General features: G+C 58.5%; 55 protein-coding genes and 2 riboswitches (1 of these 57 cut by a window edge). Of the genes, 49 read left to right on the top strand and 6 right to left on the bottom strand.

From position 1 onward, the window contains the following. The first annotated feature begins 78 nt into the window (after positions 1-78). The 3 genes from rfbC to rfbD are packed head-to-tail and all read left to right on the top strand — an operon-like array spanning position 79 to position 2561. Positions 79-624, top strand: a complete 546-nt coding sequence (rfbC, locus tag VE23_RS14965) for a dTDP-4-dehydrorhamnose 3,5-epimerase (RefSeq protein ID WP_084781718.1) — start codon at positions 79-81, stop codon at positions 622-624. A gap of 33 nt (positions 625-657) precedes the next feature. Next, positions 658-1689, top strand: a complete 1032-nt coding sequence (gene rfbB / locus VE23_RS14960) for a dTDP-glucose 4,6-dehydratase (RefSeq protein ID WP_049868406.1) — start codon at positions 658-660, stop codon at positions 1687-1689. A 26-nt stretch (positions 1690-1715) separates the two neighbouring features. Beyond that, a complete protein-coding gene (gene rfbD / locus VE23_RS14955; RefSeq protein ID WP_049869753.1) occupies positions 1716-2561 on the top strand; it encodes a dTDP-4-dehydrorhamnose reductase in 846 nt (281 codons plus the stop codon). A 51-nt stretch (positions 2562-2612) separates the two neighbouring features. Here rfbD and VE23_RS14950 read toward each other — a convergent pair whose 3' ends face one another. After that, a complete protein-coding gene (locus VE23_RS14950; RefSeq protein ID WP_049868405.1) occupies positions 2613-4151 on the bottom strand; it encodes a hypothetical protein in 1539 nt (512 codons plus the stop codon). Positions 4152-4246: 95 nt separating this feature from the next. Continuing rightward, positions 4247-4879: a helix-turn-helix domain-containing protein gene (locus VE23_RS14945; protein ID WP_198156177.1), complete on the bottom strand. Its 633-nt coding sequence runs from the start codon at positions 4877-4879 to the stop codon at positions 4247-4249. Positions 4880-5286: 407 nt separating this feature from the next. Here VE23_RS14945 and VE23_RS26540 point away from each other — a divergent pair, with 407 nt between their 5' ends. From VE23_RS26540 to VE23_RS14910, 7 genes are all read left to right on the top strand, one after another. Next, positions 5287-5649 carry a hypothetical protein gene (locus VE23_RS26540; RefSeq protein ID WP_049868403.1) on the top strand — a complete coding sequence of 121 codons (363 nt, stop codon included), beginning with the start codon at positions 5287-5289 and terminating at the stop codon, positions 5647-5649. Next, entirely contained in the window at positions 5550-5876 is a 327-nt protein-coding gene (locus tag VE23_RS25905; protein WP_084781505.1) for a hypothetical protein, read from the top strand. Before VE23_RS26540 ends, VE23_RS25905 begins: the two co-directional genes overlap by 100 nt. Before the next feature lie 158 nt (positions 5877-6034). Then, positions 6035-7381 (top strand): GH1 family beta-glucosidase, encoded by a 1347-nt coding sequence (locus VE23_RS14930; RefSeq protein WP_049868401.1) that lies wholly within the window; start codon positions 6035-6037, stop codon positions 7379-7381. Further along, the gene (locus VE23_RS27070; protein WP_049868400.1) at positions 7382-8683 is read left to right on the top strand and encodes a glycosyltransferase; all 1302 of its coding nucleotides are present in this window, start codon (positions 7382-7384) and stop codon (positions 8681-8683) included. A 137-nt stretch (positions 8684-8820) separates the two neighbouring features. Beyond that, a complete protein-coding gene (locus tag VE23_RS14920) occupies positions 8821-10248 on the top strand; it encodes an undecaprenyl-phosphate glucose phosphotransferase (RefSeq protein WP_021878995.1) in 1428 nt (475 codons plus the stop codon). Further along, the gene (locus VE23_RS14915; RefSeq protein ID WP_232316960.1) at positions 10238-11197 is read left to right on the top strand and encodes a glycosyltransferase family 2 protein; all 960 of its coding nucleotides are present in this window, start codon (positions 10238-10240) and stop codon (positions 11195-11197) included. The genes VE23_RS14920 and VE23_RS14915 overlap by 11 nt, the downstream gene beginning before the upstream one ends. Positions 11198-11247: 50 nt before the next feature. Next, positions 11248-11970, top strand: coding sequence for a hypothetical protein (locus tag VE23_RS14910; protein WP_048748645.1), 723 nt, complete (start codon positions 11248-11250; stop codon positions 11968-11970). 48 nt (positions 11971-12018) lie between these two features. Here VE23_RS14910 and VE23_RS14905 read toward each other — a convergent pair whose 3' ends face one another. Beyond that, entirely contained in the window at positions 12019-12285 is a 267-nt protein-coding gene (locus VE23_RS14905; protein ID WP_048748646.1) for a hypothetical protein, read from the bottom strand. 108 nt (positions 12286-12393) lie between these two features. Between VE23_RS14905 and VE23_RS14900 the strand changes: the two genes are divergently transcribed. The 12 genes from VE23_RS14900 to trxA all read left to right on the top strand — a co-directional run bounded on the left by VE23_RS14900 (position 12394) and on the right by trxA (position 27013). Next, positions 12394-13269, top strand: coding sequence for a DUF72 domain-containing protein (locus VE23_RS14900; protein ID WP_048748647.1), 876 nt, complete (start codon positions 12394-12396; stop codon positions 13267-13269). Positions 13270-13527: 258 nt separating this feature from the next. Then, positions 13528-14601: a LacI family DNA-binding transcriptional regulator gene (locus VE23_RS14895; RefSeq protein ID WP_049868399.1), complete on the top strand. Its 1074-nt coding sequence runs from the start codon at positions 13528-13530 to the stop codon at positions 14599-14601. A 17-nt stretch (positions 14602-14618) separates the two neighbouring features. Then, a complete protein-coding gene (locus VE23_RS14890; RefSeq protein ID WP_232316954.1) occupies positions 14619-16508 on the top strand; it encodes a cache domain-containing sensor histidine kinase in 1890 nt (629 codons plus the stop codon). Next, positions 16505-18001: a response regulator gene (locus VE23_RS14885; protein WP_049868397.1), complete on the top strand. Its 1497-nt coding sequence runs from the start codon at positions 16505-16507 to the stop codon at positions 17999-18001. Before VE23_RS14890 ends, VE23_RS14885 begins: the two co-directional genes overlap by 4 nt. 424 nt (positions 18002-18425) lie before the next feature. Continuing rightward, positions 18426-19304 carry a carbohydrate ABC transporter permease gene (locus VE23_RS14880; RefSeq protein WP_048745312.1) on the top strand — a complete coding sequence of 293 codons (879 nt, stop codon included), beginning with the start codon at positions 18426-18428 and terminating at the stop codon, positions 19302-19304. Positions 19305-19307: 3 nt separating this feature from the next. After that, the gene (locus VE23_RS14875; protein WP_049868396.1) at positions 19308-20144 is read left to right on the top strand and encodes a carbohydrate ABC transporter permease; all 837 of its coding nucleotides are present in this window, start codon (positions 19308-19310) and stop codon (positions 20142-20144) included. Between the two features lie 1193 nt (positions 20145-21337). Then, positions 21338-22279, top strand: coding sequence for a glycoside hydrolase family 113 (locus VE23_RS14870; protein ID WP_049868395.1), 942 nt, complete (start codon positions 21338-21340; stop codon positions 22277-22279). A 37-nt stretch (positions 22280-22316) separates the two neighbouring features. Next, positions 22317-23534, top strand: coding sequence for an AGE family epimerase/isomerase (locus tag VE23_RS14865; RefSeq protein ID WP_049868394.1), 1218 nt, complete (start codon positions 22317-22319; stop codon positions 23532-23534). Positions 23535-23689: 155 nt separating this feature from the next. After that, positions 23690-25021, top strand: a complete 1332-nt coding sequence (locus tag VE23_RS14860; RefSeq protein WP_021879007.1) for an ABC transporter substrate-binding protein — start codon at positions 23690-23692, stop codon at positions 25019-25021. Positions 25022-25268: 247 nt separating this feature from the next. Next, positions 25269-26105, top strand: coding sequence for an aldo/keto reductase (locus VE23_RS14855; RefSeq protein WP_157053967.1), 837 nt, complete (start codon positions 25269-25271; stop codon positions 26103-26105). A gap of 118 nt (positions 26106-26223) precedes the next feature. Then, positions 26224-26649 carry an RrF2 family transcriptional regulator gene (locus VE23_RS14850; RefSeq protein WP_048748248.1) on the top strand — a complete coding sequence of 142 codons (426 nt, stop codon included), beginning with the start codon at positions 26224-26226 and terminating at the stop codon, positions 26647-26649. A gap of 52 nt (positions 26650-26701) precedes the next feature. After that, positions 26702-27013: a thioredoxin gene (gene trxA, locus VE23_RS14845; protein WP_049868393.1), complete on the top strand. Its 312-nt coding sequence runs from the start codon at positions 26702-26704 to the stop codon at positions 27011-27013. A 247-nt stretch (positions 27014-27260) separates the two neighbouring features. On the opposite strand, the gene VE23_RS14840 is transcribed toward trxA, so the two are convergent. Continuing rightward, complete coding sequence (locus tag VE23_RS14840) at positions 27261-28601, bottom strand: 5'-deoxyadenosine deaminase (protein WP_021879011.1); 1341 nt, start codon at positions 28599-28601, stop codon at positions 27261-27263. Between the two features lie 49 nt (positions 28602-28650). Further along, positions 28651-28749, bottom strand: a riboswitch (purine riboswitch). A 115-nt stretch (positions 28750-28864) separates the two neighbouring features. On the opposite strand from VE23_RS14840, the gene VE23_RS14835 reads away from it, so the two are divergent. From VE23_RS14835 to VE23_RS14820, 5 genes are all read left to right on the top strand, one after another. Then, on the top strand, positions 28865-29449 hold the full coding sequence (locus VE23_RS14835) for a DUF2569 family protein (protein WP_198156176.1): 585 nt from the start codon (positions 28865-28867) through the stop codon (positions 29447-29449). A gap of 215 nt (positions 29450-29664) precedes the next feature. After that, the gene (locus VE23_RS26530; protein ID WP_021879014.1) at positions 29665-29826 is read left to right on the top strand and encodes a hypothetical protein; all 162 of its coding nucleotides are present in this window, start codon (positions 29665-29667) and stop codon (positions 29824-29826) included. A 195-nt stretch (positions 29827-30021) separates the two neighbouring features. Next, complete coding sequence (locus tag VE23_RS14830) at positions 30022-31287, top strand: stalk domain-containing protein (RefSeq protein ID WP_049868392.1); 1266 nt, start codon at positions 30022-30024, stop codon at positions 31285-31287. 193 nt (positions 31288-31480) lie between these two features. Continuing rightward, complete coding sequence (locus tag VE23_RS14825; RefSeq protein WP_127508252.1) at positions 31481-32713, top strand: molybdopterin-dependent oxidoreductase; 1233 nt, start codon at positions 31481-31483, stop codon at positions 32711-32713. A gap of 322 nt (positions 32714-33035) precedes the next feature. Next, complete coding sequence (locus tag VE23_RS14820; RefSeq protein WP_157053966.1) at positions 33036-35003, top strand: hypothetical protein; 1968 nt, start codon at positions 33036-33038, stop codon at positions 35001-35003. Positions 35004-35201: 198 nt separating this feature from the next. On the opposite strand, the gene VE23_RS27065 is transcribed toward VE23_RS14820, so the two are convergent. Continuing rightward, positions 35202-35345 carry a hypothetical protein gene (locus tag VE23_RS27065; RefSeq protein ID WP_021881336.1) on the bottom strand — a complete coding sequence of 48 codons (144 nt, stop codon included), beginning with the start codon at positions 35343-35345 and terminating at the stop codon, positions 35202-35204. 95 nt (positions 35346-35440) lie between these two features. On the opposite strand from VE23_RS27065, the gene VE23_RS14815 reads away from it, so the two are divergent. From VE23_RS14815 to spoIIR, 6 genes are all read left to right on the top strand, one after another. Beyond that, a complete protein-coding gene (locus VE23_RS14815; RefSeq protein ID WP_049868389.1) occupies positions 35441-36412 on the top strand; it encodes a DUF6612 family protein in 972 nt (323 codons plus the stop codon). 286 nt (positions 36413-36698) lie between these two features. Further along, a complete protein-coding gene (locus tag VE23_RS14810; protein WP_049868388.1) occupies positions 36699-36977 on the top strand; it encodes a hypothetical protein in 279 nt (92 codons plus the stop codon). Positions 36978-37129: 152 nt separating this feature from the next. Beyond that, entirely contained in the window at positions 37130-38230 is a 1101-nt protein-coding gene (gene ychF, locus VE23_RS14805; protein WP_048748243.1) for a redox-regulated ATPase YchF, read from the top strand. Positions 38231-38449: 219 nt separating this feature from the next. After that, positions 38450-39523 (top strand): peptide chain release factor 1, encoded by a 1074-nt coding sequence (gene prfA / locus VE23_RS14800; RefSeq protein WP_049868387.1) that lies wholly within the window; start codon positions 38450-38452, stop codon positions 39521-39523. A 321-nt stretch (positions 39524-39844) separates the two neighbouring features. Continuing rightward, on the top strand, positions 39845-40897 hold the full coding sequence (locus tag VE23_RS14795; RefSeq protein WP_049868386.1) for a N5-glutamine methyltransferase family protein: 1053 nt from the start codon (positions 39845-39847) through the stop codon (positions 40895-40897). A gap of 516 nt (positions 40898-41413) precedes the next feature. After that, positions 41414-42190, top strand: a complete 777-nt coding sequence (gene spoIIR / locus VE23_RS14790; RefSeq protein ID WP_084781502.1) for a stage II sporulation protein R — start codon at positions 41414-41416, stop codon at positions 42188-42190. Positions 42191-42829: 639 nt separating this feature from the next. On the opposite strand, the gene VE23_RS26525 is transcribed toward spoIIR, so the two are convergent. Continuing rightward, positions 42830-43711 carry a hypothetical protein gene (locus VE23_RS26525; RefSeq protein ID WP_157053965.1) on the bottom strand — a complete coding sequence of 294 codons (882 nt, stop codon included), beginning with the start codon at positions 43709-43711 and terminating at the stop codon, positions 42830-42832. A 472-nt stretch (positions 43712-44183) separates the two neighbouring features. Here VE23_RS26525 and VE23_RS14785 point away from each other — a divergent pair, with 472 nt between their 5' ends. The 16 genes from VE23_RS14785 to atpD all read left to right on the top strand — a co-directional run. After that, a complete protein-coding gene (locus VE23_RS14785; RefSeq protein WP_049868385.1) occupies positions 44184-45302 on the top strand; it encodes an L-threonylcarbamoyladenylate synthase in 1119 nt (372 codons plus the stop codon). 689 nt (positions 45303-45991) lie between these two features. Next, complete coding sequence (locus VE23_RS14780; RefSeq protein ID WP_048747642.1) at positions 45992-46558, top strand: manganese efflux pump MntP; 567 nt, start codon at positions 45992-45994, stop codon at positions 46556-46558. 51 nt (positions 46559-46609) lie between these two features. Then, positions 46610-47206 (top strand): low molecular weight protein arginine phosphatase, encoded by a 597-nt coding sequence (locus tag VE23_RS14775; RefSeq protein WP_049868384.1) that lies wholly within the window; start codon positions 46610-46612, stop codon positions 47204-47206. Between the two features lie 178 nt (positions 47207-47384). Continuing rightward, a riboswitch (ZMP/ZTP riboswitch) is annotated at positions 47385-47466 on the top strand. Between the two features lie 165 nt (positions 47467-47631). Beyond that, positions 47632-48234, top strand: a complete 603-nt coding sequence (locus VE23_RS14770; protein ID WP_049868383.1) for a TIGR01440 family protein — start codon at positions 47632-47634, stop codon at positions 48232-48234. A gap of 116 nt (positions 48235-48350) precedes the next feature. Further along, positions 48351-49598 carry a serine hydroxymethyltransferase gene (glyA, locus tag VE23_RS14765; protein WP_049868382.1) on the top strand — a complete coding sequence of 416 codons (1248 nt, stop codon included), beginning with the start codon at positions 48351-48353 and terminating at the stop codon, positions 49596-49598. Between the two features lie 328 nt (positions 49599-49926). Then, a complete protein-coding gene (gene upp, locus VE23_RS14760; protein WP_048747635.1) occupies positions 49927-50556 on the top strand; it encodes a uracil phosphoribosyltransferase in 630 nt (209 codons plus the stop codon). Between the two features lie 16 nt (positions 50557-50572). Then, entirely contained in the window at positions 50573-51718 is a 1146-nt protein-coding gene (wecB, locus tag VE23_RS14755; protein WP_048747632.1) for a non-hydrolyzing UDP-N-acetylglucosamine 2-epimerase, read from the top strand. 187 nt (positions 51719-51905) lie between these two features. Beyond that, positions 51906-52127: an AtpZ/AtpI family protein gene (locus tag VE23_RS14750; protein WP_049868381.1), complete on the top strand. Its 222-nt coding sequence runs from the start codon at positions 51906-51908 to the stop codon at positions 52125-52127. Continuing rightward, positions 52120-52500, top strand: a complete 381-nt coding sequence (locus tag VE23_RS14745; protein ID WP_021880551.1) for an ATP synthase subunit I — start codon at positions 52120-52122, stop codon at positions 52498-52500. Before VE23_RS14750 ends, VE23_RS14745 begins: the two co-directional genes overlap by 8 nt. A 10-nt stretch (positions 52501-52510) precedes the next feature. Then, the gene (gene atpB, locus VE23_RS14740; RefSeq protein ID WP_021880552.1) at positions 52511-53269 is read left to right on the top strand and encodes a F0F1 ATP synthase subunit A; all 759 of its coding nucleotides are present in this window, start codon (positions 52511-52513) and stop codon (positions 53267-53269) included. A 99-nt stretch (positions 53270-53368) separates the two neighbouring features. After that, positions 53369-53581 (top strand): F0F1 ATP synthase subunit C, encoded by a 213-nt coding sequence (gene atpE, locus VE23_RS14735; RefSeq protein ID WP_021880553.1) that lies wholly within the window; start codon positions 53369-53371, stop codon positions 53579-53581. Between the two features lie 188 nt (positions 53582-53769). After that, positions 53770-54252, top strand: a complete 483-nt coding sequence (gene atpF, locus VE23_RS14730; RefSeq protein ID WP_048747629.1) for a F0F1 ATP synthase subunit B — start codon at positions 53770-53772, stop codon at positions 54250-54252. Further along, positions 54249-54797, top strand: coding sequence for a F0F1 ATP synthase subunit delta (locus VE23_RS14725; RefSeq protein ID WP_049868380.1), 549 nt, complete (start codon positions 54249-54251; stop codon positions 54795-54797). The genes atpF and VE23_RS14725 overlap by 4 nt, the downstream gene beginning before the upstream one ends. Before the next feature lie 15 nt (positions 54798-54812). After that, a complete protein-coding gene (atpA, locus tag VE23_RS14720; protein WP_048747627.1) occupies positions 54813-56327 on the top strand; it encodes a F0F1 ATP synthase subunit alpha in 1515 nt (504 codons plus the stop codon). A 74-nt stretch (positions 56328-56401) separates the two neighbouring features. Beyond that, positions 56402-57262 (top strand): ATP synthase F1 subunit gamma, encoded by an 861-nt coding sequence (gene atpG, locus VE23_RS14715; RefSeq protein WP_048747625.1) that lies wholly within the window; start codon positions 56402-56404, stop codon positions 57260-57262. A gap of 75 nt (positions 57263-57337) precedes the next feature. After that, positions 57338-57671: the 5' end (the start) of a F0F1 ATP synthase subunit beta gene (gene atpD / locus VE23_RS14710; protein WP_048745692.1), read on the top strand. It continues 1085 nt past the right edge of the window; only the first 334 of its 1419 coding nucleotides appear in the window; it begins with the start codon at positions 57338-57340; its stop codon lies beyond the right edge, outside the window.

Raw genomic sequence — 57671 nt, 5'->3', positions numbered from 1 at the left:
CGGGTCTTGCAAGCGTGAACCGGAAGGGTGCAATCCTACCAAGGAAGGGGCTGAAGGAACTTGATCGTCCAGGAAACAATGCTGCCGGGATTGAAATGGATCGAGCCGGCTGTCCATGGAGACCAGCGAGGTTTTTTTGTGGAGAGCTACAACGAAGCGCGATTTCGGGAGCACGGAATAACCCATCGATTTGTCCAAGACAATCATTCTCTTTCCGTGGAAGCAGGAGTATTGCGAGGACTCCATTATCAGCTTAATCCCAAAGCCCAAACCAAGCTGGTCCGTTGTACGGCAGGAGCGATCTATGATGTCGCTGTAGATATCCGCCGAGGCTCGCCGACCTTCGGGAAGTGGCAAGGATTTATATTGAGCGCCGCCAATCATCGCCAGCTGCTGGTTCCTCGAGGCTTCGCTCATGGGTTCTGCACGCTGGTGCCGAATTCCGAGGTTCAGTACAAAGTCGACGAGCTCTACTCAGCCCAGCATGACCGGGGAATCGCCTGGAACGACCCGGCTCTCGGCATTGATTGGCCTGTCCGCAATCCCGTCTTGTCGAAGAAAGATGACATGCATCCCGCATTGATGGACGCAGAGATTGATTTCATTTACGACATCAACGGTTAATTCCAACAACCGGGAAGAAAGGGACGTTGCCAAGTGAAGCTGCTCGTTACCGGCGGAGCCGGATTTATCGGAAGCAATTTTGTGCTGTATATGGCGCAAAAGTACCCCGGGTACGAAATTGTTAACGTAGACGCTCTGACCTATGCCGGGAACCTAGAGAATTTGAAAGCTGTCGAACAGCATCCCGGATATCATTTTGTCAAAGCGGACATTACCAATCGCGCGGAGCTGGAGCCCATTTTCCAAGCTGGCGTGGATGTCGTGGCCAACTTCGCGGCGGAGTCTCATGTGGACCGCAGCATTCTTGAACCGGATGTATTTGTAAAAACGAATGTTCTTGGTACGCAGACTCTGCTGGATCTATCCAAGCAATACGGAGTCAAAAAGTTTGTCCAGGTGTCCACGGACGAGGTTTACGGGACTTTGGGGGAGACAGGCCTCTTTAAGGAAGAAACGCCGCTCGCTCCTAACAGCCCTTACTCGGCAAGCAAAGCAGGGGCGGATTTGCTTGTACGGGCCTATCACGAGACGTTCGGACTTCCCGTGAACATTACGCGCTGTTCCAACAATTACGGACCGTACCAGTTCCCCGAGAAGCTGATTCCGCTGATCATTCAGAACGCCCTGCAGGATAAGCCGCTGCCGGTGTACGGAGACGGGCTTAACGTCAGGGACTGGCTTTACGTGGAGGACCATTGCAGCGCCATCGATCTCGTCATCCATCATGGCGTGAACGGCGAAGTGTACAACATCGGAGGGCGCAACGAGCGAACGAATATTCATGTCGTCAAAACGATCTTGGAGGAGCTTGGGAAACCGGAAGCACTGATCCACTATGTCAAGGATCGTCCGGGTCATGATAAACGGTATGCCATCGACGCCGATAAAATCCGCAGTGAGCTAGGCTGGAGCCCGCAGCATGATTATGAATCCGGAATTCGGACAACCATCCGATGGTACCTGGACAACGAGGAATGGATGAAAGACGTGCTGAGCGGAAGCTACCAGAATTATTTCAAGCTCCAATACGGAGATCGCTTAAATGAAGCGGAGTCCACGGAATGAAGCCGCTGGAGGATGCGGGGATGAAAATGAAGATTCTCGTAACGGGAGCAGGAGGGCAGCTCGGCAAAGAGCTCGCCTTGTGGCCGAAATCGGACGAATTTGAAATCATCGGCTTGGATCGGGGGGCCTTGGACATCTCCTCCTGCGAGCAATGCCGCGAGGTCATCGGGAATTTTCAGCCTGACGTCGTCATTCACTGCGCGGCGTATACGGCCGTGGATCAGGCGGAATCCGATCTTGAGGGCGCATATGCCGTAAATGCAACCGGGTCTGGATGCGTGGCGGAGGCGGCTGACGAGATCGGCGCCAAGCTGATCTATGTCAGCACGGATTATGTTTTCGACGGGAACGGAACGTCGCCTTACCGTACGGACGCTCCTATCAACCCGCAAACCGTCTATGGGAAGTCCAAGCACGCAGGAGAAATGCTTGTGGAGACGTTGAACAGTCGGACGTTCATCGTGCGTACTTCCTGGGTGTATGGCAAGCATGGGAACAATTTCGTCAAGACCATACTGAAGCTTGGAAAGGAAAGAGGAAGCGTCAAGGTCGTCAATGACCAGACGGGATCTCCTACCTACACGAAGGACTTGGCCCGCTTCCTGCTCCAGCTGGCAGGTACGGAAGAGTACGGGACGTATCATGCTTCCAATAGCGGGAGCTGCACCTGGTTCGAATTCGCTCAAGCGATATTTGAAGAGAGCGGTGTGGCAGCCCAAGCATTGCCTTGCACCTCCGAGGAGTTTCCGCGCCCTGCTCCGCGTCCGCGTTATTCGGTCCTTGATCAGAGCCGAATCAAGGAAATCGGACTGGAGGAGCTTCCGGAGTGGCGGGACGCTTTGGCACGATTTATTCATGAGATTAGGGAATAAACGCGAAATAAAGTCGGCTCATCCAAGTGATGGCCGGCTTTATTCCTATTCCTAGCTAGTTTTCCGGGTGGATCGGCTGAAGAGATCCCCAATCATCGCTCCTATGATCCAGGCCAAGATCATCAAGTTGGCATAAGCCATTCCAACCGCAAAATAGTGTTCCCATCCGCTAAGCGAGCCGTTGCCGAACCCGCCTCCTTGACGGGCTCCGCCAAAGCCTCCTTCGCGCATCCCTCCTGCGCCTCGTCCGGAGATATCCATACCGAAATTAGGATTGCGGCTGATGTCTACCCGCCCCTGGGCAGTTTCATTCATTCCGCTGTGCCTCGAGCTTCCGAACCCCGCGTCGCCGTTGCGGAAACGGGGGGAAGAGACCTCGATGCCCCCCCGCAGCCACTTCCCCCCAAACCCTCCATTCAGCACCAGCCAAATGTTGAGCGCCGTCGACATCGTGAACAGCCCGGCCGGAACTCCCCAGCGGATACGTTCCCGCCCAGGCTCCAGCAGGAACGGGATGAGCAGCAGGAACAGCATGGCGGGAACGCCGTAGCGCTCGTGGATTTCCGTCGGGAGCAGGAAGAAGGCCAGATTGACCAAAGCGGCCGCCTTCAGAAGATGAACGGTTTTAAGATCGCGCAAAAGCAGGATATAGGCCGCAACGAACAGGCAGACAACCCCAAGCAGGATGAACCCGAAGGTCTTATAACTGACGCCGCCAAAGAAAATCGTATCGTCGTGGACGGACGGATTCGTAAAGAGATGGTACCAAAGATTGAAAGCGTTCAGCGAAAGCTGGGGATACATATCCGTTGCGCTGAGATACGCCATGCGGACCATGTCGTCCAGCGCGCCTTTCATCGCGAACCAGCCTGCGGTCAAAGCCGACGGGATGGCAAAGCCGGCGATGAAGAGCAATGGACGGCGCCAATCGCGCCGGAGCAGCTGCCGGAGCAGCAGCGCCCCCAGGACGGGGAGGACGACGATGGCTTGGAACTTGCTCAGCAAGGCGACTGCAATGAGGATGCCGGCGGCTAGCGGCTGGGTCAGCACGAGCAGCACGGATATTGCCATCAGCGCGCTGTGGAACACGTCGATCTGTCCCCATACCGCTCCGTCCGCGAGCAAGGCGGGATTGAAGGCCAGACAGGCAAGCAGCGTCAGCCGGCGCTTGCAGGTCCAGCGGCGGAACAGCAGCAGCAGCGCTGCCATGGTGCCGAGATCGAACAGAATCGGAAGCATCTTGCTGCTCAGATGGGCGGTCCGGATCTCGATGCCGAGGAAGTCCAGAACATGCCCGTATCCTTCCAGAATGGCGATGAATACCGGGGGATAGTTCTGCATGTCGGAGCTGAGATAGGAGCCGCGCACACCATGCTGCATGGCGGCTTCCATCCAGCGGATGAAATACATCTGGTCTCCTACATACCCCTGGGTATAGATGCCCAGCAGAACGCGTATGGCAAGCCCGCCGGCAACGAGGGCGGCAACCGCTGCATAGAATTGCCCGGGCCTCATCCCCCCCGATGGAATCCGGGCATTGTTTTTCCTGTCTTTAAACTCGCCGTCCCTCGGCAGGCTGTCGTTCCTCATTTGTCGGCTCTCCTTTCATTATTATTTTATTGCTCCGTCTATCCTGCTTGTACCATGCATGTCCGAGGTCTCTTCTTATGCATTCTGTCAGCAAGTCAATATTCCCGCTTGCGGTAGGTGCCTGGCGATAGGCCATAGCGATCGCGGAATACGCGGTGGAAATAGGTGTAGGTGCCGAAGCCCGATTCGTCCGCGATCTGCTCCAGCGTCAGCTGGCTGTTGTCCATGAGCCTGAGCGCCATAGCGAGACGGACCTGCTGGGCGTACTGCATGATGGAGCAGCCGATCTGCTGCTTGAACAGATGCACGGCGCGGGTTTTGCTGATGCCGGCATGGGCGGCCGCTTCATCCAGAGTGAAGGAGCCGGTGGCATTGGCTTCGACAAAATGTTTGATTTTCAGCGCCTGCAGCGCGGTCGCGCCGCTTTTCGCAGCCGGCGCCTCCGCGATGGCGCGGTCCAGCAGCAGGCAGAGCGCCTGCAGCAGAGCGGCCAGGATGGCCGGACTGCCTCCGTCGAGCCTGCGCCGCTCCAGCATGAGCTGCTGCCAGACGCTGTCGATCTTCCCGTCGTCCGCGATGCGGATCCGGGGAGGACGTTCCCGCATCCGCCACCATTCATCCAGCCAAGGTCCGGTGGCCATGAAGTAATAATCCGCACTCGGACCATAACGGCTGTCGGGGCCGGGAGCCTCTATTTGCAGATCGTAGGCATCTCCGGGACGATACATCAGCAAATCTCCTGGCAATACGGCCGTCATGGATCCGCCGATGAGCGCGCGGGCCTCCCCCTCCGTCTGCAAGCGGAGAAGGTAGGTATCGAGGGTCCGGAACGATTGGCGAAAAGGCTGCAGGTGCCTGGAAAAGTCGCACAGCGTCAGCGTAAGGGGAAGACGATCCAATGCAATCACTGCCTCTCTTATCTAGCATAATCTAAAAACATGAAGCTTGAATGAACGGGATGTTAGCAAATCTTGAACTTCGCAAACTTCGCAGCAGCTTGCCCGCAAGGATGGGAAATGGAGAGGGCGTCAATCCGAACGACCAGATTGTGGAGGTTCATAGCCATATTGTTTCTTCATCCGGAAAGGCCTTTCCTTTTATAATAGAGTCAATTGTACAGGAAGGGAGGAGAGGCATGAGGGAAGGAGCCCAATTGACCCGAAACAATGTAAGCGCATACGCTGCCCTGGAAGCCGGCATGGCAAGGGTGCTGCAGACGGCTGGAGACACGGGAGACAAGCTGCGGGAGAAGACGCTGCTGAAGTTCCGTTCCGACGAGAGCGGCCACGGGAACCATCATATCTACGACGATGTGGCCTATCAGACGATCGAGGGCTTCGGCGGCGCGCTGACGGAGACGTCTGCCGTTACGATCGCCAAGCAGTCCGGCCAGGGATCATGGACGCGTATTTCGATCCGGAGCATGGAATCGGCTGCACGCTGTGCCGCTCCCCTATTCAGAGCTGCGATTTCTCGCTCGGCAATTACGCCTATGTAACAGACGGTGACGAGGGGCTGGAAAGTTTCAACGTCGGCAGCGACCGCGTGTCGATTCTGCCGCTGATCAAGCGCGCGGCCGGCAAAGCGGGGGGCGGCTTCCGGCTGTTCTCCTCCCCGTGGAGCCCTCCGGCCCTCATGAAGACGAACGGAGAGATGAACCGCGGCGGCCGGCTCAAGCCGGAATACCGCCAGGCATGGGCCGATATGTTCGTGAAGTACGTCTAGGCTTACAAGCAGGAAGGCATCGAGATCTGCAGCGTCTGGATGCCGTGAGCCGGAATGCTGCTGTCCGCCAGCTCGCCGCGATGTCTGACGGCTGTTCCGCTGATTTTGACGGCAAGCTCAACTTTTTTTATTCAATGACTTAATCGGAGGGACTTATAATGGCTAAAATCACTTTCCCCAAAGACTTTGTCTGGGGCACCGCGACAGCTTCCTATCAAATCGAAGGCGCCTGGAACGAGGACGGCCGCGGCATGTCCATCTGGGATACGTTTGCCCGCACGCCCGGGAAGGTCGTGAACGGCGACACGGGAGACGTGGCCTGCGACAGCTACCACCGCTACGAGGAAGACATTGCCCTGCTCAAGAAGCTGGGCGTGACTTCGTACCGCTTCTCCATCGCATGGCCGCGGATCTTCCCGCAGGGCACGGGAGAGGTCAATGAAAAGGGACTGGACTATTACGGCCGCGTCATCGACGGCTTGATCGAAGCCGGCATCGAGCCGGCCGTCACGCTGTACCACTGGGATCTGCCGCAAGCGCTCCAGGACAAGGGCGGCTGGGACAACCGGGAGACGATCGACGCGTTCGTGAAGTACGCCGAGGTTGTGTTCAAGGCTTTCGGCAGCAAAGTAAAGCAGTGGATCACGTTCAACGAAACCTGGTGCATTTCCTTCCTCTCGAACTTTATCGGCGTGCACGCTCCCGGCCACACGGACCTGCAGCTGGCGACGAACGTCGCTCATCACTGCATGGTCGCCCACGGCAAGACGGTTCAGCTGTACCGCAGTCTGGGACTGTCCGGCGAAATCGGAACGACGCATAACCTGAGCTGGTCGGAGCCTTACACGACGAGGCCGGAGGATGTGGAGGCGGCCCGCCGCTCGCGCGCCTGGGGCAACGAGTGGTTCCTGGAGCCGACGTTCAAGGGGACGTACCCGCAGTTCATGGTGGATTGGTTCCGTCGCAAAGGCGTCGAAGTGCCGATCCTTCCCGGAGACATGGAGACGATCGCACAGCCGATCGACTTCATCGGCGTGAACTTCTACACGGGCGGCTACACCCGCTACAAGGAGAACAACGGGCTGTTCGACAGCGAGGATGTCCAGGTCGGCTTCGATCAGACGCATATCGGCTGGAACGTCTACCCGGAGGCGCTCTATAAGGTGCTGAGCTGGCTCCACGAGGAATACGGCGATACTCCGATCTACATTACGGAGAACGGGGCTTGCTGCGACGACAAGCTGGACGCCGACGGCAGCGTCCATGACGCCGACCGGGTCGACTACTACCGCAAGCATTTCATCCAGTGCCAGCGTCTCATCGACTCCGGCGTGCCGCTTGCGGGCTACTTCGCCTGGTCGCTGCTCGACAACTTCGAATGGGCTGAAGGCTACGCCAAGCGCTTCGGAATTGTATACACGAACTATGAAACACTGGAACGCACGCCGAAAGACAGTTATTATTTTATTCAAAAGGTCATTTCGGAAGGCGGGTTCGAAGTATAAATGAATAGCCAGGTTTCAGCGGCGCATTCGTCGCTGTCTCCGGACAAGGGCGGCAGCGGGGCGGCAGGCTTCGCTGCCGCTCCTGTCCGGGGGACGGTGAGCGTCCATATTGTGACTTACAACAGCGAAGAGGATATCGAGGGCTGCCTGGACTGCGTTCTGGCGCAGTCGTATCCCATCGAGAAGATTATCGTGCTGGACAATGCGTCCAGAGACGGCACGGTGGAGCGGCTGCGCCGCTATGAGGCGGGGCTCGCGCGGGAGCGGGAAAGAGACCTCCGAGCGGACCAGGAGCGGCATGCCGACAGCCAAGAGCAGGGGGATGAAGGCAGCCGATCCGGAAGCGGAACAGCCTTGCTGCCGTCAGGCGGCAACCGCGCGCGGCTCGTCATCATCGAGAGCGCGGTCAATACCGGCTTTGCCGGCGGCCAGAATCGCGCGCTCGCGGAGGCGGGCAGCGATTACGCGCTCGTCCTCAATCCGGATGTCAGGCTGCATCCGGACTATGTGCGCGGGCTGGCGGAGCGGCTGGACCGCATGCCCGCCGCCGGCAGCGCCGCCGGCATGCTGGTCCGCCAGCCGGAGGGAGGCGTCGGCATGCCTGCTGCCGGAGCGGCTGAGGCCGCAGGCGTGGACGCCGTGGAAGTTCTCAGGGCGGGCCATGCGCCCGATGCCGGAGCTCCGGACGCCGGCCCGGCATCGCCGCCCCGCGCGCTGCCGCAGGCGGTCCGCGCCTGGCTGGACCGCCTGCCGCCGGAGGCGGTCATCGACAGCACAGGCCTGTCGATGGATGCCGCGCGGCAGGCCCGCGACCGCGGAGCCGGGGAGCCGGCCTCCCGCTGGCTGCACGGCGGCGAGGCGTTCGGCGTATCCGGCGCCGCCGCGATGTACCGCCGCAGCATGATGGAGCATGTTTCCATCGAGGGCGAATTTTTCGACGAAACCTTTTTCGCCTACAAGGAGGATGTCGATGCGGCATGGAGAGCGGAGCTTCTCGGCTGGAAGTCCCTCTACGCGCCGGAGGCGAGAGCTTTGCATGCGCGAGGGTGGAAGGAAGGCGGGCGCTCGGCAATCTCTCTGTTCGTGCGGAGGCATTCGTACGAGAACCGGTTCTATACCTTGATTAAAAACGAGCGAAGTCTATTGAACCTGCCCGCGGTGATCGCGATAGAAACCCTCAAAGCGGGGTATATCATAGTGAAAGAGAGAGATTTGATTCCTTGCTGGAAATCCATCTGGAACCGGATTCCGGAAATGCGGCGCAAGCGGCGCGAGCTTCGATTGAAGCCGAGGCGCCGTTGATCCCCTGGCCTGAGACAGGCGCTTCTCTCATTGCCAGCAACCTTTTGCCGCATGACGCGTCGAATAGATAGCTGGCTTTCTCCTTTTTTGGTACAATTAGTGAGATAGCTAGACTTATAGATTTGCGGTGATGAAATATGTTGAGAAGAAACCAGCGTTTTTTGACGCAAATATACATTTTGGCGGATCTGGTCTGCATGCTGGGCGTCTTTCTGATCGCCTACTGGATCAAGTTCCATAGCGGACTGCTGCCGTCCTACGAGACGATCCCGTTCAAGACCTATCTGGTCTGGAGCACGGTCTATGCGTTCGCCGCCGTGCTGATCGGATTCTATACGAGCTTCTACCAGCCCAAGCGCCGGATGAACTTCTCGCGCGACGTGCTGAAGATCTTCCAGGTGCAGTGCCTGAGCCTGCTGCTTCTTTTGAGCCTCTTGTTCATCAGCAAGGAAGTACATATTTCCAGGGAATTCCTGGCCATCTTCTTCGCCTTCAACCTGTTCGCGATGATCGTATACCGGTTCGCGGTCAAGCGTCTGCTTACCGTGTTCCGCCGGCGCGGATTCAACAAGCGCTACGTGCTGATCCTGGGGGCGGGCAGCGTCGGCCGGAGCTTCCACGACCAGCTGCGCCTTTACCCGGATCTCGGTTATGAAGTGTACGGCTTTCTGGATGACTTCCATGTGCGGCACGATGCCGAGGTGACGGCGAGTTACGGCTCGGAGCCGATCAGCCCGATCGTCGGCAAGCTGCAGGATCTGGAGCAGATGCTGGCGGACAATCCGACGATCGACGAGGTCATCATGGCGCTTCCGCTGGATGCCCACTCCAAGTACGGCTCCATCATCAAGATCTGCGAGAAGGCCGGCGTCAAAACGCTCATCATTCCCGATTACTTCGATCTGCTGCCGGCCAAGCCGTTCTTCGACAATTTCGCGGGAGTGCCGCTGATCAACATCCGCGACGTGCCGCTGGACGAGATGGGCAACCGGATCGCCAAGCGAACCTTCGACATCCTGTTCTCCTTGACGGCCATCATCCTGCTGTCCCCGGTGCTGCTCGGAATCGCCGTCGGCATCAAGCTGACTTCCCCGGGCCCGGTATTGTTCCGGCAGGAGAGGGTGGGGCTTAACCGCCGCAGCTTCCATATGCTGAAGTTCAGGTCCATGAAGGTCAGCGCCGGAGTCGCTTCCGACGTGACCTGGACGGTCAAGAACGACCCGCGGCGCACCCGCTTCGGCACGTTCCTGCGCAGCACGAGCCTTGACGAGCTTCCTCAGTTCTTCAATGTGCTGAGGGGAGAGATGAGCGTAGTCGGTCCTCGTCCGGAACGCCCCTTCTTCGTGGAGCAGTTCAAGGAAGAAGTGCCGCGCTACATGGTCAAGCATCATATCCGGCCGGGAATTACCGGCTGGGCTCAGACGAACGGCCTGCGAGGAGATACGTCCATCGACGAGCGGATCCGGCATGACCTGTTCTACATCGAGAACTGGAGCTTCTTCTTCGATATCCGCATCATTTTCAAAACCGTCGTGAAAGGACTTATCCATAAAAATGCCTATTAACAGCAGGGCCGAATCCCCGGCTGCCGGTCTGCCTTATTCGCGGGGACCGAGTGACAGGATCTCGGTCATCATTCCGACGCGCAATGCGGGTCCGGGATTCGGCGAGCTGCTGGAGCGGCTTAAACGGCAGACTCTTCCCCCTTACGAAATCATTGTCATCGATACGGAGTCATCGGACGGAACTCCCGAGACGGCTCATCGTGCAGGAGCCCGAGTCCTTGCCATCCGGCGTTCGGAATTCGATCACGGAGGCGCCAGGAATCGCGCTGCCGCGGAAGCGACGGGCTGCATCCTGCTGTTCATGACCCAGGACGCCATGCCATGCGACGACCGGCTGCTGGAGCAGCTGGCGGTGTCGCTTCACGAGGATGGCGTCGGATATGCTTACGCCCGCCAGTTGGCCAGGCCCGAAGCGGATCAGCTGGAGCGCATGTCGAGGGAATACAACTATCCTCCGGAATCCCGGCAGAAGGGGAGGGAGGATCTGGGCGTGCTCGGCATCAAAACCTTCTTCTGCTCCAACGTCTGCTCGGCGATCCGCCGAGGCATGTTCACGGAGATGGGCGGCTTCCAGGAGCCGACACACTTCAACGAAGATCTATTCATGGCAGCGAAGCTCGTCCTTAAGGGCTACCGGATCGCTTACAATGCCGAAGCCCGCGTCGTGCATTCCCATGACTACACGCCGCTGCAGCAGTTCAAGCGGTTTTACGACAATGGCGTCTCCATGGCGGAGCAGTCCTGGATACTCCCTTACGCATCCGTCGGCAAGGAGGGGGCCGGACTGGTCAAGGCCCAGCTCAAGTCGCTGGCGGGAGACGGCCAGTGGCTTCGGATACCCCGCCTTGCGGCGGAAAATGCGGCCAAGCTGATCGGCTATAAGCTGGGCATCCACCACAAGCGGCTGCCGCTCAGGCTTCAGCGCAAGTTCAGCATGTATCGCCCGTAGCCGGACTTCGGTCCGCTTGCGGGCCTTCTCTTATTTTGGAGGGACATCGAATGGAACAGCGGGCAGTAAGGCATGCCGAAGAAAGAATACGCACGGAGCTGCTGCCTGGGCTGAAGCTCGAAAGCGGGAGCTTGCGCCATCCGGTGCAGGCGCTGGATATTCCTCCGGGCTGGGAGCTGCTCGGCTGCGGCAACTATGCCGCGGTGCTGGCTCATCCGGAGCTCGAAGGGCTGGCGGTCAAGGTTTATGCCCCGGACCGGGAAGGCTGGGAGGATGAGGTCGAGGTATACCGCAAGCTGGGGGAGCATCCTGCCTATGGCCGATGTTATGCATCCGGCCAGCATGAAGGCACCCGGTACTTGCTGCTGAAGCGATTGCGCGGAGTGACGCTCTACCGAAGCCTGCTGGAGGGGCTTGTCATACCGGAGCAGGCGATTGCCGACGTGGACGAAGCGCTCGCCTACGCAGCCTCGAGAGGACTGAACCCTCATGATGTCCATGGGAAAAATGTGATGGTCAGCGACGGAAGGGGGATCGTCGTCGACGTATCCGATTTCTTGAAGCCGGAGCCCTGCAGCATGTGGACGGATTTGAAAAAAGCCTACTATGCTCTTTACCGGCCTTTATTCGCCAAGCCGGATCGCTCGCTGCGCATCCCGCCCTGGATGATGAACGGAATCCGCCTCGGCTATCGCCTGGTCAGGGGGCAATCGGGCCGCCGCCCGAAGGGAGCTCCGTCCAGACGGTCCCCCCAAGGGCCGCCGCCCGAATAGGGGCGGCATGACCTTGCGGACTGCGGCGGATACCGGCCTGAGCCGGCATTAATGGCCTTCGTCGCCGAAGGCCTCCGCCAGCCGGCGGGCCCGCTCCGCTTCGCCGCGGCGGACAAGCAGGCGCAGGCTGCCGGCTTCCTCGCTCAGCTTGGTCTTCACTCCATGATCCTTGAGATAGGCTTGCAAGCGGTACAGCCTGTCGGCTCTGATGCTGCTCTCCGACTTGGCGAGAACCCATCCTTTGCCTGCCTTGATGCTGGCAAAAACAATGGCTCCCACAACCAGCACGACAATTGCGGCCCATACGAACGCCATCCCGACACCACCCTCGTTAAGTTAGGATGCTTTCGTGGTTATTCTATTCCTGTGCGGCTGTCGGGCATGACAGAAAATGTACGTTTTGCGGAAAGGAGAAGGGAAGCGATGATCACGATAGGACTCGCGGGCTGGGGGGATCACGACAAGCTCTATCCGACCAGGGAAAGCGCACGGAACAAGCTCCACACCTACGGAGAGCTGTTTGGAACCGTGGAGGTGGACAGCAGCTTTTATGCGGTGCAGCCCAAGCGGAATATGGAGAAATGGACGGCGGACACTCCGGATGCGTTCCGCTTCGTCGTCAAGGCATACCAGGGCATGACCGGCCATTCCCGCGGCAAGATTCCGTATCCGGACGAGGACGCGATGTTCGCCGATTTCAAGCTTGCGCTGACGCCGATGCTAGAGAGCGGCAAGCTTGACTGCGTTCTGTTCCAATATCCGCCCTGGTTCGACTGCACGAGGGAGAACGTCGCTGTGCTTCGCGAAGCCAAAGCCCGCATGGAAGGAGTGCCTTGCGCGCTGGAATTCCGGCATCAGAGCTGGTTCGTTCCGGGGATGAGGGAGAAGACGCTTGCTTTCATGCGGGATCAAGGCTGGTATCATTCCGTCTGCGACGAGCCGCAGGCGGGGGAAGGCTCGGTGCCGATCGTCGAGGAAGCGACGGACAGCGGCTTCACGCTGGTCCGTCTGCACGGGCGCAATGTCTCCGGCTGGCATTCCTCCGGCCGCCCGAACTGGCGGGAGGTCCGCTATTTGTACCGGTACAGCACGGAGGAGCTGGAGGAATGGGCCGAACGGCTGACGAGGCTGGAGAGGCAGTCGGAGCGGGTTGCGGTCATCTTCAACAACAACTCCGGCGGCGACGCGGCGGACAATGCCAGGGAACTCATGACCCTGCTGGGGCAGCCGCTCCCTGCCCTTCCCGCCGATGCTGCCAGGGAAGCGGATCCGGATGTGGAGCAATTGGAGCTGTTTTGACACCGCAAATAAGGAAAGATGCCGATTCTGATTTCCCGGCGGGGAAATGCAGGATCGGTTTTTTCGTGATATGGATTTTACCGACAGGATCAGCTCGTTCATGGGGGCGGGAGGAATAAAAGACATCGTTCCGTATGAGTTCGGCAGCGATTGAAAATCTAAAGGTAGAAATCAGGAGAGCGTTTCATGGTATCATAGCTGTTAGCTTGCGGAATAGAAATCAACCTAACAACCTAACAGATGGGCGGGTTCAACAATATGAATGCCAAAGTGACGATGCAGGATATTGCCGACCATGTCGGGATGTCGAAGTTCGCCGTATCCAAAGCCCTGTCCGGCAAGGGGGGCGTCAAGCCCGAGACGAGGGACCGGATCGTACAGGCGGCCATCCAGCTCGGGTACAAGTTCCCCGCGCGGGACGCGGCTGCCGCGGACGTCATCCAGGCGCCGGTCTATGAGGGCAAGTCCGTCAACATCAACAAGCAAGTGATCATCCTCGTCCCGAACGTCCGCTTCCAGACCCGTCAGTCGTACTACTGGGGACGCATCATCGAAGGCGCCCAGGAGGAGCTGGACGAGCGGGGAATCGGCTCGATGCTGGTGACGGAGCAGATTACGAGCCAGTTCTCCACGATGATCAATCCCAGAGGGGTGATGGGGCTGATCGGGGTCGGTCTCATCTCCTATCCAAGCCTGCTGGAGATCCGCAATCTCGGCATTCCGATGGTGCTGATCGACCACGAAGAGCCGCTCATCCCGACGGATGTGCTGTCGATGAACAACTTCGAATGGATGAGGCGCATCGTCCATTATGTGATCGGCCTTGGACACCGGAACCTGCAGTTCGTCGGCAATCTGTCTTATTCGCGCAGTTTCTACGACCGCTGGTTCGGCTTCCGCTCCATGCTGGAGGAGCATGGGCTGGAAGCCTCGGGCCAGCATGACGGGCTGCTGACCGTGCGGGGACATAACCGTTCGGAAATGACGGAAGCGCTGGAGCCGATGCTGCAGGAGCTGGCGAGGGAAGGCAGGATGCCGACCGCGTTTTCGTGCGCCAACGACTCCATCGCCATGTGCGTCATGACGCTGCTGGCCCGGATGGGGATTTCCGTGCCGGGAGACGTGTCGGTCACCGGATTCGACGACATTCAGGATGCCGCCCTCTCGAGTCCGACGCTGACGACGGTGCATGTGCACAAGCACGGCATGGGACGGCGGGCCGTCGAGGCGCTGCTGCGCCGAGCCGAGCAGCCGGCGAACCCCGTGGAGAAGGTGCTGCTGACCGGCGAGCTGGTCATCCGCCGCTCGACGGCGGCGTCTCCAAGGTTATGAGAGGCTTGCTTGGCCGCTTGAAGCTACGGCTCGATCCCCTCTGGCATCGGATGGAGGCCAGGCTGTTCATCGTATACGTGTTTGTCGTGCTGCTGCCGATCGCGGTCATTACGTATGTATCCGCATCCCATAATTTCCGCACGATCGAGAACAATACGATTACGTTCGCGTCCCAGATTTCCGGCAAAATGATGAACTCGCTGGACGACTACATCCACGATATGAAGCAGATTTCCATCATCCCGGCGTATCTCGACGAAATTCAGAGCGGACTTGAGCAGTCCAACCTTTTTTATGAAAACCACCGGGGGGAAAATCCGGACAGCGATCCTTCCTATCAGTGGGAGGAACGGAGCTTCAAGCTGAAAATCCAGCGCGAAATCGAAAGCAGCATCTATTTCATGAACAACCTCAAGGAAGGGTCCAGCAACGTGTACCTGTTCGACAAGCTGGGCAATCCCTATACCGCGGTCAAGAGCGGCGGCGTGCGCAACGACCTGCGCGAAACTTACTCCCGCTGGAAGCAGCTCGCGCAGGCGCGGAACGGAACTCCTGTGCTGGTCAGCACGCAGGCGGTGACAAGCAATTCGCACAACAAGCAATATGTGTTCACGGTCGTCCGGGACATCATCACGACCTCCTTCAACTCGGTCGGCCTCATCGCCGTCGACGCCAACATCGGGGTCATCGAAAACATGGTGACGGATCTCGACGAAGCGACCCGGGGCACGACGATCATCGCCGATGAAGAGGGCAACATCATTTACGACAGCGAGCGCCAGTTCCTGGCCCAGAACCTCGGGCAGACGCCGCTGCTGAAGCAAGCGAAGGGGGCATCGGGAAGCTTCCGGACGGAAGTGGCCGGGGAGGAGAACCTCGTCATCTACCGGCAGTCTCCCGAGACGGGCTGGAAGCTGCTCATTACCGTCCCGCAAAAGCATCTGGTGGAGGATGCGGCGCGCAACCGCATGTACAGCTTGGCCGCAGCCGGGCTGTCCATGGCCGCTGCGCTCGTTATTACCCTGATTTTGATCCTGGCTCTGACCAAGCCGCTTCGTTCCATCATCGTCCTGATGCGGCAAGTGCAGGGAGGAAACTTCGACGTCCAGTTTCCGGTCAAGCGCCGCGACGAGGCCGGCATGGTCGGACACGCCTTCAACCGCATGGTCGCAAGAATCCGCGAGCTGATCGACAACATCTACCGGATCGAGAAGCGCCGGACGGAGGCGCAGCTGGAGAACCTGCAGCGGCAGATCAACCCGCATTTCATCTACAATACGCTGGAGTCGATCCGCATGACGGCGATTCTCAACGACGACGCGGAGGTAAGCCGCATGGTGCAGCTGCTCGGCGAGCAGCTGCGGTACAGTCTCCATGCGGGAGACAACCTGGTATCCGTCGCCAGGGAGTGGGAGCATCTCGAGCAGTATATCGAGCTGATGAACCACCGCTACGGAGCCCGATTCAGGCTGAGCATCTCGCCGGAGGCCCGGCATGCCGACACGAGCGTCATGAAGCTGATCTTCCAGCCGATCGTGGAAAATGCGGTGCTGCACGGCTTCGACGACGAACGGGAATGGCTGAACATCTCGATCGAGACGCGCGTGGACGGTCCCGACCGCCTGTTCATCATCTGCGATGACGGCCGGGGTCTTGCGGAGGAGGAGCTGGAGCTTGTACGCAGCCGTCTGCAGCCGGGGGAGCCGGAGGGCGAGCCTGACCCGTACGCGGGAGGAATCGGCCTGCGCAACGTGCAGGAGCGGCTGCAGCTGCGTTACGGACCATCCAGCGGACTTAAAGTGGACGGAGAGCCGTCCAATGGAACTTGCGTCACCATGAGAATTCCGGATACGGCGCATCTGGCGCCGGACAGCGGAGCCGGAAGAGGGGAGGAGGAAGGACCATGATCAAAGTAGCCGTCGTAGACGACGAGGAGAAGATCCGTCTTGGCTTGGCGAAGATCATCGAGCGGACCAATCCCGCTTACAGCGTTGTCGGCGTCTGGGGGAGCGCGAGGGAAGCGCTCAGCAGGCTGGAGGAATCCGGAGCGGATCTGCTCATCACCGACATCCGCATGCCGCAGATGGACGGCCTCCAGCTGGCCGCGGAGCTGCGCAGCCGGGGAAGCGCCGTTCATATCGCCATCCTGAGCGGCCACAACGACTTCAATTATGCGCGCGAAGCTCTTCGCTGCGGCGTGGAGGACTATCTGCTCAAGCCCGTCAATCAGGAGGAGCTGGAGCGGCTGCTCGAAAGGGTGGAGGGCAAGGTCGGCGAGCAGCGCGGACGGCAGCCTTTCCAGCCGGAATCGCTGCTGGAGCTTATGCTGTCCGCAGATTCGTCGCGGATTCCTCGTCCGGTATGGCAGTCGGCATGCGACCAGCTCGACGAGCTGCCGCTGATCCGGGGCCTGTATGCGTTCATGGTGCTGCATGTCCTTCCTGAGCTGGACGGGGAGGAGCTGCGCCGGGCCGCGGCCGAGCTGCGCCGGGACAGCCTCGCCCTCGTCAGGGAGGGAGGGAGCGTCGCTCTGCTGATCGGCCTGCGCAAGGGCGACCATGCCGATACGGCCAGAGAGCTCGCGGTGACGCTGCTGGGCAGGCTGCCGATCTCGATGGAAGCCCGGATCGGGACGGGAGGCGTCTACAGCGGCGGATCCGGCTTGGGCCAAGCGTACAGGGAGGCGGAGTCCGCCTGCCATAACGCCTGGTATGCTCCGTCTGGACAGCCCGTCGCCGCATATGCCCCCGCGCCTCAGCGGCAGGCCGATCCGGAGCCGCTCCGCAGATGGGTGGACAAGGCCAAAGGAGCCGTCAAGGCGGGCGATCTCGACGGCGCTTCCGAAGCGCTGGACGAATGGATTCGGGAGGCTGGAAAGCTGCGCATGGCGTGGAGCGTTCTTGTCGATGCCGCAGCGGAAGCGGCCGCCGCCCTGGAGGAGGGGCTGACGGAAAGGAAGGAGTCTGCGAGCCCTTTCATGCCGCAGCCCGGCAGCTTCCCCGAGTGGCAGCGCTACGCGGCGGCGCTGCGGGAGATTTTCCAGGAAGGACTGCGGCGGGTCAAGGACCAGCGGCATGAAAGCCGGTCGGTCGAAACCGTCAAAGCTTATTTGCATGAGCATTACAGCGAGGAGCTGGACCTGCAGAAGCTTGCCGATCTGGTGCATTTGACGCCGAGTTATCTCAGCAAGCTGTTCAAGAGCGAAACGGGAGAAACGATAACCGATTATGCGATCTCGGTGCGGATCGAGCAGGCCAAGAAGCTGCTGAAGGAACGTCCGGAGCTGAAAACCTACGAGGTCGGCGAGCTGTCGGGCTACACGGATCCCGCCTACTTCACCAAGGCATTCAAGCGGGCCACAGGGAAAACGCCCAAGGAATACAGGGACGGCGCCAGATAGCGGGAAGAAGCCATTGCCGCTTCGCTGCTGCCTTCGGTTTGCAGCCGCTGCTTGACTTGCGCGAGCATAAGCATCAACAGCATATCCGGCATCGTCGTCATTGCAGGCTCATGTGCTTCGAGGGCTCATGCAGACGGCAAGCCAGAGGCGGAGGGTGGAAAGCAGCCAACGGACGGCAGCGATTAAAATAGCAGGAATGGATATCGCCTTGATGAGGGGAATCCCGTTCCGGCAGGCGAGTGGAACAGGCATCTGCATCCGTGCAGATGCCTGTTTGCTGCATAAGCTAACGCAGCTAACAGAGTTAGCACAATTGAAGACAACAAAACCAAACACCGTCCATTCGCAAAGTCCAGGGAAGGGCCTATAATTGTCTATACTGAAAGCGGTATCAATCCCGGCAAATGAAAGTGAGGGAAACTTCGTGAATCGGCTTACCTACAAAACGCAGCGATTACTGATCTTGTTCGGCTTTCTGACCATACCGGTCCTGCTCAGCCTTACATTCTCGTACTATCCGGCCGTTTCCCTGATCTACTACAGCTTTACGGACTGGACCGGCACCGGCTGGGACATGAACTGGGTAGGCCTGGACAACTACAAGCAGATCTTCTCCGAGCCCGAGGTGTTCAACGCCCTCAAGAACAACGCCTACTACTTCGTCGGCGGCTTGATCCAGGTGGCCTTCTCCCTGTGGTTCGCCGTTATCCTGACCGGAAGGCTGAAGGGGAAATACGGCTTCCGCGTCGCGCTGTTCCTGCCGTATGTGCTGCACAGCGTCGCGACGGTCATCATGTTCAAGAACGTGTACCATCTCGACTATGGAGCCTTGAACGGCCTTCTGCGCGCAGTCGGACTGGATTCCTGGCAGCAGAGCTGGCTCGGCAATCCGCATCTGGTCAACGTTTCTCTGGCGTTCATCTCGATGTGGAAATACATGGGCCTCAACATGGTGATCTTCATCGGCGCCCTGCAGTCCATTCCCGGGGACATTTACGAGGCGGCATCGATCGACGGCGCGTCCGGCTGGCAGAAATTCCGCTTCATTACCGCGCCCAGCATCAAAAGCGTCCTCTCGCTCATGCTGCTGCTGACGCTGACCGGCGCCCTCGAGGCCTTCGATATTCCTTACGTCATGATGCTCGGAGCCAACGGAACGCAGACCTTCGTCATCCAGACCGTGGACACGGCCTTCAAGTATCAGAGCTTCGGCCTCGCATCGGCCATGGCGGTCGTGCTGCTCATCATCGTACTGATCTTCATCGTCATCCAGCGCAAAGTCTTGTTCAGGGAGGGGAAATAAACCATGGATCAAGAGAAAAGCTCGCCGCTGTTCACGGCTTTCAAATATCTCACGATCGTGCTCGCCCTGTTCGTCGTGTTTTTCCCGATCTACTCGGTATTCGTCGGCGCGTTCAAAACCCAGATGGAGTACTACCAGTCGTCCTCCCTGGCGCTGCCGCATGACTTCTTCAACTTCGACAACTTCAAAAAAGTATACGATGTCGGAGATCTCGGCCTCGGCTTCAAGAACACGCTGATCATCCTCGTTGCGGCTGTCGCCGGCAACGTCGTGCTCGGCACGATGGTCGCGTACGCCTTGGGCCGCTTCGACTTCAAGCTGAAAAAGCCGATCATGGGCATGTACCTCGTCGCCCAGGTCATCCCGATGGTGACGACGCAGGTCGCCACGTTCTCCGTCATCCAGAAGCTCGGCCTGTACAACACGATGGGCGCTCCGATCATTCTGTACATCGGCGCCGACGTGCTGCAGATCGTCATCTATCTCCAGTTCGTCAACAGCATTCCGAAAGACCTGGACGAGAGCGCGATGATGGAAGGGGCTTCGCTGTTCAAGATCTACCGCTCCATCATCTTCCCGCTGCTGGCCCCGGCCACGGCGACGCTCATCATCCTGAAGACGATTTCCATCTACAATGACTTCTATACGCCTTACCTGTACATGCCGAGCCAAAAGCTCAAGGTCGTCTCTACCGCGATCTACTCGTTCGTTGGGCCGAATGCCGCCCAGCTCAACGTCATCTCGGCCGGCATCCTGATCATCTTCATTCCGACGGTCGTCTTGTTCCTCTTCCTTCAGCGCTATATTTTCGCTGGGGTTACGAACGGGGCGGTCAAGTAAAAATTGCAGAGGCGGCTTGAGGGCCGCCTTTGCTGTTTCCTTGGGAAAGGGGCAGCTGCTCTGCGGAGGCCATCGGAGGGGGAAATGATAGCTGCGCTGCGGAGGCCATCGGAGGGAGAAGCGCCAGCTGCGCTGTGGAGGCCATCCGATCCTCCAATCGCTGTTGAAGCCGGATTGCTCTGATTTACACCCCCTGACAGGGTTGCAATCCGTCTTCAAAGGCGAACGCTGCCGCTTTTCCGGATTCGGATGGCCTCCTCCGCTCCGCTTGGAGGGAGAACAACAACGAGGCGAGGCCTCCTCCGCTCCGCTTGGAGGGAGAAAGGGAAGTTTCAACGATGAAGTTTCGGAGCCACAGTACTCGTCTGTTTTTTAATTTATCGGACATACGATCCGCTATTCGGCTCAAAAGCAAGGATTTCACCATTTATCGGACATACGATCCGTTATTCAGCGATTTTAACCCTCGTAGGGTCTCATTTTGGCGAAATAACGGATCTCATGTCCGATAACAAGCTGGTTAGGTATTGAAACGACAAAATAACGGATCGTATGTCCGATAACAAGCGAGGCTCGGGCGACAGGAGCTGCAATCGGCCAAGCTGCCAGGATTGAGATCATACGATAAGAAAGCAAGCCGGGCGAACGCAGCATGGGCCGAAAACGCGAAGCTAGTACACAATTTGTCGGATGTTCATGATCGCGCAGCGAGAATAATCCGGAATTAGTTGGATGGTTTATGTAACGCCGGCGAGGATAGAGCCGATCTGTGTTGGATGTTCATGATCGCGCAGCGGGAATAGTCCAGAATTAGTTGGATGGTTTAAGTGACGCCGGCGAGGATAGAGCCGATCTGTGTTGGATGTTCATGATCGCGCAGCGGGAATAGTCCAGAATTAGTTGGATGGTTTAAGTAAAGGCCGGCGAGGACAGGGCCAATCTGTGTTGGATGTTCATGATTGCGAAGCGGGAATCCAGAATTAGTTGGATGGTTTATATAGCGCCGGCGAGGATAGAGCCGTTCTGTGTTGGATGTTCATGATTGCGCAGCGAGAATATCCAGAATTAGTTGGATGGTTTATGTAACTCCGGCGAGTGGTTTATGTAACTCCGGCGAGTGGTTTAAGTAACGCCGGCGGGGATGGCGACCAATCGGTTGGATGTTAAGCATTTTTACGAGGAGGAACAACAAAATGAGCAAACCCGAACTCGAAATGATTACCGGCATGACCTGGGGATGGACCGGAGTAAGAGGGACCTGGGAAGGCCCCGAGGCCGAGCATTCCATGAACGAGATGGCCAAGCTGAACGTCGGCTGGGCAGGAATCACGCTTGGAGCGATGCAGGCGACGGCGCAATCGACCGAAATCACGTACTGGCAGGAGCCGACCGTCACGGACGGCGAGGTTCGCGCCGCGATCCGCCGGGCGAAGGAAATGGGCATGAAGGTGGTCATGAAGCCGGTAGTCAACTGCGCGGACGGAACCTGGAGGGCGCATATCAATTTCTTCGACATGGACATCCCCGGCGAGCCGACCTGGAGCCAGTGGTTCGCTTCCTACGGGAAGTTCATCCTCCACTATGCGGAGATCGCCGAGCAGGAAGGCTGCGAGATGCTCTGCATCGGCTGCGAGATGGTGCAGACCGACAAGCGGGAAGCCGAATGGAGGGCGCTGATCGCCGAAGTACGCAAGGTGTATGGCGGCCTGATCACCTACAACTGCGACAAGTACCAGGAGGGCAACGTGAAATGGTGGGATGCGGTCGACATCATTTCCTCCAGCGGCTATTATCCGATCGGCGAGTGGGAGCAGCATCTCGACCGCATCCACGAGGCCGTTTCTCCTTACGGGAAGCCGTTCTTCTTCATGGAAGCCGGCTGTCCGAGCCGCGAAGGCTCCCCGCTGCGGCCCAACGACTGGTCGCTTCCCGGAGCTCCGTCCGGCGAAGCGCAGAAGAGCTATTACGAGGCGATGTTCGGAGCCTGCGAGAAGCGCGAGTGGGTGCGCGGCTTCATGCTCTGGGATTGGCCGGCAAGGCTGTACAGCGAAGAGGATGCCGCGGCCAACGACGATTACTGCATGTACGGCAAGCCTGCCGCTGCAGTCGTGAGGGATTACTACGGACGGGTTTAAGCGCAGGCTTCTATTTTCACGAAGGAGGATCTATACGATGATTGAATCCATGAACGCCGAATGGCGCGCAGAGCTGGAAAAGGAGCTGAAGGAGAACATCCTCGGCTTTTGGAAGGAGCATACGCTCGACGAAACGAACGGGGGCTTCATCGGCGAGATGAACGGAGCCGGTGAAATCGTGCCCGGGGCGCACAAGTCGCTCGTGCTGAACGCCCGCATTCTATGGACATTCGCAGCTGCCTATCGCCGTTACGGCCAGGAAGACGATCTGCGCATGGCGGACCGCGCTCTTGATCAGTTGAAGACCCGCTTCAAGGACGAGGAGCATGGCGGCTTCTACTGGATGATCCATCCCGAAGGCAGCCCATCCGAGGATAAAAAGCAGGTTTACGGCCAGGCCTTCGTCATTTATGCGCTGGCGGAATATGTCCGTGCGACGGGCAATCGCGAGCCGCTTGGACTCGCCGAGGAGATTTACCGTCTCCTGGAGCGTTACGCCTATGATCCCGTCCATACCGGCTACATCGAGGCTCTCGCCAGGGATTGGAGCGAAACGGACGATCTCAGCCTGAGCGGCAAGGACCTCAATGAGCGCAAATCCATGAATACCCACCTTCACGTATTGGAAGCCTATACGAACCTGTACCGGATCTGGAAGCCGGAAGGACTTCGCTTGAAGCTCAAAGAGCTGATCGAGGTGCATCTGGACCGGATCTTGGACAGCCGCGGCAGCCATTTCCTGCTGTTCTTCGACGACGAATGGAATTCGCAGGCCGCCGACGTCTCCTACGGCCATGATATCGAAGGCAGCTGGCTGCTGTGGGAAGCGGCGGAAGTGCTCGGAGATCCGGAGCTTGAAGCCCGCGTCCATAAGGCTGCACTTGCGATGGCGCATGCGACGCTCGAGGAAGGAACGGATGAGGACGGAGCTGTTTTCAACGAGCTGCATGGAAACGGGAAGCTGGACGACAGCAAGGACTGGTGGCCGCAGGCCGAGGCGATGGTCGGCTATCTGAACGCTTATCAGCTATCCGGTGAAGAGCGTTATCTGGAGGCTTCGCAGCGCAGCTGGCGGTTCATCCAGGAGAAGATCAGCGACCGCGAAGGCGGCGAATGGCATTGGCAGGTTACCCGCGACGGCGTGCCGAATCCCATGCAGCAGAAGGTAGGCGCCTGGAAATGTCCTTATCATAACAGCCGCGCCTGCCTGGAAGCGGTGGAGCGTTTGGAATCGCTAACAAAAAGATCTCGTTAGCATAAGAGATGACAATAAAAACAAACGCAGTTCATTTTTTTGCAAGACCGCAAGGACTAGAATAGGTCATGTAAGCGATAACAGAAAACGGTTTCGAAACAAAGAACGCAAAACCCGCATAATTCCGCACACTATATTTTAGGGGGCAAAAAAACATGAAAAAACCGCTTTTGGTCACAATGACAGCCGTCCTCTCCCTGTCCATGCTTGCCGCATGCGGCAACAATAACAACAGCGGCAACGCCGGCAACACAGGCGACACGGGCGCGGCCAATACGGGAACGGCATCCAACACGAATGCCGGCGGCACGGGCGAAGCAAGCGGCCTGAAGGGCACGCTCAAAGTGCTGACGCACCGCACCGACTACATCAACGACGGCACCATGGACAAATACGTCAAGAAGTTCCAAGAGAAAAACCCGGATGCGAAGGTTGAATTCGAAGGCCTGACGAACTACGCGACCGATATCAAGACGCGCCTGACGACAGGCGAGACGGGCGATGTGCTGATGGTGCCAGCGGGCATGCCGGCTACCGACTATCCGAAGTATTTCGAGCCGCTTCCGGATTCGATGTTCGACGACGTCTACTTCGCAGACAACAACGCCTTCGAAGGCAAGCGCTACGGCATCACGACCGGCGTCAATACGCAAGGCCTCGTGTACAACAAGCAGGCGTTCAAGAAAGCCGGCATCGACAAGGCGCCGACGACGCTCGATGAGCTGTACGCTGACGCGCAGAAGCTGAAAGACGCCGGCATCATCCCGCTCTACATGAACTTCGGCGCTCAGTGGCCGATGGGCACATGGGGCGACGGCTCCGCGTTCTATGTTGCAGGCGAAGCGGACCTCACATCCAAAATGGCCGCCGATCCGGCTCCTTTCCAAATGGACAACGCATGGGGCCAGCTGGCTCAAATCGGCCGTGAATTCATCAGCAAGGGCTGGGTGGAGAAAGACCTGTACACGAACAACTGGGAAATGTCCAAAGGCGAAGTGGCCAGCGGCAAAGCTGCCATGTACTTCCTCGGCAACTGGGTCATTCCGCAAGTCGAGGCAGCCGGCGCTTCCTCCGACGACATCGGCTTCGTGCCGTTCCCTTACGACAACAGCGGCAAGCTGAACGCGCCTCTGGGCTCCGACTACATGATCGCCGTCAGCAAAAACAGCAAGAACAAAGAGCTCGCTACCGCATGGGTCGACTTCTTCGTTAAAGAATCCGGTTATGTGAAGGATTCCGGCTTCATGCCGATCATCAAATCGGAAAAAGCGGAATCCCCGCAGCTGGCCGAGTTCCAGGCGACGAACCCGACGTTCATCGAAGGGCTGCCTAACGATCCGAAATTCGCGGAAATCGCGAACAAAGCGCAAATCGGCATCGGCACGGGCAACTACATCCAGGATCTGCTCATCTCCAAGGATCTGAAAGCCGGACTGGACGACCTCAACAAAAAATGGGCGAAAGCCAAAACGGATCTGGGCTACTAAAACCGGATCCCATGCCAAGCAGGCTCCCGATTCGGGAGCCTGTTTTTTTGTCAGGTTCGCCATGAATGAGTTTATCCGAGCAGGTTGCGCCTGCCTGACGCATTTGCCCCATCGATTGAACCGGACATCATGTTTCGGCTCCTTGCCGCCCTCGCCAGCCTTGTTTGTTTGACGGGCGGGCCGGGTGGTAAAATAAGTAGGGTAAAGGGTCGAAAAGCAAACATTCGATGTGGAGGAGATGTTCGGAATGACGGTACAACTGCAGGGACTTCAAGATACGGCCGAGCTGCACAACGGCGTGCGCATGCCGCGCCTGGGACTGGGCGTCTGGAAAGTCACGGAGGAAGGCCAGGTCGAGCAGGCGATCAAGGATGCCGTGAACGCCGGCTACCGCAGCATCGACACCGCGAAGATCTACGGCAATGAAGAAGGCGTCGGCCGTGCGATCGCGGACGTTTCCGTGCCGCGCGACGAGCTGTTCATCACGACCAAGGTTTGGAACGCGGAGCAGGGCTACGACAGCACGCTTGCCGCTTTCGAAGAGAGCCGCCGCAAGCTCGGTCTCGAAATCATCGATCTGTATTTGATCCATTGGCCGGTCAAAGGCAAGTATAAGGAAACCTGGCGCGCTCTGGAGCAGCTGTACAAGGACGGCAAAGTACGCGCGATCGGCGTCTGCAACTTCCATGTGCATCACTTGGAGGATCTCCTCCAGGATGCGGAGATCAAGCCGATGGTCAACCAGGTGGAATACCATCCGCTGCTCGCCCAGACCGAGCTTCGCCAATTCTGCCAGGATCAAGGCATCGTGCTGGAAGCCTGGAGCCCGCTGATGCAGGGCAACCTTGATGTGCCGCAGCTGAACGAGCTGGCGGACAAGTACGGCAAGACGCCGGCGCAGATCGTGCTCCGCTGGGACTTGCAGAACGGCGTCATTACGATTCCGAAATCGACGAACGAGAAGCGGATTCGCGAAAATGCGGACGTATTCGACTTCGAGCTGTCCCATGAGGACATGGCGCTTATCGAAGGGCTGAACCAGAACAAGCGCTTCGGAGCCGATCCCGACAACTTCGACTTTTGATTGCAGGCGGGACGGCGGATAACGGGCATATCCAAGGCGCACACTAAGGACGCCCTCCTCTTGACACTCTCAACTGTAACTGGTATTATTACAGTACGAAACGGGGTGGCCGTCTCGCATGAACAGTGAATTTACGATTGCCGTCCACAGCCTGGTGCTGCTGGCTTACTTGCCGGAAGGCAGCGCCTCCAGCGAAACGATCGCCGAGAACGTGTGCACCAATCCGGCCCGCGTCCGCAAGGTGATGGGTTATCTCAAGCGCAGCGGCTACGTGGCCACGCGCGAGGGCTCCGGAGGAGGCTACCGGCTTCTGATGGATCCAGCAGAGGTGACGCTGAAGGATGTGTACCGGACGATTGCGCAAGGGTCGCTGATGCCGAACTGGTGCTCGGGCGATCCGGATTGCGATTGTCTCGTCGGATCCAACATGAACGAAGTCATGAACCGTATCTTCTGCACGGCCGAGCAGCAGCTGGAGGATTACTTCTCCGGCTTGACCATCGCCGGCGTGCTCAAGGACATCCATAGCTGCGATTCGTGTTGAGCGGCATCCGGGGTAGATGGAATGAATTATTTAACCGAGAGGATGATTGAACATGGCAGTAGCACTGACGAAAGAAACCTTCAATGAATCCGTGCAATCCGGCGTGTCCCTGGTAGACTTCTGGGCTCCTTGGTGCGGACCTTGCAAAATGCAGCTTCCGATCGTCGAAGAGCTCTCCACGGAGCTTGCCGGCACGGCAACGATCGCCAAGATCAACGTCGACGAAGAGCCTGAGCTGGCTTCCCAATTCGGCGTCATGAGCATCCCGACGCTGATCCTGTTCAAGGACGGCCAGCCGGTCGACAAAATGGTCGGCGTGCAAAGCAAAGACGCCCTGAAAAACAAAATCCAAAGCCAGCTGTAAGCTTCCGCCTTGCGGCTTGCGCCGCCGCCGTTCTCTTCGGCACCAGCCGCGATGCGGCGGCATCAGCGCAACAACAACCCCGGTCTCAGCGCCTCGCGGCGAAGACCGGGGTTTTTTTGACGGCTTCTTATTTGGATTTAGCTGCAGTCTTCGGGTTGTCGCCGCCGCATCTGTCCGGCAAGCTCGCCGAAAAAGCCTCGCGCCTCCTTTAAAGGAGGACGAGGCTTTTTCGGGCTGAGCCGTCTTTCTACGTCAGAGGGCTGCGCTGCAGCAGGCGGCGGATGGAGCGGTCCGCCTCGCGGAGCGTTACGTCCTTGTCGACGGTCAGCATGACGCCGCGGTCCATTAGCACCTTGCCGTCGACGATCGTCGTCTCGACATCCGCCCGGGTGGCGGAATAGACGATGCGGGAGATAATGTCCACATCGAAGGACGGGAACGTGTGGAACTGGTTCAGGTTGAGGATAGCCAGATCGGCTTTTTTGCCGACCTCCAGACTTCCGATCTCCGAGCTCATGCCGACCGCCTTGGCTCCGCCGATCGTCGCCATGCGGAAGACGCTGCGCGCATCCATCGCCGTCGGCCCGTGGATCGGCTTCTGGATGAGGGCTGCCAGACGCATTTCGTTGAACATGTCGAGATTGTTGTTGCATGGCGCTCCGTCCGCTCCAAGGCTCACGCTGATGCTTGTATCGAGCATATCGGGAACTTCGGCGATGCCGGAGGCGAGCTTGAGGTTGGAGCCCGGGCAATGGCTGACATGGACGCCCCGCTCGCGGATGATCCGCTTCTCGTTGTCGTCCAGCCAGATGCAGTGGGCCAGGATCAGCCGGTCCGTGGCAAGCCCGATATGATCGAGGTAGGCGATATTGCGCATGCCGGTCATCTGCTCCACCAGCTCGATCTCGCCGAGATTTTCGGAGGCATGGGTATGGACGTTCACCTGATAGCGGTCGGAGAGACTGGCGACCTCGCGGAGCAGCTCATCCGTACAGGAGATGACGAAGCGCGGGGAGAAGGCGTAGCGGATCCGGCCGTTGTCGTGGTTATGCCATTTCTCCAGCAAGTCGACGCTCTCCTGCAGCGAGGCTTTCGTCTCTTCCTGCAGCGGCAGCGGGATGTCGCTTCCTTTGCGGTCCATCATGACCTTGCCGGACAGCGCGCGGATGCCGCTTGCAGCGATGGCCTGGAAGGCCGAGTCGGTGTGATGAACGGTCTCCATGTCCACGATCGTCGTCGTGCCGCTCTGCAGCAGCTCGCCGATGCCGAGCATGGCGGAGTAATAGATGGACTCCTCGTCGTGGGCGGCCTCCAGCGGCCAGATGCGCTTGCGCAGCCAGTCCAGCAGCTCCAGATCGTCCCCCTTGCCGCGGAACAAAGTCTGGCACAGGTGGATGTGGGTCTGGACAAAGCCGGGGATGACGGTGCGGCCGGAAGCGTCGATGACGCGGTCGGCGCCGCTGGCGTCGAGATCCGGGCCGATCGCGGCGATCCGGTCGTCCTCGATCCGGATATCGCCGTGCAGAATCTCTTCGTTCGCGTTCATCGTGACGATCTGGGCGTTCCGGATCAAAATCGTGTGGGGCATGGAATCTCCACTCCTTCAAAAACTAAAAATAGCCGCGAATAAAATACGCCGAGGGGCATATTTTTTTCGTAGCTAGAAATTTACGGTTTCCGGTAGAAACCCTAGACCCTATCGTCCAGGATATACGAAATGAGACGTATTTATGCGGTTGTAGGATCAGAATACTGCAACGCAAACTTCAATGTCAACTCATGCGAGGCAGCGTGGCGCTGGAGGCGCGGCATGGGACCGGCGGGGATCGAGAACCGGAGAGGGGCGGCGTAATGGGCGAAAGCAGGCGCAAGGCGAACCGGAACCAAGGGACAAGCCGATGGCGGCATGTCGGACGAAGAGGGGGGGCGACCGAAAGGGGAGCGGGAAGATCGAGTGGAGCATTGACGAAGCCGCCCTTGTCGGGGCTGGGCGGGTGGCTGTGGCTCGTCCAGCTCGGCCTCGCTCTTCAGCTGGCTGTGTTCGCGGCGCAGCTCGCGGGACTGATCCGCTATTTGTTCGCGGATGGAGGCTGGCCTGCCATCATCGACAGCCAGGCGCCGGACTATCATCCGCTGATGGCTCCGCTTGCCGTCTACGAGCTGGCGGAGCTGGCCGTGCTGCTCCTGGCCACGGCGATGATGCTGGCCGGCTTCTACCGCAGGCTGCAAGCCTTCCCCGCCTGGATCGCCCTGTATCTGCTCGCCTGCCTGGGCGCGGTCGCGCTGGAATGCGTGTTCATCCTGCTCATGCCTTCCACGAGAGAAAGCGTCCTGCAGAATTCGCTTCCGGCCCTGCTGCGGACGGCGGTGCTGGCCGCGGCCTGGATTCCCTACTTCAGGCGGTCTCTTCGGGTGAGGAACACGTTCGTCCATTGAAAGACCGTGCTTGGGAGCAAGACGAACGGCGCATGTCCTCCCGAGCGAATGAAATCGAACAGACAATGCCCTCTTGAGCGAATCCGATCGGCCAGCCGGCCTTTCGGGCCTTCTGAAAACGAAGCGGATTGAAAGCTCTTGCCGAGAGCGTCGGATGCCTTTGCCCGGGGTATATAGAGCTATAAGAACGATCCGAACGAAGGAGGAATAACCTTATGCGTTTGCTAGCCGTCATCCTCATTATCGCCGGCCTTATTTTCGGCATATCCGGGCTTTTCGATTTCGTCGTCAACTCGGTCAAATTCGTCTTCTACATTCTGGCCATCCTGCTCCTAATCGGAGGCATCGGAATGATGTTCAGAAGGATCAAGTCCTGACCCCGCAATTCCGGAAATCGCGGCTTTTCGAAGAAACGAGGCCTGTCGACGGCTTCGTTTCTTTTTTTGTCCTCCGGCTGCCGAAACGCCGTCGTGCCTGTCGGATCCGGGCGGTAAATATATCCTTTATCCATATATTCAGAGGCAAACCCAAGTGATAGAATAGAGGGGATTCACCAGAGAGGAGCGTTTCTCATGAAAAGAATCCATTTATCGCTGAAGGGCCGCCTCGCCTTCGCCCTCGCATTCCTGCTGCTTTTCGGCGGCGGCGCGGGTGTCGCTTATGGCGCAGAGACAGCGGCTCAGCCCGATGACTATCATATCGTTGCCCTGGGAGATTCCATCACCGTCGGGTACGAGCCCAAGGTGGAATACACGGTCGCTTCTCCTCCTTACGGCTACGCCGAGCGCCTGTACGAGCAGGCGCTCCTGCACGGACGCGCCTCGCTGTCCAATTACGGAATCGCCGGCTTGAAAAGCTCCGGACTGAAAACGTTTGTAAGCGCCATCGGTTCGGGGACGCCGATAACGGCCGATGCCATTCAACCGGGCCTTCCCGATCCGAGGACGAACGAGTTCGGAGCGGCTGCCGCCAAGATCCGCCAGGAGCTTGCGTCCGCCGACCTCGTCGCCATCACGGTCGGCGGCAACGACGTCTCCGCGCTGCTGACGAGCGCGTCCGCCTTGTCGGATGCCGATCTGGCGGCGCAGGTCGCCTCCCTTCTGAGCGAATACACCGGCAATATGACGGCCGTGCTCGACGTTCTTCACGAAATCAATCCCCATGCGTCGGTCGTCATTGCCGACCAGTACCAGCCGCTTCCGGTCATCGGCGGCAAGGAGCTGTACGCCAAGCTGACGAGCGCGACGGATGCTTTTACGGCCAATCTGGATAAGCTCGCGGCGGGCTACTCCGCCAAGGGGGCGGACGTCAAGGTCGCCCATGTCGCCAAGGAATTCGTCGGGCGCGAAGGCGTCCTCACCCATATGGTCAAGGACCGGGATTTCCATCCGACGCAGGAAGGGTACGCGGTCATCGCCAGCACCTTTGCGGCGGCGGTATGGGGAGCGAACATCGATCTGGCTGCTCCCGCGGCCGGTTCGCCGATGAACATCTATGCCGTCGGCAAGAAGCTCGACACCCCCTATAAGCCGGTGCTCAAGAAAGGCGTCAACTACATCGCCATCCAGGATATCGTGCAGGCCGTAGGCGCGAAAACCGTATGGGATGCCAAAACGTCGACGGCCAACATCAAGTACGGCAGCTTGACGGTCGGCGTGAAAATCGGCGCCTCGACCGTGACCGTGAACGGGGTCGCCGTGCCGGTCGATTCTCCAGCCTACCTGCAGCAGGTAGGCAAGGAATCCAAGACGTATGTGCCGCTGGCTACAGTGGCCAAAGGGCTTGGCTTCGGCGTGACCTACATTGCTCATCTCAAAACGGTATTTATCAATCCGTAGCTTTTTTGTCCCGGCCATTCTGCGGCCCGTCCAGCGTGTTTTCCTTGAGGAAGCGACGTGCGGCGGGCCGTTTGGTTGAAGGGTTATGTTCATATGAAGGAGCAGGATTCATCCATATTGCGGACGCGTCATCCAACCGGGAATGTCGGACGTGTACCTGAAGAGAAGACCATTTCCGAAAGGAGGCCGAGGAATGGGGAACTGGCTGGCAACGCTCCGCAAAGGCTACGGCCGCAAGCTCGCCGGCATCCATTCGCTGAACGGATGGATCGTCTTTCTGCTGGCGGTATCGGGGCTCATGCTGTTCGGAGGCTACTGGAGAGGCGTGCTCGGAGAAGGCCGCGTCTGGCTGAAAGGAATCCATATCGTGCTCGGCCTTGCGTCCTTGCTGCCGATGGCGGCCTATGCGCTGCTCGCTCCCAAGCACTGGAAGCAGCTGAGAGGCAAGCCTTGGCAGAGAGCGAACGTAATCGTCGTGCTGGCTCTGCTCGGCGGCTGGCTGCTGTCGGGAATCGTGCTCTGGCTGCACCGGCAGCTTGGTCCCGGCTGGGCGAATCCGGCTTTGACCTGGCATGATTTGCTGACCTGGATCGGCTTGCCGTATGTGCTGTACCATTCCATCACCCGGTTGAAATGGCTCAAGCAGGCTGGACGCCGAACGGTCCGCACCGGCAGGGAGGACGGACTGCATCCGGCCGCCTCTCCGGAAGCGCTCATGTCCAGACGGACGTTCATCCGCACAGCCGTAGGGGCGGGTATTGCGCTGGCGGTCGGACCTTCTTTCCTGCAGTGGGCGGGAAGGGCGCTCGGCAGCGCCGGCGGCGCGACCTCGGAAGAGCTGGCGAGCCGCGATGCCAACCGGCTCATCCCCGCTCCGCAGCCGCTGCCGGCATCGCTGCCTCCGCAAGGCGGTGGGGCCAAGGGGAATTTCCGCGTTTATACGGTCACGCCGATTCCGTCCTTCACGAATGCGGACTGGTCGTTCACGATAGACGGGCTGGTGGAGAAAAGCTTCATCTGGAACTGGGAGCAGTTCGTCGAGCTGAAGCGGACCGTCCAGGTCAGCGACTTCCACTGCGTGACGGGCTGGTCGGTGTACGGCAATACGTGGGAAGGCATTCCGCTGAAGCTGCTTCTGGAGCAGGCCGGCGTGAAGGCGGGGGCGGCGACGGCGAAGTTCTACTCCGGCGACGGGGTCTACACCGACTCGCTGACTCTCGAGCAGGCGGTCATGGACGATGTGATGGTGGCCGTCCTTCATGACGGCAAGCCGATCCCGAGCGATCTCGGCGGTCCTGTCCGGCTCATCGTGCCGCGCATGTACGCCTACAAATCGGTGAAATGGCTCAACCGCATCGAGCTGATCAAAGGCGATCATACGGGGTACTGGGAGGAGCGGGGCTACAGCAAGGACGCCTGGGTGTGACGAGAGCGGGACTCCAGCAAGGACGCCCCCATGTTGCCGGCGTCTGCATGCCTGGCTTTCCCGACGATAAAGCGGGCTTGAAGCTTTTCATTGAAGCAGGGACTTTCTGGGCGGAGCCGTCGCGCCCAAGAAAGGATCCTTGCTTTTTTTTGTGCTTCCACAGGCTCCGGATCGTTACTCCGCTGGACGGAACGACAGAAAGATGCAGGGAGCCTTCGCCGTGCAGCGCAGGGAAATCTAATTAAAATGCGCTTGGTTTCCGAAAGAATTTGGAGGAATCGACGGATGTTTGGATCCCAATTTGCTAAAGCGGGGGCATGGAATGGTTAGAAACCTAAAGTTGGCAGTCGTACTCGCTTGTGCAATCGCTGCAGGCAGCGGCATGCAGCTGCCGGTGCAAGCTGAAAGCGTCTCGGCTGCAGCGGCATCCTGGACATGGAAGCAGCAGTCCGGGAAGGAAAGCTCGGAATTGACCGACATCACGGAATTGCAAAGCGGAGTCCGGATAGCGGTCGGCATGGACAGCACCGTATTGCGAAGCAAGACCGGCGGGGCCTGGGGAGCGGTAGCTTTTCCCGGCCGCAGCACTCTGCAAGCGCTGGCTGCAAATGGCGCAGCTGCCGTTGTTGCAGGCGATCAAGGCGTGCTTGCCCGGACGAAGGACGGCATGGCCTGGACAAAGGGCGTCATCAGCGGAAAATGGACGCTGGCCGACTTTTCCCCCTCTTATAAAAATAAAGAGCTAGGGAAATATTCGCTCAAGCCATCCGATTTCGATTGGCAGGATGTCGTCTGGGACGGGCGGCAATTCGTTGCGGCCGGCATGACCCGAATCAAGATCGACTCCTATTCGTACACGTTTCCTGTCGCCGCCATATCCAAGGAAGGGACCCAATGGACGCTGAAGCCCATCCAAACCTCTGCAAGAGGCGATAAGGTCCTTATTTATAACTTCCATCAAAAATGGCTTGTCGCTATGGGGAGAAATATCCTGAGCTCAGCCGATTTGACTGCATGGACCACGACTGCGGACGCCGTTGGCGGAGAAATTCATGCCATGGCGGACAACGGGCAAATCGCTGTCGCGGTAGGATACGACGGAAGCTCGGGCCAGGGAAGCATTGGCGGAAGAATCTATACCACAACCGATGGCGTTCACTTTAAGAAAGTCGGCGATCCGAACGCCTCCCTGAACAGCGTCGTCTGGGACGGCAAGCAATTCATTGCGGCGGGCGATTACGGCACCATCTATCGATCGATGAATGGAGTAGACTGGGACAAGATCTCGAAGACGGAAGGCATGTTCCAGAGTCCGCTCGGCTATGTGAAATACGGAGGTTTGGAAGGAAATATCAATGCTTTACTGAAGAGCGGAAATGCATACTTGGCGGCTGGAAGCATGGGGACCGTTCGTTCGGCTCCATCGCCTGACCAGGCATGGACTATCGAAGCCGCCGGGACCATGAACGATCTCTATGGCATTGCCTATTTCAAGGGGAACTATGTCGTAGCGGGCGTAGGAACATTGAAGGCTTCTGCGAATGGAAAAGACTGGGCCGATATCGACCCGGAGCTTATCCAGCCCGAAATCAAGCTGTACGAGTTGAAGAACGTGGGAGGCAGCTTTATTGCAGGCGGGTTTTCCTCCGCGGACGACCGGCTTTCCAGGTTTGGCCTCCTCTATCGGAACGGCAGGCTCAGCGAGCTGGGCAGCTTGGAGCAGGATCATATCCGTGATATTACAGCGGTGGGCGGAGAGTTTCGCCTGCATGGCAAGACGATTGAAAAAAGAAGCCGGGACGGCTTGTCATGGGTTTCGGTACAAGCGGGAAACCCGGTTCCATCCGCATCCAGCGGGAAAGTATGGATCGGCTTTAAAGGGCAGGCCGATTATTATACATCCATCGATGGAGCGGCATGGAAAAAAACGAGCGCGACTCTAGACGGCTCCAACGGTTATTTTCCTAGGTTCACCGATGCGGTCTGGACCGGCTCCAAATTCATCGCCATTTCGGAAGATGCCCTTGTTGAATCCGTAGACGGGAAGGCCTGGAAGACGGTCTTGAAGAAGAGGTACACGTATTTGAAGTCGCTGGCCGTTACGGGCGGCGGAACGGCAGCGGCTGTCGGAAATGATGGCGCCGTATACATGTCGGAAGGCGGACGAGGCTGGGTGCAGCAGGAATCCCCGACATCAAAAGATCTTCAGAGTGTAATTTGGGATGGAACACGCTTCATCGCCGTCGGCTTTGATGGCGTCGTGCTGACAGCCGCACCGGTTGGCAAATGACAACGATAGGAGGCTTGTCCTTTCCTGCCATCCTGCTCTAGACGCATAAGGGGACGGTTTGCCGCCGCATGAGCATTCGATCTCTTTATTGATTCAGCAAAAAGCCGCCTTTCGGCGGCTTTTTGCTTTGGACGGGTTTCCTTGTCCGGCAGCCGGAATGGCGGCTGTTCTGCGGATCGCCGGAAGACGATGCCGGCTTCAGTCGGTTTTCTTCTTTTTGCCCGTAAAATTAGTGACGGATTTGACATCCTCCACCACGTCGTTGACGAATTCCATATTTTGGTTCTTTGCATGGCTGTGCGACGTTCCTTTATAGTTACCTTGATGGGACTTGTTCTCCATGAGCGGCTCACCTCCCGCCGTTAGTATGGTTCGGGACGGGCCTGCCGATACGGCAAAAGGCCGCGGACAGCCCATCCGGAAAGGAGCATGACAGCATGAATCGCATCTCGAAGCCAATCCGCAGCCGCCTGGAGCGGCGGCAGCGGCATTGGACAGCCGGCCTGATGCTCGGCTCCCTGCTCATCGCCGCAGGCTGCGCGGGACCGCAGGACCAAGGGGGGCAGGTGCCGTCAGCCGCTCAGACGACCGGAACGCCGTCTCCATCGCCCGCCGGGCAGGATGAAGCGGGTCTGTCGCCCGCGTCCATGCTGGAGCGTGGCAGCAAGGCGCTGGCGGAAGTGCGGAATTTCGATCTGGACATGGAGCTGAGGCAGCAGATGGTGACGGACGGAGAGACGACGTCCATGTCCATGAGCAATAAAGGCACTATTTTCCTGGAGCCGCTCGTTCTGAAGCAAGTCACGGTCAATGATTTCATGGGCGAGCAGTCGACCATCGACTCGTACCTGAACAAGGACGGCTACTATATGTACGATCACTCCAATTCGGCCTGGAGCCGGATGCTCGCCTCCGAAGTGCCGAAGATCAAGGCGACGCTGTCGGACTTCCAGATCGCTCCTTCCAAGGAGCTCGACAAGATCAAGCCGCATGCAGCAAGCTTCAAGGCTTCCTCCAAGGAAGGCGTCACAACGCTGGCCTACAGCGGCGACGGCAAGGACGAGGCCGCCCAAGCGCTCGTGCGCGATCTGCTCCGCAGCACGATGGGAACCGACGAGATGGATGCTGCGATCCGGGATTCCATCCAGGTCGCCTCGCTTGAGTATTCGCTTGAATTCGATGAGAAGACGGGACTGCTGAAGCGGCTGAAGGCCGATGCGGACGTCACGATTGAATATGATGAAGGCAATCCCTCCAAGCTCCATCAGGAGCTGGCTTTGAATTACGGCAGCTGGAACGGGGCGAAGGCCGTGCAGGTGCCGAAGGAAGCTCTGACCGCTCCGGAGGTCATGCCCGCCGATCAGGGACTTCTGGATGCGCTCGGCGTGGAGGAAGGCGAACAGCCCTAGATCAAACGGCAGGTTTCGTCTCGGTCCGGCATTCGCGGCCGGGGCGAACGGATGAGAATGCCGAGAACCGAGCATATCCATGATGAAAACATCCAAGATGAACCCTATCCAAGTTGGCCAACCTTGTTTTTCCTCAAGCTTCCGGCGTCTCTGCCCGGAAGCTTTTTTGCTTCTCTTGCGACCGACAGCCATTCCGGTGTTGGGAATAATTTTCACTGTATAAGAACATATATTCTCGTTTATAATAAAATAAGAATATATGTTCCTATACCAAGGGGGTCAAGGCATGGAATTCCGGAAGTGGATCGGACGTGAAGTGGAGATGATTTACGAGGACGCGAAGGGCAGCTTGAGCCGCCGGCTCGTTCGCGTGGAAGGCTTTAGCGGCAAGCATTTGAAGGCATTCGATCTGGCCAAGCGGCAGCCGCGCACGTTCCGGACGGATGGAATTCTGGCGCTGATGCCGCCCGCCGCGCAGTCTGAGCAGGGCGTCCATGGCTCGCCTCCTTTCGCTTCCATTTCTGCAAGTCCGAGAGGCCGCCCAAGCCGCGGCTTTTCTTTTTAAATTGCCCGATGTCATGTATAATGGCTCCTAGAGATCAAGCCTAACGGTTTCGCCGCCTCATGCGGCGGATTACGTTCGCGTAGAGAAGAGAAGAAGGGATGCGCGCTTGATATCCTTTCTTATCGGACAAGACTTTGAAGGAGTTGTTTTCATTGGCGCTCTCATGTGGCATCGTCGGTCTTCCCAACGTGGGCAAATCGACGCTTTTCAACGCAATTACTCAGGCTGGAGCGGAATCCGCCAACTATCCGTTCTGCACGATCGACCCTAACGTCGGCGTCGTGGAAGTTCCCGACGAGCGGCTGGATAAATTGACCGAGCTGGTCGTGCCGAAGCAGACCGTGCCGACCGCATTCGAATTCGTGGACATCGCGGGCCTCGTCGCCGGCGCCAGCAAAGGCGAAGGCCTCGGCAACAAATTCCTCGCCCATATCCGCGAAGTGGACGCCATCTGCCATGTCGTGCGCTGCTTCCAGGACGAGAACATCACCCACGTATCGGGCAAGGTCGATCCGCTGGGCGACATCCAGACGATCAACCTGGAGCTGATCCTCGCGGACATCGACTCCGTCGACCGCCGCATCGACCGCTCCCGCAAGAACATGAAGGGCGGCAACAAGCAGTACGCCCAGGAAGTCGAAGTGCTGGAGCGGATCAAGGAAGCTCTCTACAACGACCAGCCGGCGCGCAGCGTCGAGCTGAGCGACGAAGAGAAGACGCTGATCCGCGACCTTCACCTGCTGACGATGAAGCCCGTGCTCTATGCGGCCAACGTAAGCGAGGAGGAAGTCGCCGACGCCGAAGGCAATCCGTATGTGAAGATCGTGCGCGAATTCGCCTTGGCGGAAAATGCCGAAGTCGTGCCGATCAGCGCGAAGGTCGAAGCCGAGATCGCGGAGCTCGAAGGCGAAGACAAGGCGATGTTCCTGGAGGAGCTCGGCATGGAGGAATCCGGCCTGAACCGCCTCATCAAGTCCGCCTACAAGCTGCTCGGCCTGTACACGTACTTCACGGCAGGCGTACAGGAAGTACGCGCCTGGACGATCCGCAAGGGCATGAAGGCGCCCCAGGCTGCCGGCGTCATCCACACGGACTTCGAGCGCGGCTTCATTCGCGCCGAGGTCGTATCCTATGACGATCTCGTCTCCGCAGGCTCCATGAATACCGCCCGCGAGCGCGGCCAGCTGCGCCTCGAAGGCAAAGAGTACGTCGTCAAGGACGGCGACGTCATGCATTTCCGCTTCAACGTTTAGCGCGGATTCAAGAACCGAGGGCTGCTGATTCATCCGGCCGTCCCTTGGAGCAGACAGCCCTGCCGCCGATTATCGGCGCGCAGGGCGTTTTGCGGTGCGCCGGGAATTTGGACAGGCCGCGACGTTTTTCCACGGCTTAACCATTTATGAATAAGTCTCATATATGGTATAATGGATGCCAGGACTTTTTTTAAAGAATATCACTAGGGGTGAAGTCAGGTGTTGGACCGTTTACAAGCGCTTGCGGACCGGTACGAAAAACTGAGCGAGCTGCTGTGCGATCCTGATGTAGCCAGCGATCCCAAGCGGCTCCGGGATTTGTCGAAGGAACAATCGGATCTTCAAGGCGCTTACAGCGCTTATACGGAATATAAAGAAGTGTATGCCCAGTACGAGGACGCCAAAGCGATGCAAGGCGAAAAGCTCGACGACGAGATGCGCGAGATGGTCAAGATGGAGCTCGAGGAGCTGGGCGAGCGGCTCGCCGGGCTGGAGGAGCGGGTTCGCGTCCTCTTGCTGCCCAAGGATCCCAACGACGACAAGAACGTCATTGTGGAGATCCGCGGCGCGGCGGGCGGTGACGAGGCGGCGCTGTTCGCCTCCGATCTGTACCGCATGTACACCCGCTTCGCGGAGACCCAGGGCTGGCGCGTCGAGCTCATGGATGCGAGCGAAAACGATCTTGGCGGCTTCAAGGAGGTCATCTTCAAGATTACCGGCAAGGGCGCGTTCAGCAAGCTGAAGTTCGAGAGCGGCGCGCACCGCGTGCAGCGCATCCCGGTGACGGAATCCGGCGGCCGAATCCATACGTCCACGTCCACCGTGGCCGTCATGCCGGAAGTCGAGGATGTCGAGATCGAGATTCACGACAAGGATATCCGCGTCGACACATTCTGCTCCAGCGGAGCGGGCGGCCAGTCGGTCAACACGACCAAGTCCGCCGTGCGCGTGACGCATGTGCCGACCGGCATCGTCGCCACCTGCCAGGACGGCAAGTCGCAGAACGACAACAAGGCCAAGGCGCTCCAGGTTCTGCGCGCCCGCATCTATGATATCCACCGTCAGGAAGAAGAAGCCAAGATTGCCGGCGAGCGCAAGAGCAAAGTCGGCACGGGCGACCGTAGCGAGCGGATCCGCACCTACAACTTCCCGCAGAGCCGCGTCACCGATCACCGCATCGGCCTCACGCTGCATCGTCTCGATTCCGTCATGAACGGCGACATGGGCGACATCGTCAATTCCCTGTCGCTCGCCGAGCAGGCGGAGCTGCTGGAGCGCGAAAATCTCGCCTAAGCGGAATTGAGGCGGCCTCGGATTGCGAATGCAGCGTGCAGCGCATTGCGGCATGCATATGGGTCGCATAACATAGTAGCAGCATTCGCATGTCATCACAGCTGCACAATGCATCTAAACACGCACTTGGTCATACAGCATGAACAGTGCACTGCGGCATGCAAGCGCATTGCGGCAAGACATTGATGGACATCGCATAGTAGCAGCATTCACATGTCACCGCAGCATGCACAGTGCCCGACATACGCCCCAAGCCCGCTAATCGGGATGGGGCTTTTTTTTCATCATACGCAGATCATTATTCTTCAGGAGGCTCGGAATATGAGCGAGAACGATCAAGGCCGGGAAACGGAGTCATTCCGTCAAGCAGCAGGAGCATCGATCCAAGCCGCCCGCAAGCTGGCGGAGACCTACCTGGACCGCTGCGGCGTGGAGGAAGCAGGGGACAATGCCTCGCTACTGCTGCAGCATGTGCTGGGGTTGAACCGGGCGGAGCTGCTGCGCGACGGCCGGGAGGCGTTCCCGGCGGAGCGGCTGGCGGCATGGGAAGAAGCCATCACCCGCAAGGGGCGGGGCGAGCCCGCCCAGTATATAGCCGGGGAGCAGTGGTTTTACGGCCGGCCGTTCGCGGTCACGCCGGCCGTGCTGATTCCGCGTCCCGAGACGGAGCTGCTCGTGGAGGCGGTGCTGCAGGCGGCGGACAGGCTGTGGCCGCAAGCGGCAGGTTCGGCTGGAACGGAGGCATCGGCCGAGGCATTGCCGGGCAGCGCCAAGCCTGCCGCATCCGCTCTGCGGTCTGCGGGACTGGAAGCGCCTGCCTCCGCTGCCGCGCCGGTCGTCCTCGACGTCGGCACGGGCAGCGGCGCGATCGCCGTCACGCTGGCCGCGGAGCGCCCGGTATGGCGGGTGCACGCCTCCGACCTGTCTCCGGAGGCGCTGCGCACGGCCGAGGGGAACGCTCTCCGTCTCGGAGCGGAGCTGAGCGCGTTCATAGAGGGCGACCTGCTGCAGCCTTTTGTGGCTTCCGGCGGGGGAAGCATGGAGGGGCTCGAGATCGACGTGCTCGTGTCCAACCCTCCCTACATTCCGGCTGGCGATTTGCCGGGGCTGCAGCGGGAGGTGAGGGAGTTCGAGCCGAGGCTTGCTCTCGACGGAGGAGAGGACGGCCTCAATCCTTACCGCGCCATGGCGGTTCAGCTCAAGCTTTTGACGCGGCTTCCGTCGGTCGTAGGCTTCGAGCTCGGCATGGGACAGGCCCGGCAGGTCGCTGCGCTGCTTGAGGAAATCGGGCATTGGGACGACATCTCGATCGTGACCGATTACGGCGGCATCGAGCGCCATGTCGTCGCGGTCAGGTCGCCAGGCTCGGAGTGACGGCACCCGATCATGCGCCAGGGTTCGATGCGCTGGGCATGATGTTGCGCTCGGGATGCCAGGTGCGGCGCGCTGGGCATGATGTTGCGCTCAGGGAGGGCGATAAAGTGCGTACCAAGAGCGTAAGGTTGCGTTAAGGGGATAGAGCCGGTACCAAGAGCGCAAGGCAGCGTTCAGGAAGATAGAGATTCATACCAAGAGCGCAAGGCAGAGGTCAGGAAGATAGAGATTCGGTACCAAGAGCGCAAGAAAGCAACAGGACGATAGATACGAAGAGCGAAATGTTGCGTTCAGGGCGATATATCATCCGGAACGTTTCTAGCTACGAAATCCGGGCTGAATTCGCCTTCGTTACAGGCCAGCCTTCCCCGATACAGCTCCTCTTAATCTCGCAATCTTTGAAAAATTAGATTTGCAGGCAAGGTATAGAAGAATATAGAGCGGACATAATGGAGCATAGAGACGTTCCGGAACGCAAGCGGCGGTGCCGACGGGTGCCCGAGAGGAGCTTGTGCAATGTCCGTTCATTCCTATACTTCGGTGTCCCGCCCTTATCCGACCGCAGCTTCCCGTCCTTATTCGGCAGCAGCCCATTCGTACCGATTCCCGTTCCGCCTGTCCTACCTGTACCTCATTCTCTGTGTCGCCTTTCTGATGATGAGCTGGGAAAATGTCCGCAACGACGCCGCTCTGGCGCAAAGCTCCATTCCAAGCGAGGCCATCCGGCTGCGCATTCTCGCCAACTCGGATTCCGCCGTCGACCAAGCTACGAAGCGCGTCGTGCGCGATGCCGTCGTGCAGGCGATGAACGGCTGGGCCGCAGGGCCTCAGACGATCGAAGAAGCCCGTGCCGCGCTGCGCTCCCACTTGGGAGAGATCGAAGCTATCGTGGCCCGCACGCTGCAGGATCGCGGATTCTCTTACCGTTACAAGGCCGAGCTCGGCCAAGTGGCATTCCCGACTAAAGTCTACGGCGAGCAGGTGTATCCGGCAGGCGACTATGAAGCCCTCCTCATCACCCTCGGCGAAGGAAAAGGCCAGAACTGGTGGTGCGTGCTCTTCCCTCCGCTCTGCTTCCTGGACTCCTCTTCCGGCGACGCGGCTCCGAAGGCAGAGGCTGCTGCTGCCGTCGCAGACAGCAAGCCGGACCAGCTGTCAAAAGCCGATGCCGGCAAAGCATCTGCGGTCGCAGCCGACGCTCCTGCCGAGGCAGGACAAGCCCCCGAAGCGAAATTTTTCATCTGGGAGCTGATCAAGTCGTTCTTTTCCTTCCTGCGCGGCCTCTTCGCCTGATGGAGCGGGCTGTTGTATGAAGGCAAATATGGCTAATGGCAAATTCAACTCTTTCCCCTGCAAAATCACGAGGTAGGGGACAATCACAAAAAGGTGCACGAAAAGCAGATAATCTGTTTCGACGCGATTTCATGGCACAGACTAAGGGGATTACCGAATATTGTGCTGCGGATACCTGGTTCTATCTCTCCACGATCAAAAATCTATCCAACCATGATACTGTGGTGTAGTACATGAGCTTTTCGTAACGACAACAAACGGGTTCTTCAGACTTTCGCGGCCTTTGAACAGACGAAAGACAAAATGGGTTGATCATTCACAGCGATCAAGGATCTCATTACGCGTCTTTCTCTAACTACGGTACGCTGTCAAAGGTTGGCGCCTGAATCAGCTGTACATACGAGGCAACAGTTAGGACAATGCCTCTGTGGAGAACTTCTTCACAAATCTCAGATCGGAAGGGCTCTATCCATAAGATATCTGAAATGTGCACAAAGCCGAATTGAGGGATACATACAGTCTTACAACCAAAAACGGACACAAACTAAAAAAGCTGATCCCGGTGGAGTACCGACGTCAGCTTGCTACTTCTGTCCATTAGATGAAGCCTTGACCAGAAGGCTGGTGGGGCTTTGTTTTTTAATACTCATCAACGTTGAATGTCATAATTTTATCAAAAATCACGTATTCAGTTCTCGCTTTATAAGGACCAGTATTCCAAGTTTTTTTGAAAGAATACTTTGCAGGGCCATTTCCATTTCCTTTAGCATCAAACCATTCAATGAATGAGTTAAGTTCCTGGATGGACAAATCGTATTCTTTATCAAGGCCATTCACCATAGTAACTGTTAAAATTGCTCTTTCACCAATTGGTATAGGTGTCGAGGTAGGTGCTATAGATGGAGATGGTTCTATAGATGGAGATGGTTCTATAGATGGAGATGGTTCTATAGATGGTGATGGTTCCGAAGATGGTAAAGGGAGGACGGTAGGCTCAGGTGTAGGAATTTCCTTTTTGCCGAGCGTAATTTCATTGAGAGCAGCCCATGATCCATTTGCTTTAATTTCGATCTTTAATCCTTCATAGCTTCCTTGAATAACATTAATGGGCTCTGTAATGATGTCCCTTTGAGTAGCCTTTCTAACGGCATCTGCAATTTGAACCCAGTTACCATTATTTAAACCGTATATAGTAAAACGGTTATCGACTGGAGGGTTATTGTTGATAGCCATCTGAACGAAATTAATCTCAAGTAATCCAGGGAACTTTATTTCTAAAGTTGAGTTGCCGCTGTCCGCATTAAATCTAGTTGATAAATCTCCATCAATAGCATTTCCCGGCCAATAGCTACTGTAAGTATTCTTACTCGTTATCGTCGTTCCAGGTGGCAGTGATTCTCCCTCCATACCTTGAACTACTTTAGTAGACGCGTCGCTCTTAGCTGCATAAACATTCTGTATTGCGAAAATCACTACAAGGAGCAGGACAACAGAAACTAAATATTTCTTTTTTAATTTCAAAAACACTAACCTCCATATTTTGATTTTATTCATCATCTTTATACATCGGAAAAAAAGGCAAAATGTAATACTTGATTAATGGAATTATAAAAAATGTTAGAAGCGCATTTGTCACACTTAGAGATGGTAAGCAGCTATTCCGAATACGTAAGCGAGGATGCTTTGAACCTTGCCTGCGAACGGCGGAGACAATAATCTTTGAAGCAGAAGCCTCAACGACAGTGGAGGCCCCTAAGGGGATGACCGACTCTAGTTGAATCACTAGGAAAGCTTTCCCTGATGTATTCGAAGTGACGAGGCGGTGACCGGATGAGTGGAGTCTTTGCAAGGGTATTTTCGTCTCCAGTTCCTCCTTGGGTCCGCATGGACGGACAGTATCGGAAGGTTGGTAACGCGGCGGCGCGAGAGGTATACTGTAGCTATATCGCCGGGGGCTTCCGCGGCAATCCCGGATGAGAAGGAATGGAACCGAATGACGACGACAAGCACGGTTTATTGGAGAAGCGGAGCGGCGGGAGCCGTTTCGGCAAAAGAATTGCAGGAAGCGGCCGATCTTCTGCGGTCGGGCGGAACGGTGGCCTTTCCGACGGAAACGGTGTACGGCCTCGGCGCGGATGCCCGCAGCACGGCGGCGGTAGAAAGCGTGTTCCAAGCGAAAGGGAGGCCCTCCGACAATCCGCTGATTGTCCATATCGCCGATGAGCGGCAGCTGGAAGGCCTCGCTGCAAGCTTGACGGAGACGGAGCGCGGTTTGATGAAGTCCTTCTGGCCCGGGCCGCTGACGCTCGTGCTTCCGGTGCTTCCGGATGCGGTGTCGCCGCGCGTGACGGCGGGGCTGGATACCGTCGCGGTCCGCATGCCGGACCATCCGCTGGCGCTGGCTCTGATCCGCGAAGCGGGCTGTCCCGTCGCGGCGCCGAGCGCGAACCGCTCGGGGCGGCCAAGCCCGACCGCGGCCTCGCATGTGCTGGAGGATCTGGCCGGGCGGATCGGCGGCGTGCTTGACGGCGGAGCGACCGGAGTCGGGCTGGAATCGACGGTTGTCGAGGCTGTCGGAGAGCGGTCGGTCCGCATCTTGAGGCCCGGCGGCGTAACGCCGGAGCAGCTTCGAGCGGCGGGATACGCCGTCGAGTTCGATGCCGGAGCCGGCATCGAGGCCTTTGGGCAGCCGGCGTCCGGGTCTGCGGTCTCCGAGACCGCTGCCTCCCAGCCGACGGCGCCCCGCTCGCCCGGCATGAAATACGCCCACTATGCGCCGCGCGGGGAGATGACCCTCGTATCGGGCTCGGCGGAAGCGGTGCGCGCCCATATCCAAGCCGAGGCCGATGCGGCATCTGCACTGGGGCTGCGCACCGGCATTCTCGCCTACGAGGAGACGGTGGCTTCGTACCGGGCCGATGCTGTCCTGGCCTGCGGCTCACTGGGGAAGCTGGAAAGCGCGGCCCGATCGCTTTACGCCGTTCTGCGAGAGTTCGACGAGCTTGGAGCCGAGCGGATTTGGGCCGAAGCCTGCCCGTCGGACGGCATCGGTCTTGCTCTGCTTAACCGGCTGGCGAAGGCCGCCGGCGGCAGGCAGGTCGATGCGGGCTGACCGCAGCGAGATCTGCGGGCTGACCATAGTGCGATCTATTTTTCCTGAAGATTCATCGGCTATCGGACATACGATCCGTTATTTCGGGCAAATTGTGCGTTAAAGTAATTTTAACGGACATAGGATCCGTTATTTCCAGGAAATACATTGAAAACAGCGGGTTTCTTCCTAAATAGCGGAACGTATGTCCGATAAATGCAAGGAATCCGGCTTTGGGGCAAAATAGCGGAACATATGTCCGATAAAACGGCGCGTTCTCCGCTATGTGCTCAATTGCGAATGGCTGACTATGCGCCTGACCCCGTCCCGCGCAGCGAGCCAGGTCTATGCATCTGACCCCGTCCCGCCCAGCGAGCAGGTCCAAGCATCTGACCCCGTCCCGCGCAGCGATCCAGGTCTATGCATCTGACCCTGTCCCGCACAGCGATCCAGGTCCAAGCATCTGACCTCGTCCCGCGTAGCGAGCTATGTCTTTGGCGTATCTGACTCCGTCCCGCGCAGCGAGCCATTACCATGCTTCTGACCCCGTCCCGCGCAGCGAGACAGGATCATTCGCCTCGCCTCGTCCCGCTGTGCATACAGTTCCTGCGTGCCGCCTCGTCCGCCTCTCCGGGACAGGTCATATTCTCTCTCCTTGTCCGCATAAGCTGGATAGAGCAAGCCAGCGTAGGTAAGGAGAGATTGCGCAAATGTTGGAAGCGGGACTGCATGAAGGACAGCTGCTCACTTTATTGATCATGGCGCTAGCTCTCGGGATGGATGCCTTTTCGCTGGGCGTCGGCATCGGAATGAGGGGCATCCGGATCCGGGACATCTTGAAGCTGAGTCTGATTATCGGCATTTTCCATGTCGTCATGCCGCTTCTGGGTCTGTACACAGGCCATTACATGAGCTTTCTGCTTGGTCACGTTGCGACGGCCGCTGCGGGAATCCTGCTCATTCTGCTCGGCGGCCATATGCTTCTCGCCGCCTGGAGAGGCGATGGAGAATCGCCGTCCTTCGCGGACCACAGAACCGCGGGAGGCATGCTGCTGTTCGCTCTGAGCGTCAGCGTCGATTCCTTCTCCGTCGGAATTTCGCTGGGGATGTTCGCGGCCGACCTGATTCTCACCATCCTGCTGTTCGGACTGGCCGGAGGGCTGATGTCGGTAGCGGGACTGCTGGCCGGCCGGCGCATCGGAAAAAGCCTGGGGAGCTACGGGGAAGCGGCAGGCGGGGCGATTTTACTTACTTTCGGCATCCTCTTCCTGCTGTAGGGTTATCCCGGCGGCAGAGGAAGCCGCTCAAGGGAAAAGGAGAGGAAGTCCATGCGCATCTTGTTTGTCTGTACCGGAAACACTTGCCGTTCCCCGATGGCGGAGGCCTTCCTCAGGGAGCTTTCGGCTGAGAGGGGGCTGCGGCTTGAAGTCCGCTCAGCGGGTGTATCGACCGTGGACGGATTGCCTGTATCGCGCCATGCGCTTCAAGTGCTGGAGAACAACGGCATCGCTCATAAGGGCTCATCGACACCTGCGAGCGGAGGCCTGCTCCAATGGGCCGATCTCGTGCTGACGATGACTTCCTCCCATAAGCAAGCGCTTCTGAGGTATTGGCCGGAAGCTTCCGGGAAAGTCCATACCTTGAAGGAATATGCCTCGCCTGGACAGGACGGAGCGGCGGGAGAGCTGGACAGGCACTATAGCGAAAGAATGATCGCCCAGTCGCTTGGCCGCGGTCCCGACGACGCTTTGGAAAGGCGGATCCGGGAGCTGGAGAGGCAGCTTCCCCATCCGGACATCGCCGACCCGTACGGAGGCTCCTACGAGGATTACGCCCGCTGCGCGGAGGAAATCCGCGAGGCGCTCTCGAGCTTGCTGGAGCGGCCGGAATTCCAGGCCGGCCCTTCCGGGGAAGGGCAGGGCTAGCGAAACGGGCGGCATGAATCCGAGTTCGACAAGCGGCGCTTCCAGCCTGAGACAGGAAACGGCGGCGATGGCGCATCGTATTCCCCAGCGGTTCCGTTTGGGAAAAAGAGGCCCGGCAGAAGGCTTATCCATCATTGACTTTCCCTTTTCGTGTAAGCTATGATGAAGCAAGAAACACGGTTTCCGATGTGACTGGCGACGAAGTGGGAATAACCACGATGGAGCATCGGAACATACGGCCGGTCGCCTGGGCAGAGAGCAAGCACGCAATTTTTTTGCGCGCGTTGCTCTCTTTGTCATTTTGGGTAGTCTCGTCTAAAAGGCCTTCGGTCCGGTATAATAGAACCGAAACGGCGAACTTGTCCTTTATGCCGGAAGCTGCTTGCAGCGGACACGGAAGAGGGCGGAGACAGGAGGATGCTGGGATGACGAATGGATCGGGGCCGGAGGCGGCGATAACCGCCGGGGTCGAAGCGCTTGTGCGCGAGCTCGCTGGCGGCGGACGCCTGCGGGAAGGGCAGCTGCTCGTGCTCGGAGTCAGCACGAGCGAGGTGCTTGGCAGGCATATCGGCACCTCGGGCAGCACGGATGCGGCAGCGGCGATATTTGCCGGCGTGGAGGCGGCGCGCAAGGAGATCGGCTTCACGCCGGTATACCAGTGCTGCGAGCATTTGAACCGGGCGCTCGTCCTGGAGCGTGCCGTTGCCGAGAGGCTTGGACTGGAGCAAGTCGCCGCCGTGCCGGTGCCTGGCGCCGGCGGCTCCATGGCCGCTTATGCCTACCGCCGCCTGGCGGATGCATGCCTCGTGGAGACGGTACAGGCTCATGCCGGCATCGATATCGGCGAAACGCTCATCGGCATGCATTTGCGCCGGGTCGCCGTGCCTCTGCGTCCTTCCCTGAAGCAGATCGGGGAGGCGCGTGTGACGATGGCGTTCACCCGGCCGAAGCTGATCGGAGGCTCCCGAGCCGTCTACGAGCTGCCTCCGGGGGAAGAGTTGTCCGGCTCTGTCGGAAGCTGCGACTGAAAGGCAGCCCTGTCTTAGGCATTGATGTTTTATGCATTGATGTTTTCGCATTGATGTTCTAATCACTGATGTTCTAATCACTGATGCATCCATTATGAGGGAGGACTTGATCCAACATGGAAAATCTCCGCAAGCAGGATCCTGAAGTATTGAAGGCAATGGGGCTCGAGCTGCAGCGCCAGCGCGACAACATCGAGCTGATCGCATCGGAAAACATCGTCAGCGAAGCCGTCCTTGAAGCGATGGGCAGCGTTCTGACGAACAAATACGCCGAAGGCTATCCGGGCAAGCGCTACTATGGCGGCTGCGAGCATGTCGACATCGTGGAAGACATCGCGCGCGACCGCGCGAAGGAGCTGTTCGGCGCCGAGCATGCCAACGTCCAGCCGCATTCCGGCGCGCAAGCCAACATGGCGGTTTACCTGGCTGCCCTTAAGCCTGGCGACACGGTTCTCGGCATGAACCTGGCCCATGGCGGCCATCTGACGCACGGCAGCCCGGTCAACGCATCCGGCCTTTATTACAACTTCGTCGCATACGGCGTCGAGGAAGACACGTTCACGATCGACTACGACAACCTCCGCAAGGCGGCCTTCAAGCATCGCCCGCGCATGATCGTAGCCGGAGCGAGCGCTTATCCGCGCATCATCGACTTCGAGAAGATCGGCCAGATCTCCAAGGACGTCGGCGCGCTCTTCTTCGTCGACATGGCGCATATCGCCGGCCTGGTGGCTGCCGGCCTGCATCCGAGCCCGGTTCCGCATGCGCATTTCGTGACGACGACGACGCACAAGACGCTGCGCGGACCGCGCGGAGGCCTGATCCTCACGACCAAAGCCTGGGCGGCTGCCATCGACAAGGCGGTCTTCCCGGGATCGCAGGGCGGCCCTCTGATGCACATTATCGCGGCCAAAGCCGTAGCGCTGGGCGAGGCTCTGCAGCCTGAATTCAAAACCTACGCCAAAAACGTCATCGACAACGCGAAGGTGCTGGCCGATTCCCTGTCGGGCAAAGGCCTGAACATCGTCTCCGGCGGCACGGACAACCATCTCATGCTGCTCGATACCCGCAACCTGAACATTACGGGCAAGGAAGCCGAGCATGTGCTTGATTCCGTCGGCATCACGGTGAACAAAAACGCCATTCCGTTCGATCCGACGAGCCCGTTCGTCACGAGCGGCATCCGGATCGGAACGCCGGCCGCGACTTCGCGCGGCATGGACGCAGACGCGATGCGCACGATTGCAGACGTCATCGACATGACCCTCCGCAGTCCGAAGGACGAGGCCGTCCTGGAGAAAGCGCGAGGCATCGTGCGCGAGCTCACAGGCCGCTTCCCGCTCTATACCGATATCAAGTATTAATAGGCAAAAAAAGCCCCGTTCGGCGGATTTTCCGCTGGACGGGGTTATTTGCATGGACAGCGGGTCAGCCGTTTTGCCCTGAGAAGCCGAACTTCGTTATTTTCCGCATGCCTGCCATGCAACCGGATCCGGGCCGGCCGGCGCAGGAAATGCGCAGCCGAGGAGGCAAGGGCAGGGGCTGCCTGAAGCCGTCTGCTTTGGGCAGCGATATTTTGCCTTCTACAATGCTTGATGCGCTCGCCCTTGGGGAATGCTATAATAGTTGGGATTATGCTCCGTTGCTGTCGGAGAAAAGCAAATTTTAGCGAAATTCAGGAGGGCAACCCCCATGGGCAATCTGGTCATATGCGACCATCCGCTTATCCAGCACAAGCTGACGTATATTCGGGACAAAGACACCAAGACGAAAGACTTCCGCGAGCTTGTCGACGAAGTAGCCACGCTGATGGCCTATGAGATCACGAGGGAAATGCCCCTGGACACGATCCGGGTGGAAACTCCCGTCGCCGTGGCCGAATCCAAAGTACTGTCCGGCAGGATGCTCGGCATCGTGCCTATTCTGCGCGCCGGCCTGGGCATGGTCGACGGCATCCTCAAGCTGATTCCGGCCGCCAAGGTAGGGCATATCGGCCTCTCCCGCGACCATGACACGCTGCTGCCGACGGAATATTACATCAATCTTCCTACAGACGCGACGGAGCGGCTGCTCATCGTCGTCGATCCGATGCTGGCGACCGGCGGCTCGGCCAACGCCGCCATCGAGGCGCTCAAGAAGCGCGGCTGCACCCAGCTCAAGCTGATGGTGCTGATCGCTTCTCCGGAAGGGATTCGCGCCGTTCAGGAAGCGCATCCCGAGATCGACATTTACGCCGCGGCCGTAGACGAGAAGCTCAACGAGAAGGGTTACATCATTCCGGGCCTTGGCGACGCCGGCGACCGGATGTTCGGAACGAAGTAAGGGGGAGAAGGACCGCATGGAGAAGCTGAAAGTGATGACCGTCTTCGGCACGAGGCCGGAGGCAGTCAAGATGGCGCCGCTTGTGCTGGAGTTGCAGAAGCATTCGGAGCAGATCGAGCCGATCGTCTGCGTGACGGCCCAGCACCGAGAGATTCTGGACCAGGTGCTGGAGCTTTTCCGCATCAAGCCGGATTATGATCTCAACGTCATGAAGGACCGCCAGACGCTGACCGAGACGACCGTCCGCGTGCTTGAGGGGATCGAGCCCGTGCTGAAGGAGGCCCGTCCGGATATCGTGCTCGTGCACGGAGACACGCAGACGACGTTCCTGGCGAGCTACGCTTCGTTCCTGCAGCAGATCCAGGTGGGCCATGTCGAAGCTGGCCTGCGCACCTGGAACAAGATGTCCCCGTACCCGGAGGAGATGAACCGGCAGCTGGCAGGCGTTCTCTCGGACGTGCACTTCGCGCCAACGGACTGGTCCGCAGGCAATCTGCGCCGGGAAAGCAAGCCGGAATCCGCGATCTATGTGACCGGCAATACGGCGACGGACGTCTTCCAGTATACGGTGGATCCGGAGTTCACCCACCCGATGCTGGACTGGGCTGCCGGCAAGCGCCTCATCCTGATGACCGCCCACCGGCGCGAATCGCTAGGGGAGCCGCATCGCAACATCTTCCGCGCCGTCAAGCGCATCGCCGATGAATTCGACGATATCGCCATCGTGTACGCCGTGCATCCGAACCCGGCCGTGCGAGAACCGGCGCAGGAGATCCTCGGCGACCATCCGCGGATCAAGCTGATCGAGCCGCTGGACGTGTTCGAGATTCACAATTTCTTCCCGCATACGTATCTGCTGCTCACCGATTCGGGCGGCATGCAGGAGGAGGCGCCTTCGTTCGGCATTCCGACGCTGGTGCTGCGCGATACGACCGAGCGGCCGGAAGGCATCGAGGCGGGAACGCTGGAGCTGGTCGGCACGGACGAGACCCGCGTCTATGAACGGACCCGCGCGCTGCTTACCGACCAGGGAACGTACGAGCGCATGAGCAAGGCGGCCAATCCGTACGGAGACGGGGCTGCGTCGGAGAGAATCGTCGCCGCGATCCTGCATCATTTTGGCAGAGGCGAGAGACCGGAGCCGTTCACACAACGTTCATAGTTTTCGAGAGAAGAGCGTCAACTCCAACAACGGCACAGCATACAGTTCAACTGTATGGTTTGCCAAAGCGAAAAATCCCGTCATTTCAAGGTTTTTTTGCCCAAGTTCACGGAAAGTTTGCTATTATCAAAATTGACAAACCTTCGATTGCTTGGATAAAATAATGAGGGTTGATTGGGGACAAACCATGGCCAGAAAGAGCAAGGGAGAAGACCCGCTGAAGGCGCTTGCGCTTGTAGGCGCGCTCGGCATCGATGTCGCCATATGCACCTACATCGGTTATTGGCTCGCAGCACGTTACGGGGGAACTCCAGGCTGGATCATCGTCGGGGTGTTCGCCGGACTGGCGGCAGGAATTGTTTCCGTCATCTTTATTGTCAGAAAGGTTCTGGAGGACAGCAATGAATGAAGTGCTCAAGATGACCAAGTCCGCGGTCATGCTGCTTGCAGCCGCACTGCTGCTGATCTGGGTTCTGATTCCGGACTGGCGCACGGTTGCCGCTGGCTGCCTGCTTGGCATAGCGGCAGGATCGTTCAATGCCTTTCTTCTTCGCAGGCGGGTGGAGTGGATCGGGGTCATGGCTTCCGGGGAGGCTCCCAGGAAGACAGGTACCGGAATGGCCGGCAGAATCGCGATGGTGCTGCTCGTCGTCATGATCGCGTACCGCAAGCCGGACTATTTCAATCTTCCCTCCGCCTTGGCTTCATGTTTTGCGGTGCCTTTTGTTATACTGGTATGCGCTTTCTTTGTCAATCTCCGGCGACGCCGTGGAAAGGGGTGAAATATAAGGTATGCATGAATTTCCGATTTACCATTGGAACGGGCTCAACATCGACGTTTCAGCATTTATCGCGATTACGGTATCGGCCGTCATGACGTTCGTTCTGGTCAAGCTGCTGACGCGAAAATTGTCGGTGGCCAATCCTTCCAAGACGCAGAACTTCATGGAATGGGCGGTGGACTTCGTTCATTCGACCATTGCAAGCACGATGCCGCTGAACCGGGTTCGTCCGTTTCTTGGCCTAGGCTTGACGCTGATTCTCTTCATCTTCGTTTCCAACCTGCTCGGTCTTCCCTTCGGCATCGTGACTGAAATCCACGAACCGATGTGGGGAGTGACGGCGGACACGCTCGCCCACCACGGCGGACACGCGGAGCTGGCATGGTGGAAATCGCCTACAGCGGATCTCTCCGTGACTTCGGGCCTCGCGCTCATCGTTTTCCTGCTTGTCCATTTCCTCGGCGTGAAGATGAACGCCAAGCATTATTTCCAGCATTACTTCAAGCCTTACCCGATTTTCTTCCCGTTGAACATCATCGAGACGATCGCGAAGCCGGTCACGCTGGCTCTCCGTTTGTTCGCGAACATCTTCGCGGGCGAGGTGCTGATCGCCACCATCCTCATGCTTGGCGCCATCGGTACGCCGTTCATGATCATCTGGCAAGGCTTCAGTATTTTCGTAGGCGCCATCCAGGCGTTCCTGTTCACGATCCTCACCATGGTGTACATCTCGCAAGCCGCCATTCACGACGAAGACGGCGCGCACTGATCCACAGCAGTCCGAACTGATTTCGAGGACGTCACCGCACGGCTTCGGTCGGTGTTGAAATAACCCACACTCACCCAATTTAGAGGAGGATTTTAAACAATGGAAGTATTGGCAGCAGCAATCGCAGTTGGTCTCGGCGCAGTAGGCGCGGGCGTAGGTAACGGTCTTATCGTCAGCAAAACGGTAGAAGGCATCTCCCGCCAGCCGGAAGCGGCCAGCAAGCTTCAAACGACGATGTTCATCGGCGTAGGTATCGTCGAAGTCGTGCCGATCATCGGCGTCGTTATCGGCTTCCTCGCATTCTTCAGCTAATAGCAGCAGAATCTTGCTGAACTCGACATGGCGGGGAAGGCATTGCCCTCCACGCCATCGTCATAAAATCGGAGATTGCCCAAAGCTTCGAGCTCATGCGGCATCCGGTAATTCGAGCGGCGGCCCCGCCTGATAGGCAGCGGGCTGCGCTCGCATGTATGTGAATGGCAAGTGAAAGGAGAGCGGTCATGGCCTGGCATTGGGAGTCTTTTGTGTACGCGATCGTCGCGTTCCTCATTCTGTACTGGCTGCTGAACAAGTATGCGTTCGGTCCTCTGTTCGGAATCATGGAACAGCGCCGCCAAATGGTACTTGAGCAGATGAATGCGGCCGAGAACAGCCGCAAGGAAGCTTCCGCCGAAATGGAAGCTCAGAAGCAAGCTCTGGCGCAAGCCCGCCAAGAAGCGAACGATATCATCGAAAAGGCTCGGATCACGAGCTCGAAGCAGGCCGACAGCATCATCGATACGGCCCGTTCCGAAGCATCCCGCCTCAAAGAAGATGCCGTCCGCGACATCGAGAGCGAGAAGAACAAAGCCATCGCTTCCCTGCGCAGCGAAGTCGGCAGCATGTCCGTCGCGATTGCATCCAAGATCGTCGAGAAGCAGATCGACGAGAAATCGCAGGAGCAGATCGTTGACAACTACCTCAAAGAGGTAGGAAGCAAATGAGCCGCGACACGGTAATCGCAAAACGTTACGCGCAGGCGCTGTACGATGTTGCGAGCACGCAAAACCTGGTGGCGGAAGTGCGCCAGCAGCTTGAGCTGATCGCCGGAGCCTTGGCATCCGACGGAGACGTATCCCGTTTCCTGTCGACGCCTGGCATCGAGCCGTCCGTCAAGCTTGACATCATCAAAAAAGCAATCGGGGACCGAGTGTCCTCTATTGTTCTGAATACGGTCACGCTCCTGATCGAACGCGGCCGCCAGTCGGCGGTCGGCAGCGTCAGCGAAGCCTACGGCCGAATTGCCGACGAAGCTTCCGGCGAATCCCGCGCGACCGTTTATACGGCAGTCGCGCTCAGCGAAGCCGAGCTCGCGAAGGTGCTCCAGCAATTCGGAGTCATCTCGGGACGGCGCATCATCGGCGAGCAGGTCGTCGAGCCTTCCCTTCTGGGCGGCATCAAGGTCCGCATCGGAGACAAGATCTATGACGGATCCCTCTCCACCAAGCTGGACCGCCTGAGCAAGCAAATCAATTCCCAAGCACTGTAGACAGGGGTGAAGAAATTGAGCATCAGACCTGATGAAATCAGCACGCTGATTAAGCAGCAGATTGAACAATATAAATCCGAGATCCAAGTCGACGAGGTCGGAACGGTTATCCAAGTCGGCGACGGTATCGCTCGCGTGCACGGCCTTGAGAACGCTATGGCCGGCGAGCTGCTCGAGTTCTCCAACGGCGTTGTAGGCATGGCGCTCAACCTTGAGGAGAGCAATGTCGGTGTCGTTATCCTTGGACCGTACACGGACATCCGTGAAGGCGACCAAGTGAAGCGTACGGGCCGCATCATGGAAGTTCCTGTAGGCGACGCTCTTCTGGGCCGCGTTGTCAACGCTCTGGGCCAGCCGCTTGACGGCAACGGTCCGATCGCGACGACGGCTAGCCGTCCGATCGAATCGCCGGCACCGGGCGTCATGGCCCGTAAATCCGTATTCGAGCCGATGCAGACGGGCATCAAGGCGATCGACGCCATGATTCCGATCGGCCGCGGCCAGCGCGAGCTCATCATCGGCGACCGCCAGACGGGCAAAACGCAAATCGCGATCGATACGATCGTCAATCAAAAGGGCAACGGCGTGGTTTGCATCTACGTCGCTATCGGTCAAAAGCAATCCACGGTTCGTACGGTTGTCGAATCCCTCCGCCGCCAAGGCGCGCTGGATTACACGATCGTCGTAACGGCGAGCGCTTCCGAGCCGTCCCCGCTGCTTTACATCGCTCCTTATACGGGCTGCTCCATGGGCGAGTACTTCATGTACAACGGCAAGCATGTTCTCGTCATCTACGATGACCTGTCCAAGCAAGCCGCCGCTTACCGCGAGCTGTCCCTGCTGCTTCGCCGCCCACCGGGCCGGGAAGCCTATCCGGGCGACGTCTTCTACCTGCACTCCCGTCTGCTGGAGCGCGCGGCCAAGCTGAACGACGAGCTCGGCGGCGGTTCCCTTACGGCGCTTCCGTTCATTGAGACGCAAGCCGGGGATATCTCCGCTTACATCCCGACGAACGTCATCTCCATCACGGACGGACAGATCTTCTTGGAATCCGACCTGTTCTACTCCGGCCAGCGTCCGGCTGTCAACGTCGGCAACTCCGTATCCCGCGTAGGCTCCTCCGCTCAAACGAAGGCGATGAAAAAGGTAGCCGGCACGCTCAAGCTTGACCTTGCCCAGTACCGCGAGCTGGCGGCATTCGCCCAATTCGGCTCCGATCTGGACAAAGTAACCAAGTCCCGCCTCGACCGCGGCGAGCGCACGCTGGAAATCCTGAAGCAGGGCATCAACCAGCCTATGCCTCTGGAGCGCCAGGTTGTCTCCCTGTTCGCAGTCACGCGCGGCCATGTGGATGATATCCCGGTTCAGGACGTCCGCCGTTTCGAGGACGAGCTGCTGAGCTTCGTGGATGCCAACAAGCCGGAGATTCTGACTTCCATCCGCGATACCAAAGACCTCTCCTCCGACAACGAGAAAGCTCTTGTAGCTGCCATCCAGGACTTCAAGAAAGGCTTCTCCCGTTCGGTTTAATAGCAAGGAACGATGATGCCGGTCCCCGTGCCTGATTATGGGCATGGGGCCGATAAGTAAGGTGGTGAGTACTAATGGCAAAAGGCATGCGGGAGATCAAGCGCTCGCTCAAGAGCAAGCAGAATATGAAGCAGATCACCAAAGCGATGGAAATGGTCGCTGCGGCGAAGCTTCGCCGCGCGCAGGAGGCGGCATTGTCGGCCCGTCCTTACACGGACAAGATCCGCGAAGTCGTCTCCAGCATCGCCGCCGGCGCAGGCAGCATTCGTCACCCTATGCTGCAGTCTCGCGAGGTGAAGCGCACAGCTTACCTGATCGTGACGTCGGACCGCGGACTCGCTGGCGGTTACAACATCAACGTACTGCGCAAGCTGTCCAATACGATCGCCGAGAAACACCGGTCCAAGGACGAGTACGAAATTCTCGTTGTCGGCCGCAAGGGCAGCGCCTACTTGACGCGCCGCAGCATGAACATCGCCGAGGAAGTGACGGGCATCTCCGATTCCCCGAAATACGGCGATATCAAGCCGGTCGCCTACAAAGCCGTTCAAGGCTTTGAGGAAGGCCGTTATGACGAGGTCTATATCGTCTACAACCGCTTCATCAATGCCATTTCCCAGATTCCGACGATGAAGAAGCTGCTGCCGCTGAGCTCCGATGAGTTCACCGGTTCCGCGGCGCAGTACGAGTACGAGCCGGATGCGGAATCCGTGCTCAGCGTCCTGCTGCCCAAGTATGCCGAGACGGTCGTGTACAGCGCGATTCTCGAAGGCAAGGCGAGCGAATTCGGCGCCCGGATGACGGCAATGGGCAATGCGACGAAGAATGCGACGAAGCTCATCGGCGAGCTTACGCTCTCTTACAACCGCGCGCGTCAGGCTGCGATCACCCAAGAAATCGCGGAGATCGTCGGCGGAGCAAGCGCCCAGCAATAATCACACGCAGAAGAGCAGGCTGCGGCCTGCTTCATAGATGCACGTGCAACTATCTTTACTACAGGAGGGACCCCCATGAGCAACGGTCGCGTTGTCCAGGTACTGGGACCGGTTGTCGACGTTGAATTCGACAACGGCCATCTCCCAGAAATCCTGAACGCAATTAAGATTGAACAAAAGGCCCAGAACTCTTCCGAAAAAGACGTGAAGCTGACTCTCGAAGTGGCTACCCACCTCGGAAACAACACAGTTCGCTGCGTCGCGATGTCCTCCACGGACGGCCTCGTGCGCGGTACGGCCGCTGTTGATACCGGCGCGCCAATCACCGTGCCGGTCGGACCGGCCACGCTCGGCCGCGTATTCAGCGTTGTCGGCGATCCGATCGACAACAACGGGGACGTAGACCGCA

Source organism: Paenibacillus sp. D9, from assembly GCF_001188365.1.
GTDB lineage: Bacteria > Bacillota > Bacilli > Paenibacillales > Paenibacillaceae > Paenibacillus_O > Paenibacillus_O humicus.
Note: the sequence above shows the minus strand (reverse complement) of the source record. Positions and strands in the feature narration are given on the sequence as shown.

Coding starts and splice junctions, on each gene's coding strand:
- rfbC (WP_084781718.1), top strand. CDS start 79: ATGCTGCCGGGATTGAAATGGATCGAGCCGGCTGTCCATGGAGACCAG.
- rfbD (WP_049869753.1), top strand. CDS start 1,716: ATGAAGATTCTCGTAACGGGAGCAGGAGGGCAGCTCGGCAAAGAGCTC.
- VE23_RS14950 (WP_049868405.1), bottom strand. CDS start 4,151: ATGAGGAACGACAGCCTGCCGAGGGACGGCGAGTTTAAAGACAGGAAA.
- VE23_RS14945 (WP_198156177.1), bottom strand. CDS start 4,879: ATGTATCGTCCCGGAGATGCCTACGATCTGCAAATAGAGGCTCCCGGC.
- VE23_RS26540 (WP_049868403.1), top strand. CDS start 5,287: ATGAGGGAAGGAGCCCAATTGACCCGAAACAATGTAAGCGCATACGCT.
- VE23_RS25905 (WP_084781505.1), top strand. CDS start 5,550: ATGGACGCGTATTTCGATCCGGAGCATGGAATCGGCTGCACGCTGTGC.
- VE23_RS14930 (WP_049868401.1), top strand. CDS start 6,035: ATGGCTAAAATCACTTTCCCCAAAGACTTTGTCTGGGGCACCGCGACA.
- VE23_RS27070 (WP_049868400.1), top strand. CDS start 7,382: ATGAATAGCCAGGTTTCAGCGGCGCATTCGTCGCTGTCTCCGGACAAG.
- VE23_RS14920 (WP_021878995.1), top strand. CDS start 8,821: ATGTTGAGAAGAAACCAGCGTTTTTTGACGCAAATATACATTTTGGCG.
- VE23_RS14915 (WP_232316960.1), top strand. CDS start 10,238: ATGCCTATTAACAGCAGGGCCGAATCCCCGGCTGCCGGTCTGCCTTAT.
- VE23_RS14910 (WP_048748645.1), top strand. CDS start 11,248: ATGGAACAGCGGGCAGTAAGGCATGCCGAAGAAAGAATACGCACGGAG.
- VE23_RS14905 (WP_048748646.1), bottom strand. CDS start 12,285: ATGGCGTTCGTATGGGCCGCAATTGTCGTGCTGGTTGTGGGAGCCATT.
- VE23_RS14900 (WP_048748647.1), top strand. CDS start 12,394: ATGATCACGATAGGACTCGCGGGCTGGGGGGATCACGACAAGCTCTAT.
- VE23_RS14895 (WP_049868399.1), top strand. CDS start 13,528: ATGAATGCCAAAGTGACGATGCAGGATATTGCCGACCATGTCGGGATG.
- VE23_RS14885 (WP_049868397.1), top strand. CDS start 16,505: ATGATCAAAGTAGCCGTCGTAGACGACGAGGAGAAGATCCGTCTTGGC.
- VE23_RS14875 (WP_049868396.1), top strand. CDS start 19,308: ATGGATCAAGAGAAAAGCTCGCCGCTGTTCACGGCTTTCAAATATCTC.
- VE23_RS14870 (WP_049868395.1), top strand. CDS start 21,338: ATGAGCAAACCCGAACTCGAAATGATTACCGGCATGACCTGGGGATGG.
- VE23_RS14865 (WP_049868394.1), top strand. CDS start 22,317: ATGATTGAATCCATGAACGCCGAATGGCGCGCAGAGCTGGAAAAGGAG.
- VE23_RS14860 (WP_021879007.1), top strand. CDS start 23,690: ATGAAAAAACCGCTTTTGGTCACAATGACAGCCGTCCTCTCCCTGTCC.
- VE23_RS14855 (WP_157053967.1), top strand. CDS start 25,269: ATGACGGTACAACTGCAGGGACTTCAAGATACGGCCGAGCTGCACAAC.
- VE23_RS14850 (WP_048748248.1), top strand. CDS start 26,224: ATGAACAGTGAATTTACGATTGCCGTCCACAGCCTGGTGCTGCTGGCT.
- trxA (WP_049868393.1), top strand. CDS start 26,702: ATGGCAGTAGCACTGACGAAAGAAACCTTCAATGAATCCGTGCAATCC.
- VE23_RS14840 (WP_021879011.1), bottom strand. CDS start 28,601: ATGCCCCACACGATTTTGATCCGGAACGCCCAGATCGTCACGATGAAC.
- VE23_RS14835 (WP_198156176.1), top strand. CDS start 28,865: ATGGGCGAAAGCAGGCGCAAGGCGAACCGGAACCAAGGGACAAGCCGA.
- VE23_RS26530 (WP_021879014.1), top strand. CDS start 29,665: ATGCGTTTGCTAGCCGTCATCCTCATTATCGCCGGCCTTATTTTCGGC.
- VE23_RS14830 (WP_049868392.1), top strand. CDS start 30,022: ATGAAAAGAATCCATTTATCGCTGAAGGGCCGCCTCGCCTTCGCCCTC.
- VE23_RS14825 (WP_127508252.1), top strand. CDS start 31,481: ATGGGGAACTGGCTGGCAACGCTCCGCAAAGGCTACGGCCGCAAGCTC.
- VE23_RS14820 (WP_157053966.1), top strand. CDS start 33,036: ATGGTTAGAAACCTAAAGTTGGCAGTCGTACTCGCTTGTGCAATCGCT.
- VE23_RS27065 (WP_021881336.1), bottom strand. CDS start 35,345: ATGGAGAACAAGTCCCATCAAGGTAACTATAAAGGAACGTCGCACAGC.
- VE23_RS14815 (WP_049868389.1), top strand. CDS start 35,441: ATGAATCGCATCTCGAAGCCAATCCGCAGCCGCCTGGAGCGGCGGCAG.
- VE23_RS14810 (WP_049868388.1), top strand. CDS start 36,699: ATGGAATTCCGGAAGTGGATCGGACGTGAAGTGGAGATGATTTACGAG.
- VE23_RS14795 (WP_049868386.1), top strand. CDS start 39,845: ATGAGCGAGAACGATCAAGGCCGGGAAACGGAGTCATTCCGTCAAGCA.
- spoIIR (WP_084781502.1), top strand. CDS start 41,414: ATGTCCGTTCATTCCTATACTTCGGTGTCCCGCCCTTATCCGACCGCA.
- VE23_RS14785 (WP_049868385.1), top strand. CDS start 44,184: ATGACGACGACAAGCACGGTTTATTGGAGAAGCGGAGCGGCGGGAGCC.
- VE23_RS14780 (WP_048747642.1), top strand. CDS start 45,992: ATGTTGGAAGCGGGACTGCATGAAGGACAGCTGCTCACTTTATTGATC.
- VE23_RS14775 (WP_049868384.1), top strand. CDS start 46,610: ATGCGCATCTTGTTTGTCTGTACCGGAAACACTTGCCGTTCCCCGATG.
- VE23_RS14770 (WP_049868383.1), top strand. CDS start 47,632: ATGACGAATGGATCGGGGCCGGAGGCGGCGATAACCGCCGGGGTCGAA.
- glyA (WP_049868382.1), top strand. CDS start 48,351: ATGGAAAATCTCCGCAAGCAGGATCCTGAAGTATTGAAGGCAATGGGG.
- upp (WP_048747635.1), top strand. CDS start 49,927: ATGGGCAATCTGGTCATATGCGACCATCCGCTTATCCAGCACAAGCTG.
- wecB (WP_048747632.1), top strand. CDS start 50,573: ATGGAGAAGCTGAAAGTGATGACCGTCTTCGGCACGAGGCCGGAGGCA.
- VE23_RS14750 (WP_049868381.1), top strand. CDS start 51,906: ATGGCCAGAAAGAGCAAGGGAGAAGACCCGCTGAAGGCGCTTGCGCTT.
- VE23_RS14745 (WP_021880551.1), top strand. CDS start 52,120: ATGAATGAAGTGCTCAAGATGACCAAGTCCGCGGTCATGCTGCTTGCA.
- atpB (WP_021880552.1), top strand. CDS start 52,511: ATGCATGAATTTCCGATTTACCATTGGAACGGGCTCAACATCGACGTT.
- atpE (WP_021880553.1), top strand. CDS start 53,369: ATGGAAGTATTGGCAGCAGCAATCGCAGTTGGTCTCGGCGCAGTAGGC.
- atpF (WP_048747629.1), top strand. CDS start 53,770: ATGGCCTGGCATTGGGAGTCTTTTGTGTACGCGATCGTCGCGTTCCTC.
- VE23_RS14725 (WP_049868380.1), top strand. CDS start 54,249: ATGAGCCGCGACACGGTAATCGCAAAACGTTACGCGCAGGCGCTGTAC.
- atpG (WP_048747625.1), top strand. CDS start 56,402: ATGGCAAAAGGCATGCGGGAGATCAAGCGCTCGCTCAAGAGCAAGCAG.